This is a genomic window from Streptomyces sp. DG2A-72 (assembly GCF_030499575.1).
In the GTDB taxonomy this organism is placed as follows: domain Bacteria; phylum Actinomycetota; class Actinomycetes; order Streptomycetales; family Streptomycetaceae; genus Streptomyces.
Genome location: NZ_JASTLC010000001.1, coordinates 10,145,497 through 10,201,865 on the forward strand (window position 1 = coordinate 10,145,497; position 56,369 = coordinate 10,201,865).

Genomic DNA, 56,369 nt, shown 5'->3' on the forward strand with positions numbered 1-56,369 from the left:
GCCTGACGGCAGCTGGTTCCCCGAGGTCGTCCGCAGAGCCGCCGTTGAGCCCGTCGGCTCCCCGCCTCGGGTCGGCCGTGCACTCCCATGCCCGGCCGTTCACCCCATGACTGGTACCGACGTCCCGCCTGCCGCCCTGTGCGTGCCGGCCCGGGATGACGGCTCCCGGATTCCCGAGAAGGACAGACACCAGGTGATCACTCATGCCCCGCGTCCATCGCGCGAACAGTCGAGAGACGAGTCGATAACCGCCTGGGCACTCGCCGCCCGCAGCGGCGACCCCGACGCCGTCGAACACTTCGTACGCGCCCTGCACCGAGACGTCCGCCACTACGTGACGTTCCTCGGCGCCGACCCCCAGAGCGCCGACGACCTGACCCAGGACACCTTCCTGCGGGCCCTGGTCAGCTTGCACCGGTTCGAAGGCCGCTCCTCGGCCCGTACCTGGCTGCTCTCCATCGCCCGCCGCGCGGTGATCGACAGCATCCGCTACAGCTCCTCCCGCCCCCGCCTGTCGGACACGGACGACTGGGAGGCGGCCGCCGAACGCACCCAGCCGCGCGGCCTGCCCGGCTTCGACGACGGCATCGCCCTCGCCGAGCTGCTGGACACGCTCCCGGACGACCGCCGCGAGGCGTTCATCCTCACCCAATTGGTGGGACTGCCCTACGCGGAGGCGGCCCAAGTCAGCGACTGCCCCATCGGCACGGTGCGCTCACGCGTCGCCCGCGCCCGCAGCTCGCTGATCGAATGGCTGAACGACGCCGAAAGCCCCCCGCTGGTGGCCGCGGCAGCTGCCTGACCAACCGTAGGTTGCCGCCCCCAGTTCGTACTCCGGGCGGCAGCAGCCCGGTTCCGTCCACCTCACCGCGGACGCACCGGACCTGCACACAGCCCACCAGAAAACAGAGAACAGGAGCACCCACCATGGCTGAGAACACCTACACCGTGACCGACGTCCCGGCAGGTCTGGTGACCGTACGCGGGGAGTCGGTCGCCGACGATGCCATACGGGCAGCCGTGCATCGCCCGACCTTGGTACGCAGTCTGTGCCGTTCCGGCGCCCTCATCGCGGCCGCGTTCGTGGTCGCCGTCGCCACCGCGGGGCCGGCCGCGGCCCATGCGGAGGTCGAGGCGGAGGGCGCCCGGGCCCTCGACCAGAACGTCGGGCTGACCTTTTCTGCGGCCTCGGAGTCGAGCTCCGCCGGCATCACCAAGCTGGAGGTGATCCTGCCCAAGGGCATCACACCCGGCGACATCACCTACAAGGAAGGCCCAGACGGCTGGAAGCTCGCCCCCACAAGCCGGGGCTACACCGTCTCCGGACCGAAGCTCGCCGTGGGGGAGGACGCCGGGTACGTCGTCGACGTGCGGCAGCTGCCCGACGCCAAGTCGCTGGTCTTCAAGACCCTGCAGAGCTACAGCGACGGCCGTGTGGACCGCTGGATCGAACTGGAAGACACCGGCGGGGACGACAACGGTCACGGCCATGGCCATCCCGCGCCCCGCCTGGACCTGAAGCCCGCAGCACCCGGCGCGAAGCTCGTGAGCCCCAGCCCCACGGAGGAGCCCACGACAGCCGCGCCCTCGCCCGACACCTCTTCCGGCGAGCCCACGACCGGGACGTCGACGCCGCCGGCGGAGCCCGCGGCGGACAGCACGGAAGGCAACGACGGCACGCCAGTCGCCGTCCCCCTCGGCATTGGAGCAGCCGTCCTCCTGCTCGGCGGCGGCGCATGGTGGTTCAGGAGCCGTCGTAGCGGGTCTGCTTGAGTTCCTCTGGAAGGGCCTTCTAGTCGTCCGGCCTGCTGGCCGCCGCGCGTCGTCGGCCCGCATTCGTGGGAGCGTCGGCATACGTCGTCGACGAGGCCGACGCCGTCGTCGTCACGGGCGACAACGGGAAGGCGCTCGGGCACGTGGACATTGGCAAACGAGATCGGTGTCGTCATCACAACCCTCCGGGTCACCGCGCCTGTCCTCCTCGCCGACCGCGGCTATCACCCTGTCCGCAGGGCGTGGGCTGTGGTGGACATGCTCGACCGCGATGCTCTGTGGCGTACGTCACTCAGAGCGCCGGGAACTCATCCGTTCCCCCGGCCGACTTCTGGACCGGCTCGGCGTCGGCCTGGCCTGCACCACCCCGCGATCCAGGAGAGCACCCATGTCCGCTGAACCAGTAGTCCCCGCCTGTGGGACCGCTGTGGATGACGGCGGGAGGTCGCGACCGTTGCGTGGACGATTCGCGCTCAGCTGCCTGCGAGTCCGGAGGCTAGCTTGGTGAAAATGGTTGTCGCTAGATTGCTTGTCGGCTCGCCTGCACTTATCGGGCTGCGCACCGACATCCGTACATTCCAGACCGGAGGATCCATGCGCCACCCCGCCCGCCTCGGCGTCGCCCTGGCCCTCGCTTTCTCGGCTGTGGGCTGCGCGGCCTCCGAGGATGATGCGCCCTCAACGGACAAGGCCGGGGCGCAGGCGACGACCGTCACGAGTTGCGGTGAGAAGCTGTCTTTCGCCGATCAGCCCGAGCGGGCCGTCACGCTGGACCAGTCCTCCACCGAGACCCTGCTGGAGCTCGGACTCGCCGACCGGATGGCAGGCACGTCCAACCTGAAGACGAAAGTCGGCCAGGAGTACCAGGACGCTTACACGAAGGTCCCGGTGCTCAGCCCCGAGATCCTCACCGGTGAGCAATTGCGTGCAGCCACTCCGGACCTGGTTGTGTCGTCCTTCACCGACCTGTACTCAAAGGACAGGGTCGGCACGCGCGAGGAGCTGAGCGAGCTCGACCTGCCCTCCTACGTCAGCGCGGTCGACTGCCCGAAGCAGAATGGCCCCGGCAAAACCCCCTTCGACCTCCTCTTCGACGACTACAAGAACCTCGGGAAAGTGTTCGGTGTAGAGGGTCGCGCCACCAAGCTCATCGAGGAGCAGCGGGCCGTGGTCGAGAAGGCGGCCGAGGCCGGCGACGAGGTCAAGGGTGAGCCGACCGTCGTATGGCTGTACTCCGTCTACAACGGACTGCCCTACGTCGCCGGTAAGGGCGGCATGCCCAGCGAGATGAGCAAGCTCGTGGGAGCGAAAAACGCCTTCGACGACGTCGACGAGGACTGGCCCGAGGTCTCCTGGGAGGAGATCGCCGACCGTGACCCAGACTTCATCGTCATCGGTGATCTGCCCGAGCGAGGAGCACCGGGTGACAGTGCCGAGGAGAAGCGCGCGATGATGCGGAAGGACCCGGTGATGTCCAAACTGACGGCGGTCCGGAAGGACCGCGTCATCGAGGTGCCCGGCATCGAGATGGACCCCTCGGTGCGCACCGTGAATACCCTGCGGCTGCTGACGGAGGGCATGAAGGACATTGGGTATGTCCGCTAGTCCGGCAGCCGCTCCGGGCCCGGTGGATCTGCTGCACCCCACGGCCCGCCGGGACGGGCAGGCCGCGCCCGCCCGCACGTCGGCCGCCTCACCGAAGCCCGGCCCCTCCACGCTGTCCCAGGCGACGCTGCTTCTCCTCGGAGTGGCGGCCCTGGTCGCCTCGGTGGCGGTGTCGGTACGGATCGGCACTGCCGACGTCGGTTACGCCGACCTGGCCAGGACGCTGGGCTCCCGTCTGGGCCTGGACGTCGAGCCGCTGCCACGGTTGCTCGACTCGCTCATCTGGGACCTGCGCCTCCCGCGCGTCCTGATGGCGGCGCTGGTCGGCGCCTCGCTCGCGGTGTGCGGCGCAGTGCTGCAGGCCGTGACACGCAACGCGCTGGCCGACCCCTACCTGCTGGGCGTCTCCTCGGGGGCGTCGACCGGCGCCGTGGCGGTGGTCGTTCTCGGCGTCGGCGCAGGCGCGATCGGGGTGACCGGCGGGGCGTTCGTCGGCGCGATGCTCTCCTTCGGTCTGCTGCTGCTCCTGCTGCGGCGCACTGCACTGGACTCGGTACGGATCGTGCTGACGGGGGTGGTCGTGTGGCAGCTGTTCACGGCGCTGACCTCGCTGATCCTCATGGCATCCGGCGACGCCGACGCCACCCGCGCGATCACCCACTGGCTGCTCGGCTCGATGGCCCCGGCCCGCTGGGAATCGGTCGTCGTCTGCGCGGCCGTCACCCTGGCCGGCCTGGTGGTGGTCTGGCTGCACTCCACCGCCCTCGACGGATTCTCCTTCGGCGCCGACACCGCCTCATCGCTGGGCATCGACGTCCGCACGACGCGGAGGGTGCTGCTCGTGGTGACGGCAATCCTGACCTCGGTCGCCGTCGCCACCGTGGGCGCCATCGGATTCGTTGGACTGATCGTGCCGCACGGCGTCCGGTTCCTCGTCGGACCGCTGCACCGGGCGCTGCTCCCCTTCTCCGCACTGGCAGGCGCGATCTTCCTGGTGTGGACCGACGCCCTCGCCCGGATCGCCTTCGCCCCTCAGGAAGTCCCGGTTGGCGTCTTCACCGCCCTGCTCGGCGTGCCCCTGTTCTTGCTCATCCTGCGCAAACGAGGTGAGCTGTGAGGATCACCGTTGAACGACTGACCTGGTCGGTGTCGGACAAGACCATCGTCCATGACGTCAGCCTGGACATCGCCCCGGGCGAGACGGTCGGGCTGATCGGCCCCAACGGCTCCGGCAAGTCCTCACTGCTGCGCTGCCTCGCAGGCTTGCGTTCCCCGGCGTCCGGCACGGTCCGGTACGACGGTGAGCCGATCACGGGCTGGAGCGCCCGACGGATCGCCCAGCATGTCGCCTTCGTCGAGCAGGCCACCGACACCGACAGCGACCTGCGGATCGCCGACGTCGTCGGCCTCGGCCGCACTCCCTTCCGGGACCGATGGCGCGGCCCGGACGACACCGACCGCGCCGTCATCGCGGCCGCGCTCACCCGCGTCGGACTGACCGACCTGTCCGACCGGGCCTGGAAATCGCTCTCCGGCGGCGAGCGGCAACGCGCCCACATCGCCCGCGCCCTGGCCCAGCAGCCCTGGTCCATCCTGCTCGACGAGCCGACCAACCACCTCGACGTGAAGCATCAGTTGGAGCTCATGGAGCTGCTGGCCGGCACAGATCAGACGGTGCTGGTGGCCCTGCACGACCTGTCGCTGGCCGCACGGTACTGCGACCGGCTGCTGCTCATGGACCACGGGCGCCTGGTCGCCGCGGGGCCGCCCAAGGATGTACTGAGCCCGGACCGGCTGGCGGGAGTCTTCGAGGTCAACGCGGAGATCGGCCTCGACAGCATGGGCAACCTCGCGGTCTCCTGCCGCGGTGTCGCGCCGCGAGCCGGCCATGGGCGGGCGGCGGCCGAGCCCGCGTAGCGCACCGGCCCGTCGGCACGCTGACGGTGGGCCCCAAGGCTCAAGAGGAACGCGAAAAATGCGGCCTACGAGACGGCGTGCGCGAGGGGATCGGCTGCGTCGCCCCCGACGGTCGTCCCTGCTGCTGACTGCTCCCGCAGCCTTGCCCGGCCAGCATGCCCGCCGGAGTGACGGCAAGTCTTTCTCGACCAGCAGCCGTTCGGGGGGCTTGCGTGGGCACCAAGCGGTGGGGGCGAGACGCGTGGCGAGGGCATCGGCCTCGAGGCATGCAGTGATTGGGTGTGAGCTCCTCCGCCCGGCCGACGGGGGCGTCCCAATGCAGTGGCTCCGCGCCGGGCCGGCCCGTTAGCGAGCATCGCTGCTGCGCAGAGTGAGAATGCGGACGATGCGGTCGCCGGTGTGCGCTTCGCGGCCGTGCCAGCAGCGGTAGTTGTCCAGGATGAGGATTTCTCCCTGGGCGAGCCGAAAACGCGGAAGGGTTCCTTCCATGTCGCGCACCGTTTCCTGGAAGCGGGCCAGCATGGTCTGAATGTGTTCGGCGTCCGGGTCTCGGTGCAGGGGGGCCGCGCCATCGGTGCGGCGGACGATGCGTCGGCCGGTGCGGGTGTACTCCACATGCCTGCCGACGCGAGGTGTCGCGGGAAGCCCGCGCAGCCCGCCCCAGGCCCCGTAGAGGTCGACGTCGGCTTGGGTGAGGAATTCCCACAGATCCGGGTCCGTGGCCGTGCAGTCGTCCACGAATCGGTACGCGTCGGCCAAGAAGGAGTCCCCGCCTGAACCCGGCGGCTGGACGCACTGAATGAGGACGTAGTCCTCGTCGGGGTCACGTCGCCGGTGCGGGACACCTCCCATGTCGACGACGATGTCGAAGCTGTCGGCGTGCAGGTGGACAGGGTTCCCGTCCTGTGACTGCCGTTGGCGAAGGGGGAACACCTGCCGGAGCCGCTGGCCGAGAACGGCGGCAGCGGCGACGACGGGCGCGTCGGCGGTGGCTTCGAGCCCGGTCAGGACGACGGCACCGTCGTGAGCGAGTTTGCGGCGGGCTTCTTGACCGTGCCCAATGTCGATGCGGGCAGGGACGACACCGAGGGATGGGCGCCGGGACGTGAGCATCGGTCGCGTGTTCCTTTCGCGCGGGGGCGGGGCATGAGTCGGTTGTTGTGCGGTTGGCCGGTGAGCCGAGCGGGCCCATTGCGGTGCCGTTGACGATCACTGCTGCTTCGCAGGCCCCGGTGTTTCGGCCTTGCGGGAGAAGGTGCGGGAACCGGGGGCCAACGCGGCCGCGGCCGGGGCGAGGAAGCAGATCAGTGCGCAGGTGCCGAGGACAGCCTGGGCACCGAAGGTGTCGATCGCCGGGGCGATGAGTGCGAGTCCGATCGGGGCCAGGCCATAGGAGAGCAGGAAGTCGAGGGAGGACACACGGGCCAGCTTGTCCGGCTCGACCTCACGCTGGGTGGCGGTGAACCAGGGCACGTTGAACAGTTCGAGGCCCAGGCCGGCGATGACGTAGGCGGCGACCACCACCGCGGGGTGTACGGGGAGCAGCAGGCTGAGCGGTGCGAAGCCGTAGCAGGCCAGGCTGGCGAGTGCGGTCCAGCCCTGGGCGCGGGGACGCCAGCGGGCGATGATCAGGGCTCCGGCGAGGGCGCCCGCGACGTAACCGGTGGTTGCCGACGCCAGGACCGCCTCGGTGTCGTAGCGGTCCCGGCTGACCAGCGGCAGCACAACGCTGGTCGCGGAATAGCCGGTTGCTATGACCGCGGTCAGCGCGGCAAGGCCGGCTAGGAACCAGGGGTGTCTGCGGGCCTCCCGGACACCCTCGGCGAACTCGGTGATGAACGACGTACGTTCGCGGGCGACAGCAGCGGTAGCGGTGCCTGCCGGAGGGATCAGCGCCGCGGCGAGCCAGAGCAGTCCCGTGCCCAGCAACAGTGCGCCCGCGTCGAGGACGGCCGCGAGCACGGCTATGAGGCCCGGTGCGACCAGGGTGGTGATCCGTACTGCCAGGGTCATCGCCGCGTTGGCCTGCTGCCGCCGCGGTGCGTCGACGACCTCGGCGGCGAGTGCCTGAAACGCCGGCCGGCAGGCGCCCTGCCCGGCTCCGACCACGGTGGCCGCGACGGCCATGAGCACTGCCGACCGCCCGAGTCCTACGGCGATCAGGGGAGTTGCGACTGCGGCGGCCAGGCCGGCCCAGAGGACGACGCTCCTGCGGGAGTAGCGGTCGGCCAGGACTCCACTGATGGGAACCGCAGCGAGAAATCCGCCCGTGCGCGCGGCCAGGACGAGTCCGAGGCCCCCGGGTGTGATCGAGCGGTCGAGCACCGCGAGCCCGAGGACGAACGGCAGTGCCCAGGTTGCCAGTCCCGAGGCGGTGGTGCCCGACCACAGCCGCAGGAAGGCCGCTTCCCGCAGGACGGACCGCCGGCGGCGCGGATCGGTTTCGGACACGGTCGCCTCGGGCGAGCTCGTCACTGGGCGATGCTCCTCTGGCTGTCCCGGGCGAAGCCGCCCTCGGCGCGGACCCGGGATCCTTATTGCGATCAACTTGCAATTACTCAGACACTCTATTGAAAATCGTTGCCAGTGGTCTACCGGAGTCCAACTTCCACCTCAGTCGCTCGCCGGCCCTCAGGACCGTGAAGGCGGCAAGCTGCGGGCAGCAGGGAGCGTGCACGCGGCCGGTAAGCCCATACAGGGCGCTGACTTGATGTTGGGCAACCTGCGGGATCGGACGGAAGTCGGTGCGATCCGGCTCAATCGGCCGCTCGCCGGTAGCCACAGGTGCGGCACAGACCGACAAGATCGAGCGTGTGCTGTACCTCGACGAATCCGTGAGCCTGCTGGACGGTCGCCAGCCAGGTCTCGAACGATTCGGAGGAGATCGGCACGCTGTGGCCGCACTGGCGGCAGAGCAGGTAGTGCTGGTGCTCGGCGGCATCCCGACGCCGGTAGGACCGCTCTCCTCTGTCGTCCCGCACGGCGTCGACCAGATCGAGGCGTTCCAGGGTGGCGAGGGTCCGGTACACGGTGCTCAGGCTGACTCGATTGCCCCGGCCGTGTAGGAACCGGTGAAGCTCCTGGGCGCTGGCAAACACGTCTAATTCTTCGAGCGCCTTGAGCACGGCTTCCCGCTGCCGAGTGATGCGAGGGGGGTTTCCGCCATCAAGGCGGTCAGTGCTTTGCCCCGCATGGAGTTGACGTGACCGGGTGGCGACCTGCTCCTTGAGCATCTTCTCCCCTTCCAGCAGCCGCTACCGGTTTGAATGCCGCGCTGGCGACAGAAGCGCCGCTTCCGGTGCGCTCATGACGGTTCCGGCGATGCGGCGCGGCGGCGATCGCCCGGTGCGACGCTACTAGTTTTCATTTTCATAAGCGCAAGGGTGTCTCATCGGCCCGTGAGGCGGTAGAGGTTGAAGCAGTAGGCGTCGATCTGCCGGCCTGTGCGGCAGCGCTTGGTACGCGAGCGACAGTCGGCGCACAAGCGCGGACGCCTCGCTCGGTGCGGCATGGTGCACCTTCAGCTCGTACATGGTCTCGGCGGCGAGCAGGGTACCGGGGAGGCGCTCAGTGATGAGGTCGGAGGCCGAGCGCACTTCGGGGTAGAGGAGGACGGTCCCGGCGCGGCCAGGACCTCCTGCCTCCACGGTGTTTCGGCGATCGAGGCGGCAGGGGTGTGCCTGTGTTCGGTGTCCGGGAGGTGCCATACCCAGGTGTCGGACAGGGCTGTGCGCAGGTTAGGGCCGAGAAGGCTCAGGGCACCTCGAAGCGGGCAATGCCGTGGTCGATCGCCTCGGCCATCGCGACCCCACGCGGATCGTTGAGCATGCCGCGGTGCTTGTAGCTGCCTGCATGCGACGAAGGCCGTGGTGGCGAGTTCCTGACGACAGTGATGAATTGATTTTCATTTTCATATACGCTTGGCTCCGCTGTCACCCTCGGACAGGAGTTTGCATGGAGCCGTGCGAGCTGGCCGCCGGATTAGCAGACGGGGCCGAGAGCTTCGACCGATTGTTCAGCGCGTTGTGGTCGTCGATTGGTGCCGCGACCGTCAAGGCTGCACGACTGCGCCCCGGTGTGCACGTGTTCGACGCATGCTGCGGCTCGGGGGCGTCCGCGATCCTGGCCGCGGAGGAGATCGGCCCGCACGGCGTGATTGACGCAGTAGACCTCGCGGAGCCCTTGCTTGAGCGTGGCCGGGCCCAGGCCACGGTCCGCGGTCTCGGCAACGTGCGGTTCGTGCACGGCGACGTCCTCGACTGGCCTGCACCGCACGGTGGTTACGACGCCGTGGTGTGTTCGCTCGGGATCTTCTCCTTCCCCGACATGGCGGCAGGAACAGAGCGACTGCTGAGGCTCCTGCGGCCTGGCGGCCGGCTGGCCGCGACCATCTGGGCCCGGGGCGCGCTCGAACCGCTGCCTGAGCTGATCCATCGGGCCGTCCTACCAGAACGGCCGTACCTTGCCGACGCCCCACGGCCGGTCAACCCGCTCGAACCCATCGGCACGCCTGAGTCATTCCGGGACTGGCTCGCTGCCCGCTCGCTGTCATCCGTCGGCGTGCAGTGCCTCCCGCTCGCTCTGCCCGGCGACCCGGACCTGCTGTGGTCTCTGGTGCTCGGCACCGGGTTCAGGGGCCTGCTCGGCGGCTTGCCCGTCGCCGCGGTGGAACGCGTCCGCCGGCGGTTCACGGCGGGCCTGCTCGCCGAGGGCCGGGACGCGATCGACTTCTCCGCGCTCGTAGGCACGGGGACTCTCCGCCGCGTCGCTCTGCCCCGCCGCCCCGGAGGCGCCCGCCCCTTGCTGACCACCGGCGAGCCCATCAGATCGGCACCACAAATCGGTTGACGTCAGGAGATTCATGTCTCGCCGGCTGTTCACCTCGGAGTCCGTGACCGAGGGCCACTCCGACAAGATCGCTGACCAGGTCAGCGACACGATTCTCGACGCGCTGCTCCAGGAGGACCCAAGGTCCCGGGTCGCCGTGGAGACCTTGATCACCACGGGCCTGGTGCACGTGGCCGGCGAGGTGACGACCAAGGCGTATGCGCCGATCGCCACGCTCGTTCGGAACAAGATCCTTGAGATCGGCTACGACTCCTCGACGAAGGGCTTCGATGGCGCCTCCTGTGGGGTGTCGGTGTCCATTGGTGCCCAGTCCGCTGACATCGCGCAGGGTGTTGACACCGCGTACGAGCGTCGGGTCGGCGGTGCCGCCCAGAGTGCGGAGGCTGATGATCTGGACACGCAGGGCGCGGGCGACCAGGGCTTGATGTTCGGCTACGCGTGCGACGAGACGCCCGAGTTGATGCCGCTGCCGATCCACTTGGCGCACCGGCTCTCGCGCCGCCTGTCCGAAGTGCGGAAGAACGGCACCCTCCCCTACCTGCGTCCGGACGGCAAGACCCAGGTCACCATCGAGTACGACGGCGACAAGGCCGTCCGCCTCGACACGGTGGTGGTCTCCTCACAGCACGCGAGCGACATCGACCTGGAGTCCCTGCTTGCCCCCGACATCCGCGAGTTCGTCGTGGAGGCGGAGCTGAAGGCGCTCCTGGACGAGGGCATCAAGCTCGACACCGAGGGCTACCGGCTCCTGGTCAACCCCACCGGCCGGTTCGAGACCGGTGGCCCGATGGGCGACGCGGGCCTGACAGGCCGGAAGATCATCATCGACACCTACGGCGGCATGGCCAGGCACGGCGGTGGCGCCTTCTCCGGCAAGGACCCGTCCAAGGTGGACCGTTCGGCCGCCTACGCAATGCGCTGGGTGGCGAAGAACGTGGTGGCGGCCGGTCTCGCCTCGCGCTGCGAGGTGCAGGTCGCGTACGCGATCGGCAAGGCCGAGCCGGTCGGCCTGTTCGTGGAGACCTTCGGCACGGCCACGGTGGACGCCGAGAAGATCGAGAAGGGTATCAGCGAGGTCTTCGACCTCCGCCCCGCCGCGATCATCCGAGACCTGGACCTGCTGCGCCCGATCTACGCCCAGACCGCGGCATACGGCCACTTCGGCCGTGAGATCCCCGACTTCACCTGGGAGCGCACCGACCGTGTGGACGCGCTGCCGGCGGCCGCAGGCATATGAAGGGGGACAACGAGACGGTGATATCGCCACGCCTGCTCTCGTCGCTCTCGTGGGACGACGGTCGCGTCGTCGCGGTCGATCAGCGGGCATTGCCGCATGAATACCGCCTGCTACGACTCGAGACGGTGGACCAACTGATCGAGGCCATCACGTCACTCGCCATTCGCGGAGCGCCCGCCATCGGTCTGGCCGGTGCCCTGGGGGTGGCGCTCTCCGCCCACCGGCACAGCTCGGACGGCAGGGCCGATGAGGCATCCGTAAAGGCCGATGCCGCGCGGCTGTCCGCCGCCCGGCCCACCGCCGTCAACCTGGCGTGGGCCGTCCGCCGGGCCGTCGCGCGGCTCGCCGACGGGCCCGAGGCCGTCCTCGCCGAAGCCATGGCCATGCTGGAGGAGGACGCCACGGTCAACCGGGTCGCCGTCGTACGGGCCGCCGACCTGGTGGAGTCGCTGGTCCCGGACCGGCCCGTGCGCATCCTCACCCACTGCAACACAGGTCGCCTGGCAACCGCCGCTGTCGGCACCGCACTTGGCGCGATCCTTGAGTTGCGCGAGCGCGGCCGGGTCGCCGAGGTGCTCGTGGACGAGACCCGGCCGCTGCTCCAGGGCGCTCGGCTCACCGCATGGGAGTTGGGTGAGGCACGCGTGCCGTACCGGCTGTGCGTGGATTCCGCCGCTGCCGCTGCCATGGCCCGGGGGATGGTGGACTGCGTGCTGGCGGGGGCCGATCGCATCGCCGCGAACGGGGATGTGGCGAACAAGATCGGCACGTATGGTCTCGCGGTCGCCGCCGCGCGGCACGGCATTCCCTTCGTGATCGTCGCTCCGGAGTCCTCCTGGGACCGCGAGCTGGCCGACGGTTCGGGGATCGTGGTCGAGGAGCGCGACTCGAGCGAAGTGACGGGATTCGCGGGAATTGAGGCCGCCCCCGCTGGTGCCGCCGTGTTCAACCCCGCTTTCGATGTCACCCCGGCCGAGTTGGTCACCGCGATTGTCTCCGAGGACCGGGTGTTCCGGCCCCACGGTTCGCACCGCACGAGTTGTCCGAGCGAGGTGTCGGAATGACTCATACCGCCGTCGACGATGGCGAACGAGTACGCGTCGGAGGTGAACTCGCGGCGGTCTCAAGGGCCCTGTACGAGCGCGGCTGGATGCCGGGCACCGCCGGTAACCTCTCGGTGCGCCTGCCCGGCGGGGCCGCCCTGATCACCGCCAGCGGCCGGGACAAGGGGGACATGACTGCCGAGGACATGGTCGTCGTGCGGGCGGACACGGGAGAGGAGGCGGCCCCGGGGCTGCTGCGGGCGTCGGCCGAGACGACGATCCACTCCGCGATCTACCGGACCACGGACGCGAGTGCGGTCATCCACGTCCACTCCCCATACGCCACGGCCGTCGCGTGCCGCACCGGCCACCGTACGCGCCTGACCTCGCTGCGCATCGAGCGGCTCGAGCTGCTCAAGGGCCTGGGCCTGGCCGACCCGACGCGCACTGAGGTTCCCGTCTTCCCCAACTGGCCCGAGGTTCCGCGGATCGCCGCGGACGTGGCCGACCATCTGGCTGCCACGCCACATGCACCTCCTGCCCTGCTCATCACCGACCACGGCATCACCACATGGGGACGCGACCTCGCCCAGGCCCGCAACCGGCTGGAATGCCTGGAATCGATCTGCCAGCTGCTGCTACTCGCCGGATCCGCGCTACCTGCGGAAGGAAAGGAAGGCTGATCTCATGACGCTGCTTCAGGTCATGCCGGAGGACGACCCCGAGAGCGTGCTGCTGCGCACCCGGGACCACGAGCGCATCGCGGAGGCCCTGCGCGGCTGCTCGGTGGGGTTCGGCCGCTGGCCGCTGCGCGGCACCATCGCACCGGACACCAGCCAGGAGGACGTGCTGTCCCGCTACCGCACCGAAATTGACGAACTGTGCGCGCGGGAAGGGCTGCAACTGGTGGACGTCGCTCAACTCCACCCGGAAGAGAGCCCGGAGTGGGAGGAACGGGCGGCCAAGGCGCGCTCCACCTTCCTCGAAGAGCACCGGCACGCCGAGGATGAGGTGCGCTTCTTCGCCCACGGCACCGGGTGCTTCTACCTTCACCTCGACGGCCGGGTCCACGCGGTGGTGTGCGAGGCGGGCGACCTGCTTTCCGTACCGGCGGGCACCCGCCACTGGTTCGACATGGGTCCGCGCCCGGAGTTCGCCGCGATCCGCTTCTTCGAGAAGGAGGACGGCTGGGTGGGCGACTTCACCGGCGACCCCATCGCCCAGCGCTTTCCCCGACTCGACGCGCTCTTGGCGCCGGAAGCGGCGACGTGATCCTGTCGGCGGTGCGGGCGGTGGTCCTCGACATCGAGGGGACGACCGGCTCCGCCTCCCACGTGCACGACGTGCTCTTCCCATACGCGCGGGAGCGCTTCGCCAGCTGGTTTGCGGCCCACCGGGGCGAGCCTGCGTGGGCAGAGCTGATGGAAGAGCTACGGATCCACACCGGTGATCCCCAACTGGACGAGGGCGGGGCCGTCGAGGCGCTGACGTCCTGGTCCGACCAGGACGTCAAGGCACCCCCGCTGAAGAGGATCCAGGGGCTCATCTGGGCTGAGGGCTACGCCCGCGCCACACTCACCGGCCACGTCTACGACGACGTGCCCGCGGCCCTGGCCCGATGGCGGCAGTCGGGTATCGCTCGTCACATCTACTCCTCGGGGTCGGAGGCGGCTCAGCGCGACTGGTTCGCGCACAGCAACCACGGCGACCTCAGCGTCCTCCTGAACGGCTACTTCGACCTGTCCAGCGCGGGCGGCAAACGGGACCCGGAGTCCTACCGGGCCATCACGCGTGCCATCGGCGTCCCCGCACACGAAACGGTCTTCTTCAGCGACGTCGGAGAGGAACTGGACGCGGCCACCGCCGTGGGGTGGAGGGCTGTGGCCGTACGGCGCCCCGGAGACCCGCGCGGCCCGGAGGTGGCCGGGCACCCGACCGTCCCGGCGCTGGACGACATACGGCTGCACCAACGGACAAGACGGGGAAAGGAAGCACGGGCATGAGCGTCAGCGGCAATACCCCTGTGGCCGAGATCGGCGTGATCGGAGGCAGTGGCTTCTACGAACTGCTGGCCGACGCGGAAGAGGTCCGGATCGGCACGCCGTACGGTCCACCATCCGATGCCCTGATGGTGGGCACGGTCGCGGGACGGCGGGTGGCGTTTTTGCCCCGGCACGGCCGTGGTCACCGCCTCCCGCCACACAAGATCAACTACCGGGCGAACCTCTGGGCGATGCGGTCCGTCGGCGTGCGCCAGATCCTGGCCCCCTGCGCGGTCGGCTCCCTCCGGCGCGAGCTGGGCCCGGGCACCATCGTGGTTCCCGACCAGCTGGTGGACCGGACCAGCGGCCGGATCCAGACCTTCTACGACGAGGGCGCCGTCCACGTCTCGTTCGCCGATCCCTACTGCGAGCACGGCCGCGAGGCGCTCCTCAAAGCAGCCGCCGCAGCCGGGATCGAGGCGGTCGACGGCGGCACGATGGTCGTGGTCGAGGGGCCCCGGTTCTCCACTCGCGCCGAGTCGCGGTGGTTCGCGGCGGCCGGCTGGTCGCTGGTGAACATGACCGGGCACCCCGAGGCGGTCCTGGCTCGTGAACTCGCCCTCGGCTACGCAGCCGTGGCCCTCGTGACCGATCTGGATGCGGGCATCGACGCGGTGGAGAGCGTCTCCCAGGAAGAGGTCTTCAAGGTCTTCGCCGAGAACACCCAGCGCCTGCGCCGCATCGTCCTTGACGCGACCGGAATGCTCCCCGAGAGCGACGACTTCCCGTCCGCCCGCGCACTCGACGGCATGACCTTGCCCTTCGACCTGCCCTGAGCCGGTTCACACCGGAACGGGAAGGGCGGGCTCGGTACAGAGGGTGTTCGGGAAGCTGAGGGTCCGGTAGACCGCGACGTTTCCCGCCAGCTCCGTGCACGCCTGCGCAGCCGCGGTGGCGCGGTGTGTGTACGCGGGGTCCGCGGTGTCCAGCAGCACGCCCAGAGTCGTGCCACTGTGGCCCACCGCGACGCCCAGGCCGCCGACCTCGCGGCAGATGTCGCGCATGGGCTCCAGAGACCGCTTGTACCGGAGCGCCTGGTTCATCAGTGCACTCCGGGTGGCGACCCTGCCCACCTCGGCGAGGTCACGGGAGCGTATGGCGACGGTGAGCCGGTCCAGCAGGCGCGCGTACTGCTGCCGGTCGGCGGCCGTGAACGGCTTGGGGATGCGGTTGAAGTCGACCGTGTCGACGGCTCCGCCCTCGTCGATTCCGATCACGGCCATGGCCGGCAGGGATCCGAGGACCGCGCGCAGGCGCACGGTGCGGTGGTGGAAGGCGACGATGCCCCGGTAGAGCACGCCATCGGTCGGCTCGATCCGCGCCAGCAACCGCTCGATCCGGGAGGCGGGCATCCTGAGGTGCAGAGCCTGCCCCACCGCCCGAGCGGTCGCGACCAGATCGGCCGAGGAACTGGCCAGCCCCTTGCCTTCCGGGATCACGCTGTTGACGGTCAGCAAGCCTCCCGTCGTCTGCTCCGCCTCCTCAACGATCATTCGAGCCAGTCGCAGTGCCTTCTGCTTCTGGGCCGGCCGGACCACCAGATCGGTCGAGCCGGGATCCGGCCGGAAGGTCGCCCTCGTCCATCGGGCGACGGGCAACGTGACCAGGAAGTCCCCGTCCCTCTCGGGAAGTACCCCCTGAAGCAGTTCGCCGAATGTCCCGAAGGCGGTCCCCACTCCCGTTCCGGACGGCCCCTGTCGCAGCGGACGATGTCGCGGTCCGACCTTCTGGGTCAGCTTCACGGAACTCCTCTCATGGCTTCCGGCCCGTCGACTGGACCGCGAATGTGTCGGCAGGGCAGCAGATGAAAGTGACAATCGTTTTTACATAATCTTGGTGCCGTGGGCAAGGGGGTATCCCTGCCGGGTCGCGCGTCGTCTGACAGTTGCCCCTGATGGGGCCAGGAGTGGCGCGATGTTGCCCAAGGGGCGGCTGTAATCGGTCTTGACAATCATTTTCACTAGCTGTGATGCTCTCGGCTTGGGTCCCCCAGTCCACGTCCAGTACGAGGAGCCAGCATGGGTGAGCAGAACCACGGCCGTACCACGACCATTTCGGGCATTCCCATCAGCACGGACCTCTGGGCGCTCCACGAGAGCCTTCCGCACACGCTTCCGGCGGACGAGATCCTCGCCGTGAACAAGCCCAAGCCGGAGCTGCACACGCACCGGATGTACACGTACAACGGCTGGTCGTTCGAGCTGCCGCCCGGTGTCTTCATGCCGGGTGAGACGAGTCGGATGGTCCATGACCGGCTGCTCGACGGCACCATCCCGGTGGCCGGCAGGTCGTACGCGGCGATGGGCGTCGGTCTCGGCGTCGAGGCAGTGGCCGCCGGCATCAGGGAAGCCCGTGAGATCTACGCGATCGACGTTGACCCGGACAGTGTGAAGGCGGTTGCCGATCACTACGCCCGTATCGTCGGTGAGCGTCCGGGCACAGCCTTCCACCCGCTCGTGTCCGACCTGTTCGACGAACTCCCGGATTCCGCCAAGGTCGACGTCATCACCTTCAATCCACCGGCCGTTCGCGAGACGGTCAGCGACGACCCGACCGTGGTGCGGAACGTCTGCGTGGGGAAAGACATCGCGGTGCGGTTCTTCGACCAGATCGTGCAGCGCGATCTGCTCGCGGACGACGGCGAGGTCTACCTGATCGTCTCCAACACCGCGGACATCCGGGACATCATCAAGTACGCCATCGAGTCCGGATTCGCTCCCGAGGTGATCCACCGGCAGACCTGGGATACGGACAACGTGCAGACGTACCTGTTCAGGATGCGCCGGAACATGGCCGCCTGACGTGGGGACGGTAATGCAGGAGCACATAGCGGAAGCGGTCAAGAGGCCCGATCTCATATCCCTGCAGCCGGACTTGGTCTGCCTGCGGTTCGAGACGATGAAGATCTATTCGGCTCTGGGGGCCGTTCGCCACCTCCTGGAGTCCGGTGCCGTCAAACCCGGCGACACCCTCATCGACAGCTCAAGCGGAATCTACGCACAGGCGCTGGCGCTCGCCTGCCACCGCTATGGCATGAAGTGCCACATCGTGGGATCCACCACGGTGGACCGGACCCTTCGCGTGCAACTGGAAATTCTCGGCGTCACCCTGGAGCAGGTTCAGCCCTCGAAGAACCTGCGCCTCGACCAGGAACTGAGAGTCCGCCGAATCGCCGAGATCCTCGAGGCAAACCCGTCGTACCACTGGATGCAGCAATACCACGACAGCATCCACTACTACGGCTACCGCGACGTGGCCGAAGTGATCGACCAAGAGGTGCCTGCCGGACCGCTGGCCCTGGTGGGCGGGGTGGGTTCGGGTGCTTCGACCGGCGCGATCGGCACGTATCTGCGCGAGGCGGGCCGGGAGGTGTCCCTGGTCGGCGTGCAGCCTTTCGGCAGCGTCACCTTCGGCTCCGAGCACGTATCGGACCCGGACATGATCATTGCCGGGATCGGCAGCGCCATTGAATTCAAGAACGTCCGGCACGAGCTGTACGACAGGATTCACTGGGTCAACTTCGACTGCGCGCTCTCGGGCGCAGTCGAACTCCTTCGGGCCAGCGGCATATTCGCCGGCCTGTCGACCGGTGCGGCTTACCTGACCACCCAGTGGGAGCGCCGCAGGGACGACTCCCGCACCTACGTTTTCATCGCCGCCGACACAGGCCACCGCTATGTCGAAAGCGCCTACGCCAGGCACGCGGAAGCCCAGGACATCGACAGCCTCAAGCCGCATGAGATCACCTCTCTCGAAGAGCTGAGACATCCCTGGTCCACGACCTCCTGGCCCGATCTCCGTGCCTCGGGTGACAGCTGGCAGCCTCCGGTAACTCAGCTGCGGCGGTGAGACGTTGGCCGAACTTTCATGACAGCACCGACAACTCCGACGAGAGAACTGGAAATGTCACACCCCAAGCCCCAGACAGTCGCCGAACTGACCGACGCCGTGCTGTCGGGAGCCTACGGCCCCGATCCCAAGGATCTGTCCGTCACCAGTGCGTTCTGGCTTTACCACACCACCCGGCTGGCCGGGAGTCAGGTCACCTACCACAATCACTACCTCGTGCTCCGCGTCGGCCAGTCCTTCGGTGCCTGTTCCTTCGAGGCCGGTGAACTCGCCCCGGACTTCTGCGAGAACGCCTCCGGCTACCCGCTGGACACGCTGTTGCGCAACGAGTCGGACCCGGTCCGTATCGCCGCCCTCGACGCCTACCTCGCCCAGGTGCGGCCGCACCGGGAGGCCGCGGACGCCGAGCCGGTCACGCTGCCCGACGGCACTCCGGAGGTACGTGCACGGGCCCGTGACGCCGCCATCGCCGGGCTTCTCGACATCGAGCCGGGCGCCAAGGTGGCGCTGATCGGAGTGGTGAATCCGCTGGTCGCGGCGATACGCGACCGGGGCGGCGTCTGCCTGCCCTGCGATCTGAACCTGCGCACCACCCAGTGGGGTGAGCAGGTCACCGACGACATGACCGAGGTGCTCAAGGAGGCCGATGCCGTCGTGGCCACCGGCATGACCCTGAGCAACGGCACGTTCGACCTCATCCTCGAGCACTGCCGGGAACAGGGCGTGCCGCTGGTCGTCTACGCGCAGACCGGCAGCGCCGTCGCCCGCGCGTTCCTGCCCGCCGGGGTCACCGCTCTGAACGCTGAGCCCTTCCCCTTCTCGCAGTTCAGCGCCGACCCGACGCTCATGTACCGCTACCGGGCCGACAAGCCGGTGCTCGCGGATGAGGAGGGTGCGTGAGCATCGACGCCAAGGACTCCGCGACGGACCGCGAGAGCGCCGAGGCGGAGGAGCCGCTGCCGAGCGATCTGCGGATGGCCCGTACCCTGTGGCCGGTCCTGCTGGCCTCCGCGGTCGGCCTGCTGCCGTTCACCATCTTCAGCACGTACCTGGTGCCGATCTCCGACGAGGCCGGCAGCAGCGTCGCCGCGATGGGCGGACTGCGTGGACTGGGTGGCCTGGCGGCCCTGTTGGTGGGCACCGCCCTCGCTCCCTTCATCGACCGGGTGCGCAAGGAATGGGCCGCTGCGGGCGGGCTCGCCGCTCTGGGCGTATCGGCGGCGCTGGGCGCGAGCGGCGACTTCATCCTGCTGGCGGTGTTCTGCCTGCTGGTCGGCGCCAGTACGTCCGTACTGAACCCGGCCCTCACCGCGGCGGCCGCTGACCGCTTCGGCACCGGCAAGGCGGCCGGCCGGGCGGCGACCCTGGTCACCGCGACGCAGTCGATGACCGCGATGCTCGCGGCACCGGTCGTGGCCCTGCCCGCCCTGCTCTGGGGCTGGGAGGGAGACCTCGTCGCCGTGACCGCGGCCTCACTCCTGCTCGCCGTGGTGTTCTACGTGCGGGGCAGGAACAAGGCCGCCGAGGACACCGCGAAAGAGGAGCGCCTGAGCTACCTCGCGTCGTTCAAGGCCCTGGGAGCCATGCCCGCAGTGGTGCCCCTGCTCCTCATCTCACTGCTCCGCACCGCGGTGTTCATGGGCTACCTCGCCTACCTGGCGGCCTACTACGACGAGCGCTTCGAACTCGACCCCGCGCTCTTCGCGTTCGTCTGGACCTTGAGCGGCGCGTCATTCTTCGTGAGCAACCTCCTCACGGGGCGGATCACGAACGCCGCCGAGCCCCGGATCAGCACCGAGCGCATGCTGGTCATCGGTCTGGTCGCGGCACTGGCTTCCGTTGTGGGCTTCTACTTCACGCACTGGCTTCCGCTCGCCCTCGTGCTGACGTCGCTGCACGCGGCCAGTCACGCGGTGGTGGCCGCGTGCGCCGTCAGCCTCCTCGTCCGGCGGTGCGGCTCGCTGCGTGGCTCGGCCTTGAGCCTCAACGCCGCGGGGCAGAGCCTCGGAGTGTTCGTGGGTGCGGCCCTGGGAGGCGCCGGCCTCGGTCTGGCCGGCTACCCGGGCGTCGCCATCGTCTTCGGTGCCCTCGTCGTCCTGGCGCTGGGGGCCGCCGTCCTGGTGCATCGCGCGGGCCAGGCGGACGAGGAAGAGACAAGCGGCGCGCCTGCTTCCGCGTAGCCGGCGCAGTACTGGCGTCCGCCCGGGGTGACGGGCGGACGCCACACGCCTGATGAGTACGTTCCGTTCAACCTGGAAGGCCGAGTTCTATGTCACCGCCCGCGACTTCCGCGCCATCGGCGAGCAGCGGCGCCGATACATCAGCCGACGCGGCACCCCTCGAACCCGCAACGGGCGCGAAGGGCCGGCTCGCCTCCCGTAAGGGCCTGGTGCTGGCCTGCGCCGTTCTGCTCGTCGTCCTCCTCGCCTCGGTTGTGGTGGCCATCGGTCTGGGGGCCGCCGTGATCACGCCGGGGGAGACCGCACGGTATTTGTGGGCGGCTGTCAGCGGCGGCCGCATCGCGGCGGACGAGGTGACCACGTACCAGATCATCTGGCAGATCCGTACGCCACGGGTGCTGCTCGCGGCGCTCGTGGGGGCCGGGCTGAGCGCGATCGGCGTGGCCATCCAGGCCATGGTGCGCAACGCGCTCGCCGACCCCTTCGTGCTGGGCGTCTCCTCGGGTGCGTCCGTCGGAGCTGTCGGCGTCACGGTCACCGGGGGACTGGCGGCGCTGGGCATCTACGCGGTGTCGGCCGGTGCCTTCATCGGGGCCCTGATCGCGTCGCTCCTGGTGTACGTCGCCTCCTCCAGCCGGGGCGCGCTCTCCCCGCTGCGTCTCGTCCTGACGGGCGTGGCCATGTCGCTCGGCTTCCAAGCGGTGATGAGCCTGATCATCTACTTCGCGCCGGACAGCGAGGCGACCAGCATGGTCCTGTACTGGACGATGGGCAGCTTCGGCGCCGCGACCTGGGGTGCCCTTCCGGTCGTATCCGTGGTCGTCATTCTCGGCCTGGTGGTGCTGTACCGGTACGGCCGGGCGCTGGACGTCTTGGCGCTCGGAGACGAGACCGCCGCGAGCCTGGGCATCAGCCCCGATCGGCACCGCAAGGCCCTGCTTGTCCTGGCCTCGCTCGTGACGGGGGTGATGGTCGCCGTCAGCGGCGCCATCGCCTTCGTCGGACTGGTCATGCCCCACCTGGTGCGCATGGTCGTCGGCGCCACCCATGCCCGCGTGCTGGCCGTGGCGCCACTGGCCGGAGCGATCTTCATGGTGTGGGTCGACCTGGTGTCCAGGACGCTGGTGGCACCGCGCGAGCTGCCCCTGGGCGTCATCACCGCACTCGTCGGGGTGCCGGTGTTCATCACCTTGATGCGCCGCAAGGGCTACATGTTCGGAGGCCGCTGAGATGGACCTCAGACTTGACGGGCTCTCGGTGGTGACCGACGGCAAGAGCCTGGTGCGTGACCTGTCCCTGGACGTGAAGAGCGGCCAGGTCGTGGGCCTGGTCGGTCCGAACGGCAGCGGCAAGTCCACCGCCCTCAGGTGCGTGTACCGCGCACTGCGCCCCAGCTCCGGCACCGTCTGGGTGGGCGAGGGCGAACTCTCCCGCCTGACGATGCGCCGCTCCGCGCAGGTCATCGCGGCCATGACCCAGGACGGCGCCGTCGACCTCGACTTCACGGTCGAAGAGGTCATCGCACTCGGACGCGCCCCCCACCTTCAGGGCAACCAGGCGCTCAGCCGCCGGGAGTGGGAGCTGTGCGAACGGGCGATGGACCAACTCGACATCCGCCACCTCGCCCGACGCGGAGTCCTGACACTCTCGGGCGGGGAACGCCAGCGTGTCCTGCTGGCCCGGGCACTCGTCCAGGAGCCGAAAATCCTGGTACTCGACGAGCCGACCAACCACCTCGACGTACGCCACCAGGTCGAACTGCTCTCGCTCCTGCGCGGCTCGGGACTCACCGTCCTCGTCGTGCTGCACGACCTCAACCTCGCCGCGGCCGCCTGCGACCGCCTCGGCGTGCTCTGCGAAGGCCGCCTCGTCACCACCGGCACGCCCGAGGACGTACTCACCACGGAACTCGTCGACGAGGTGTTCGGGGTCAAGGCCAGCATCGTGTCCCACCCGCTGACGGGTGACCCGCAGTTGTTGTATTCGCTCACCTCCTCCCTGTGAAAGGCACCACCACGTCATGACCATGACTCGATCTCCCGGCTCGGTGCGGCAGCACACCATCCTCGGCTCCGCGCTCGCGGCTGCGCTGCTGCTCAGCGGCTGCGGCGCCGAGGTGGAATCGGATGCCAAGGCGTCCGAGAAGGTCACCGTCAACAGGTGCGGTGAGCCGGTCGAATACACGATCCCGAAGCGCGCCGTGGCGTACGAAGGCGGAAGCGCCGACAAGCTGTTCAGCCTCGGCCTGGCCGACCATGTGTATGGCTACGTGATGCCCCCGGCGAACCCGTCGGTGGAGGAGTCGCCGTGGGCGAGCGACTACGCCAAGGTGAAGATGCTCAGCGACGATCTCCTCAACAAGGAACTCGTCGTCGAGGCCAAGTCCGATTTCGTCGTGGCCGGTTGGAATTCCGGCTTCAAGGATGAGCGGGGCATCACCCCGGAGATCCTGGACAAGCTTGGGATCCAGAGCTTCATGCACAGCGAGAGCTGCTTCAACTATCCCAAGTACCCGGAGAAGCACACGCCGTTCGAGGCCCTTTACACCGACCTCGATCGACTCGGCAAGATCTTCCAGGTCGAGGACAAGGCGGATGAGGTCGTCGGTGGGCTGAAGAAGCGGGTGGAGGCCGTCAAGGCGAAGGCGCCCAAGGGCGATCCGGTCCCGGTCTTCCTCTACGACTCGGGCACCGACCAGCCCTTCACCGCGGGCAACCAGGTCCCGCCCAACGACATCATCAAAACCGCCGGCGGCAAGAACATCTTCGACGGCCTCGAGGAGCGATGGACCCAGGTGAACTGGGAGGCAATCGCCAAAGCAGAGCCGGAAGTCATCATCATCCTCGACTACGGCGACCTGCCCGCCAAGAAGAAGATCGACTTCCTGAAGAAGTCCCCCACACGAAGGAGTTGCCCGCCGTCAGGAAGAACAACTTCTTCATCCTCAACTACAACGAGGGCATCAGCGGGCCGCGCAACATCGACGGCCTGGAGAAGTTCGCGAAGTACCTACGCGAGCTCCAGAGCTGAACGCGTCGCACCGCGCCAGGGCCGTGTCCGATCCGCACGAGCCTGGCGCTCTGCGCCGCAAATGCTGAGCCTGGACGGCTGCTACGTAGTGGAAAGCGCCGCCTGCAAACCCCGCCTCGCGGCCGCAGCCACCGTCAGTGGCCCGGATTGCCTGCTGGGCGGGCAGCGGAGCAGACGGCTCGACGAGAGTAGCCGATCTCCTGATCATTGGGTGTGGCGGTGGTCCCACAGCAGCAAGGCGACTGATCGTAGGCGAAGTCGGCTGGTCTCCACGCCGTTGCCGCAGGGCAGGTCCTGTGCTCGACCTGGGCCGTCCGGAGCTGGGCATACGGCATGCCACCGAGCGGCAACGGTCGGTGTCTGAGGTGCAGTGGTATTCCGGCTTCGGTGAATCTGCACATCGCATGCGCAACTGCGGCGCAGCACGCGATGGATCTGCACAAGCGCCTGCCGCGTGATGCTCTGTTGGTGCGGAGTGTCCCGTTCGAGGACGTGGTGGCAATACCGGGCGGGGTGCCGGTGTCGCGTGCCATGTGGAGAGGCTGCCCCCAAGCCGTGTGTGTGCCTGCACGGATGCGTCGCCTGTTCGTTCAACTTCCCGGGTGCGTGTGTCGGTTGGTTGGATGCCCGACGCGCTCCGTGCTTTGATCCGTTGCGCTGCGGGGCCTGCACGAAAGTCTCCGGAAACGGGGGCCGCACGCCCCTCCGCGGCAGAGGCCCGCATATCTGTCCCCAGCGGGGCCACCCCCCTTGTGGATCATCCATACGAAGGGAAGTTTCCTCATGAACTCCGCTCCCCAGGTTGAGACCGTTGAGATCTCCGACGTCGAGCTCGACAACGTCTCCGGCGGCCTGAACCCGCACGCTAGCCTCGTCGTCGGCCCCACGGCGGTCAGTGACGCCGATGTCCTGGCCCAGCTCGACGCCGTCAAGAACGAGGTCCTGGGCTCCGCCGGCCAGTACAACCACGTCAGCTTCCACGCCTCCCTCTGATCCACAGCCGTAACTCCCGCCGGTGAGCCCTCTCCAACCTGATGGTGTGGTTGGGCTGTTGGCGGATTCAGGTGTATGAAAAGGCAAAGCTCCTGGCAGTAACGGGTTCTGACCAAGGTCGCCCGTCTCTGCCAGGAGCTTCGCGTGCCTATCGACCCGTGGTCGATCTGTCGAGGCAGCCCGTGGTGCGTGAGGCGTACTCCGCATCGGACTGCACGAGAACGCGACGCGGACGACAGGGGTACCAGCTCAGGTGCCGGTGAGTTCCAGCTGGAGCTGGTCGCTATGGCGGTCGGGATCCTGCCGCTCCTTGTGCTGCTGTTCCACCGCCGCTGGCCGGAGGCCGTCTACGTCGGGATCGGTCTCTGGGCCCTGGGGGCCTCGTACTGGTACCTGTCCATCCCGCGCGCGAGCTTGCTCTGGTGGCCGCTGTGGGCCGGCCTGGAGCCTGCGGCGCGGGTGGGTGAAGGAGGCGTATGTCGGCGCGGTGGCTCCGCTGATGGTGGTGCTCGCGGTGGCGTTCACATCGGGCCATTGGACCGGCTGACCCCCCATCGGGTGGCGGATGGCACATCTGTCTGGTGAACTCACGCACCCATCTGGCTCATTCGTTCGAGTCAAATCCCTCGAACGAGGTGCGAGCAGTCAATTGTCCGATATGTGATCAATAACATCAGGCGAGCCGCGATCGCGGCCGCACTCGTCCTCGCGTCCTTCGCGACACCCACTCCGGCCCAAGCGCAGGATCGTTCCGTCGAGATCTACACGCTTCCGATGGCGACCTCGGTCCGCCTCCTCCCGTCCGCCGCGGAGGTGCGGGACGGCTATCAGCGCACGAGTTTCAAGCACTGGAACGCTGGCCAGAACCCCACCGACGGCTGCAACACCCGAGCGGAGGTGCTGCTCGCCGAGGCGGTCGACCGGCCTCAGATCCTCCCCGGCTGCAAGCTCTCGGGCGGGCGCTGGTGGTCGTACTACGACTCCAAGTGGCTCACCTCGGCGTCCGCCCTGGACGTCGACCACATGGTGCCGCTCGCCGAGGCCTGGGACTCCGGAGCGTCCCAGTGGACCGCCGAGCGGCGTGAGACGTACGCCAACGATCTGGCCGTCCATCCCTCCCTGGTCGCCGTCTCGGCGGCCTCGAACCGCAGCAAGTCCGACCAGGACCCGGCCGAGTGGCTGCCGCCGACCGTCGAGGTCACGTGCCGGTACGCCTCGGAGTGGATCGCGACCAAACTCCGCTGGGGCCTGACCGCCGACGCCGCCGAACTCGAAGCACTCACCCAACTCGCTGAAGCGTGCCCCGGCACGACCGTGACCTACGAACCCGCGCCATAGGGCCGCGGCCCCCGCCCCGTCCTGCCCAGTCAACGTGCAGGGCGGGGCGCGCTGCGTTGACGCGGCGGCGTCACCATCGGTCTGACGGGCACTCCTCCTGGCCAGGGGTTCATTCCGGGTGGGGGCGTGAAGGGGTGCGTCCGGCGGGAATCCGGGCCTCACGCGCCGTTCCATTCCGTCACTAAAAGTAATTGTTTGCTGCTAATTGTTTACGGAACGTGACGTCGAGTGTGTGTCGTCACGTCGACCACTCATGGCCGATGGTGATGGACGCCTTTCGTGTCCAGGCCCGAGAGGTCGTCGAAGCGCTCCTGCCGGAGCCCGAGGCGCTGGACATCGGTGATACCCGGCGTGGTCGGCCCTGCTGGGAGCAGGGCCCCGAAACGGGCAAGTGGGGTCTCCTCGGTTCCGAAGGGAGGGGAGGAGCTGATGCTTTCTTATTCCGTAACTTCGGAGTATCGTATTTCGAATGATGGGTGAGGATCTGGCTCGGCTGGTGGCTGAACTGGCTCAACGCGTCGAGCGGCTGGAGGGGAAGAGACCCGTTCCGGCTGTCGCGGTTGACGATGAGCCACATGTCACCTACTCCGGATCTGGGCCGGGGGACAACGGCACGGTGGCCTGGCAGATCATTCGCGGTTGGCCGGACATTCTCGACGGCACCGGCGAAAGGTCCGCCGCCCTCTTCAGCGCGCTCGCGAGCCCTCTGCGGTTGCGGATCGTCGCTGAGTTGATCGGCGGCGAGGTCGCGACCGCGGAGCTGGCACGCCGGCTCGACCAGCCGTCAACCGGCCAGCTTTTTCATCACCTCAAGGAGCTGCTCGCGGCAGGTGTGATCTACCAGCCGGTGCGGGCCACCTACGCGATCCGCAGCGAGAACGTCGTTCCGTTGCTGGCGATGCTATGTGCCGCCATCGACATCAGAGAGTCCCCACAGGAGGCCCGTCATGACAGCGAACCCCCATGATCTGACGGCGCGGTTACGGTCGTTCCACAAGCAACACGGGCTGCCCGGCATCGCGGCAGCGGTGGTGACCGCGGACAGTGTCCTGATGGCTGCGACCGGAACGCGGGTTCGCGGTGGCAGCGATCCTGTCGGCGAGGCTGACACATGGCATATCGGCTCCTGCGGCAAATCCATGACCGCGGCACTGTGGGCGAGGCTGGTCCAGCGAGGCCAGGCGACATGGGAAGACACCGTTTCCGAACTGTTCTGCGACCTTGACCCGAAGCCGCATCCAGCCTGGCAGACAGTCACCATCACCGACCTGCTCAGCCACTTCGCCGGCCTGGCCGGCAATCTGACTCAGGCCGACTTGAAAGCGGCCTACTCCAAAGAGGAGTCGCCGGCAGATCAGCGCACCGAGGTGGCCGCTCGCGCATTGGCCGCGCCCCCGGTGCGATACGGGAGATTTTTGTACTCCAACCTTGGCTACACCATCGCGGGAGCGGCCATCGAGCGGGTCACGGGGGAGCCATTTGACAGCGCGATGGGCCGCGAGATTCTGCACCCGCTGGGCATGTCCAGTGCCGGGTTCGGGCCGCCGTCCGGTGACCAGCCGTGGGGGCATCGGCCCCGATGGGTGATGCTTGGCCGCGGAGAGGCCATTGCCCCGAACGAGATGAGCCTGCCGCATCCGGCGGACAACCCACCGGTGATGACGCCGGCCGGTCGGCTTCATGTCTCGCTGGCCGACTGGGCCCGATTCGTGCGGCTCTTCCTGACCGACGGGCCCGACTTCCTCACCGCCGAGTCGGTCGGGCTGCTCACCACGTCACCACCCGGCCGGAAGTCGAGCCAGGGGCTGGGCTGGGCAATACCCGCCGGCGGCTCGCCACCGATCGCCCATGCCCAACAGGGGTCGAACATGCGTTGGATAGCCACGGCGTTGGTCCATCGAGACCGTCACCACGCCGTCCTCATCGTGTGCAACGACGGACGCCAACGCCTGCTGCGCGCGTGTGCCAGGCTTGGGCTGGCACTGGTCGCGACCTGACCCCCGGACGCAAGAGATCACTGTTGTCGCGGGGCTTCAGAGTTGAGCGGTGCGGAGGTGCCCACGGGCTCGGCGAGTCGTGACACAGCGAGTGCGTAGTCGCTGGTTCGTAGCGCTGCGGAACCCGAAAGCCGTCAAGCAACTACCGACGACAAACGGTCAAGGAAGTTCTGAGCCGTTACATAGCCAACCTGCGGAGCCCGCGGGGCCTCGAGAGCCTCCGCGCCTTCTGTCTCGAGTCGACCGTGTGGTCGGCCCGCTACGCCCACGGCGGGCTCGGCGCCTTCTTCCGCGACGGCTTCGACTGCCACCTGCTGCTCCAGATCGCCGAGGAACCCGCCGACGCGCTGCCCCAGGGCAGCGGCGACTGCTACTCCCCTATGGCACTTGCGGGCCTTCAAGAACGGTCCCGACCTGCCCAGGTCCGGTCAAACACAGGCGGACTTCGCGGCCGTCAACGTCAACTTCTGGATCTCCCCGACCGAGGCGAACCTCGCCCCCGACAGCGGCGGCCTGGTGAAACCGCACACGCATCCCGGCGATTGAGTCGGCCTCAGCCCCCTGTCGTGCACGTCGATTCGAAACGTGGCACTTTCGGGTATGGCGGTAATCCTCGCCGTCGCGTCAGTTGACAAGGCATTGCGGAACCGGGCCAGCCGGTATCACCCGTATCTGGTCGAGTCTCGATCCGAACGGTGCTCTGGGAGTCATTTGCGTTCGCTGTCCTGGAGAAGTCGAAGAATGATGCTCTGGAGCATAGAGGCGAATTCTCCGCAAGTTGCATGGGCTGTGATAGAGCAGGCGCTTAGAAGGCACGTGCTCTATCCACTGAGCTACGGGGGCTGACCTGCATAAACGCAGCTTCCTTGCGCTGTCCCCCGAGGCCCGGGGGATACATGGGGGAATCGTAGATTCCCGGTGGCCGGGGGACGCGTGCTTTCTCCGGCCGGGCCGTACGTACGATCTCACACTACCTTCACGCCTCCGAAGCCCCTCGCGGAAACAAACCCGTACCTGATCGGCGTTGGTGATCACCGAGCCGAGGAGGGGAAGGTGTCGGGCCTGAAGCTGTTCCACACGACGAATAGCGGCGTGACCGAGGTCCCGCCGCGCCTTGCTGAGGTAGAGGCGGACGTGCAGGACCTCATCGAGGCGCACATGGAGACGATGCTGGGTGTGCGGTTCCTGGCGAGCGAGTACGTCATCGACTGTGTCGATGGCGGGCGGATCGACTCGCTGGGAGTCGACGAGAATTTTGCACCCGTCGTCGTGGAGTACAAGCGCGGTACGGATGCCGGTGTGATCAACCAGGGCCTGTACTACATGGCGTGGCTCATGGCCGATAAGGACGCCTTCCGGAACCTGGTCCGCGACCGATTCGGGGCGTCGGCCGCGTCCCAGATCCTGTGGAGCGCACCCCGGCTGATCTGTGTCGCTGGCGACTTCACCCGCTACGACGCGCACGCCGTGAGTGAGCACCGGCGCTCGATCGACCTGGTCCGCTACCGGTACTTCGGCAACGACCTCATCGGCCTTGAGACCGTGGCTTCCGTCAACGGGCATTCGGCCACGGGCAGGCGGATTCGCCGGCGCGGGGCCGGGGCGAGGTCTGCCTGTGTACAGGGCGGAGCCCTGGCGGAGTTGGCAGAGGCGGTCGACGAGGTCTTGCTCGGCCTTGGGGAGGGGATCACCCGGGTCCAGCGCAAGCAGTACGCGGCCTATCAGCGGCTGCGGAACTTCGCCTGCGTCTGTCCGCCGCAGCAGACCAAGCTCCTCGTCTACCTCAAGGCCGACCCGAAGGCGGTCGACATCGTCCCCGGTCTCACCCGGGACGTGACGGGGCTCGGTCACCACGGCACAGGCGACCTGGAGGTGCAGCTGCGTACGGAGCGGGACCTGGAGCGTGCCCAGGACCTGTTCCGCCTCAGCTACGCCGCGGCGTAGGGATCGCTCGCCGACACGCTGACCCAATCGGAGTGTGGAGCTGTGGGTTGTCGTCGTGATGGTGCCTTTCGACGCGACGAGCAGGGAATGGCGGTGGACCACCAATAGTGCGGAGGATCCCCGGTTTCGCTAACCGGGGATCCTCTGCTATGTATCGCCCTGCCCGTGGTGCGGTTGCGGAATCTCCTGGGCTGATGACGAGACGAGGCGGCGCTCGGTCACCCACGCCTTCCTCAGGTTTCGAATGCACGTGGGCTAATAACGACCCACTGGAACGGCGATCCCGACCGTCTACGGCTCAGGTTTCGAACCCTCCTGAGCTTATGGCGAGGGAAAGTCCTGGAGCCGGCCGACATCCGCATGATCCCGTTTCAAACCCTCTTGGGCTGATGACGACGGTGGTGACCTCCAGCAGGCGGCCGTCGTATTGGTTTCGAACCCTCCTGGGCTAATGACGGCGACCCCGATGATCCCTCAGGGCCGTCCCGTGCGGACGTTTCGAACCCTCCTGGGCTGATAACGACGGGCATAGCGTGGACATCCAGCCGTACACCAGTACGTTTCGAACCCTGCTGGGCTGATGACGACCACGGCGATTCGGTGGGAAGAACTGCCCACCTGGATGTTTCGAACCCTCCTGGGGCTGATGACGACGATGGACGGGCTGAGCGATCACGACATCGTTGTGGTGTTTCGAACCCTCCGGGCTGATGACGACCGCCCGCAGTGACCACCCGGTCACGCGGCTGATGCGATTTCGAACCCTCCGGGGCTGATGACGACCAGGCGGTAATGCGCGGCGATCCGGTCGACGTCATGTTTCGATCCCTCTTGGGCTGATGACGACACGGCGCACCGCCTTCCACCGCCGCCATGTGCTGGCGTTGCGAACCCTCCTGGGCTGATGACGACGGAACTCCTCGGCCTTGAGCCCGGCACCTCCGCCACTTTTCGAACCCTCCTGGGCGACGACTACGGCGTGAGTACCGTCGCATCTGGCTGCGCTGATCAGGTTGCGATCCCTCCTCGCCGATCAAGCCAGCTCTTCCTTCCGGTACGTGGCACCCGGATCTCGTACGGCGGTGAGCCCGTGCTCGCTGCTGTAGGCGCCGTCGATGACGTACACCTTCAACTCCGTGTCGTAGCGCGCTCGGGGAACGGCGCTGGCGGGCAGTGGGATGAGGTAGTCGTCGGCGAGGAGTCGGCCGGCGCGGCCTCGTGCTTGGTCGAGTGCGGCGGCGTAGCTGCTGCGGTCTTCGGTGAGGATGGCTTCGGTGCCGTCGAAGAGTTCATCGAACCGCTCTGCGAGGTCGTCGCGGCTGTCGAAGGGATAGGTGAAGTCCAGGAATGTGGCGGCGAATTGGTCTCGGTGGAAGAGCACGTCCTTTCGCCATGCTGTGCCCCAGTCGGTGGCGTAGATCTGGTTGAGCCATCCGGTGATGTCGTTCTCGTCGACGGGCTGTCCGTCGTGTGCGGTGAGGATGCGCCAGGCCGCCTGGGTGGGGGCCTGCGGGTAAATGCCGTCGGCGAACCATTTGCCCGGTGCATTCTGGCGCGGGGTGTAGCGGGCGGCGTGCACGATGACGTCGGTCGGGGGCCGGGCGGCGATCCGGTTGGCCCGGCCGAATCTCTGGGCCAGGGCTTCGAGGTCGGCGGCGGCGGTGAACAGCACGTCGAAGTCGACGTCCATGGAGACTCCGAGAACCTGCGTGGAGACGACCAGGCCCGGCAGCCGGTCACCCCTCCGGGTGCGGTCGACGCTGTGGCGTTCGGTGATGTGCTGTTCCAGCGGTTGCGGTCGCGGCGCTTGAAACGGGAGTGCAGCATGGCCGCGGCCTCCGGTCCGAACAGCCTGCGTGCGATGGGGCCGAGTTGGTCGTAGAGCTGCTGGGCCTGGCGGATGTTGTTTGCGACGACGAGGACGGATTCACCGTTGTGTAGGCGTTCGGTGATCTCGGCGATCGCGGCCGGGTCGGTGAGGTGGTGGGGGCGGGTGCGGATGCGGTGCCGGGCTGGCTGGTGGCTGTCGGAGTCGTCGGTGCGGGTCACGGTGCCGGCGAGGGTGTCTTCGATGAGCTCGGCGAGGGCGTCGGGCAGGGTGGCGGACAGGACGGCGAAACGTCCGCCGAGCCGTTCCAGCAGGCTCATCATGGCCAGGATGTAGCCGAGCCGTTTGGTGTCGTAGGCGTGCAACTCGTCCATGATGAACACCGAGTTCGCTCCGTCCACGAGCAGGGAGGAGTGGGCCGCTCCGACCAGCGCGGCGCGCAGCAGCTGGTAGGGGTGGTGATCCTGACCGTCTCCTTGAACAGCCGGGTGGCTGCCTGCCGGGCCACTGCTTTGCGCGCGGCGGTCACCCGTTCGGCGTCCCCGTCCTCCGGGCACACCGCGTTGGTCAGGTGGTAGGCGGCTGCTCGCCCGTGTGCCACGCCGACCTGGTCTGCCGAGCCCAGTTCCCGAGTGGTGCGGTCCGCGTTGGCGTTGATCGACGCGAGGTAGGGGAGCGTGTAAAAGACGCGGGCCACGCCCTGTCCCGCGGCGTGCATGGTGGCGGTCTGGCGGCAGGCCCACAGCCAGGCGGCCTCGGTCTTGCCGCTGCCGGTCCTGGACCTGAGCAGCAGGTGGTTTTCGACCGCCGCTGCGCGCCGCTGGTGCGGTCGCAGGCTGTAGCCCTTGGCGGTGATGGCCGCCTCCAGCCGGGCAGCGAAGGCTGGGCCCATGGGCTGGGTGAGGTGCAGCTTTCCGTGGGCGGAGGAGAGGTGGTCGGCCATGGTCACAGCGCCCTGGAGCAGTACCGCTACCAGTCCCTCCCCCGGGTCGGCCCCGTACTCCCAGCGGTCCAGCAGCCTATTCAGCTCTGTGTGGGCCTGGGAGACCCAGTCCGCGCCGGCGGACAGCGGCTTGACCGGTAGTCCCGCTGCGGACGCGGTCTCGTAGAGCCATGCGGCCAACTCGTCCGCAGCGGCCTGGTCGAGGGAAGAAAACCGTGCCCGCCACTCCCCGACCGGCGCTGCCCCGTACAGCGCGGCAAGCGATCTGGGGGAGTTCGTCAACGACCGGTGGTGGGTGGCGACGGCGGCCGCCACCCATGCCCGCAGCTCGTCGTCCGCAACCAGCTCGACGAATCCCAGGGAGAGCACCTCGTGGCGCTCTCCCCATACAGGCCCCCCGGCGAGCATGGCCTGGCAGCCGTCGGGGATCTTCCCCGCATCGTGCAGCAGATCGGCCAGGGCAACCGTGTCCCAGAAGCGAGCTAGAACCCCGGCGACGACTGTGATCTGGCCGGTGCGCTCGGCCACGAGCCGGGCCGCGTCCAGGGCCGCGCTCAGGTGAACCGTCAACGGTTCGGCCGGCCAGTAGCCTCTGGCGCTCTTGGCCAGCACCCGGGACAGCACCGTGGCCCTCTCAAGTCCTCGTGACCCTGGTGGGGTTGATGACTGCATGCGTCTCTATGCCTCTGCGGTCGCGGGGTGGGCGGGTGGAAGCAGGGTGACGGCCTGCCCGGTGGGGGTGCTGTAGCTGTCGGGAACGGTGGCGGTGGTGGTGCCGGTGGCGTCGTAGCGGTAGGTGCCCCACACGGTGCGGGCTCTGTCCATGCGGATCGCCGTGGGTAGACGCAATGCTGTGCCGGCGGTGCCGGGCCGGTCCTCGACCAGGGCACCGCCCTGTTCGCCCGGGTTTCGCGCCAGATCGATGGTGTTGAGGTAGAGACCGACGAGGTCTTGGTTGCGGCCGAGGCGTAGCGGCCAGAGCGGGCGGCGCAGGATGCTGTGCCACCGCTCGGGCTGGTCGGTGATCCAGACCGTCAGGGTGGTGAAGGCCAGGAACTCGCGGTCCTTGGGGTTGGACTTGGTGGGACGGCCTTCGGCGTCGAGGGGGTGGTAGGTCTCCAGGTCGACGCCCTGGCCTCGGGCGTGGAAGGCCATGGCGAACTGGAAGGTCTCGGCGATGTGCTGCCAGCCGCCGGCCGCGGCGGCGAGCATGCCGCCGACCGTGGAGGGCGGCGGGCAGGGCAGACCGACCTGGACCCCGGAGTACAGCGGATTGCGGAAGCTGGCGGCCGGGGCGGTGAACGTGGCCTGAAGTGCCGTGATGGGTCCGGTGGTCATGCTTTGGCGTCCTCGAACCAGGCGTCGTGGGTGCCGTCTTCGATCTCCTGGGCGAGGCCGTTGAGGATGGTGCGCGGGTGGTCGATCACCACGGCGTTCGCGGTGATGAGGTCGGCGAGGTCGGCGAGGTCGCGGCGGGCGCGGTCGCGCTGGTCACCGAGGAATCCGGGCGCCCACCCGATGCGTACCGGGCCGTCGAGCTCGTCACGCCACGCGGCAATCTCCTCGGTGAGGGTGTCGGCGGCGAAGACGGGCTTGCCGTCCTTGTTGGCCAGGACGCGGGTGAAGGGGTTGACGCCGCCCTTCATCGGAGCGAGGAGGATGAGGGCCGGAGTGCGGTCGCCGTAGTGGGCGGCGGGCTTGGCGCCTCCGCGCAGGGCAGCGAGGGTGCGCAGCACGAGCGCGGCGCGGCGGGGCGGCGTTCGGCGATGTCGAGGACGAGTGCCGACACTCCGCGGAACGTGGCCTCGGTGGCGCCCGCCGCTACCGCTTCCTCTGCGGCTTGGGGGAACAGGGCGATGCGGATGCCCTGGCCGTCGGTCTCGAAGGTGCCGACGCGGGGCAGGTCGAGGTTGATGTCGCCGGCGCACACGGCGGTGTAGAACTCGTGCTCGTGGATGACGGGGCTGTCGTCGGCAGCGAATCCGCGCGTCATGGTGCCGAAGTCCGAGGCGGGTCGCTGGGGGGTGACGCTGACGAAGGTGCCGGTGGCAAGCACGGTGTCCCGCTGGCACGAGCTGTCCGATCCCTTGACGGCGACCATGTAGCCGAACAGGTCGTCGTCGGCGAACAGGTCGGGCCGGCCGTTGGTGTACGCCTGCTGCTTTTTGCCCTTGCCCTCGCGGATGACGGGGGAGATGGGCTCGTCGGCGGGGAGGCTGTCGCGCAGCCAGCGGCGCACGGCCTGGGGGGAGATGTAGGGGTAGGTGTCGCGGCCGACCTGCATTTTCTTGACGGTGCCGACGTTGTCCTGGCCGCGTCCGTTGTTGGGGGCGCCGGCCTGGATGTCGAGTGCGAGCTTTCCGGCGAGGTGCGTCACGGGGTGATTCCTTCCTCAAGGGCTTCGGTGTCGGTGGGGTCGATGGCATCGGGGTCGAAGTCCTCGACGATGGTTTTGGCGTCCTTGGGCTGCCAGCCGCGCCTGTGCAGGTCGGCGAGGACGGAGGTCAGCAGGTATTGGCGGAAGAACCAGGCGTTGTTGTCCTGGCTGGGGGAGAACAGCAGCTCGAAGCCGTTCTCGGTGATCAGCGGTGCGTTGTCGTCGGGCCGAGTCAGGACCCATTCGACGGAGTGGCGCTGCAGCCAATTGCGCAGCTCTGTGCCGCGGCCGGCGCGGAACAGGGCGTGGAAGCCAGTGAGTTTGCCCCCGGTGTCGTCGGGCTTGAACAGCGCGGCGACGCTCTGTGCGGTCTGGCGGATTTCGGCGCGATCCTTTTCGTCCATGTGCATCACCTCGTGCAGGTAGGAGCTGATCAGTTCGGCGACGGCCGGGGACTCGGGTACCGGCAGGCCGCAGGTCTGGGTGCGGGCGGTCAGGTAGGCAGCGAGAACGGCGGGGATGCTCTCGGGGCGGTTGAACACCCGCCAGGCGAGGTTCTGTGCGCCGCTGCCTTTGTCGGTGCGGCAGGCACGCAGGAGGCATCGGAATCCGGTGCGCCGGGAGGGCAGACGCGTCGTGGTGCGCAGCCACTCGGCAAGCGGCTGATCCACTGCATGTGCGTCGAACGCCTGGTCCTGGTTGTTGTTCTTGAAGACCAGGAGCTCGACCCCGGCCGTGACCCGGTGCTCGTAGTGGCGTAGCGCCGCCAGCGCGGCGACCTCCGGCTTCGGGGCGGTTGGCTTCTGCCCGGTCGTGAGCAGCAGCTCGTTGCGCCTGACCTGCTGGCGGGTTGTGTGCGCGGTCAGACGCTCGTCCCATGTGTGCAGGGCGGTGAACGAGCCGCCGGTCAGGTGGCATCCGAACGGCAGGGCGTAAAAGGAACACAGGCAGGGCCAGCACAACGCAAGCCCGGCGTGACCGCGCGGAGTCGTGTTGCGGTGAATGATCGCCTCGGCGAGGACGACGTCCTTCTTGCCGTAGAAACCCACCGCCGCCGCGCCGCACAGCACGCATTCTGTCTGCGGCCAGGTCTCCGGTGCGGGGATGGTGCGCCACCGCTGGATGAACTCGCCCAGTGTGGAGCCGTTCTTCGCCTTGAACGTCTCAGTCAGCTCGCTTGCGGGCTTCTTCTTGTAGACCTGCGCCGTGTTGTTGTGGATCGGGCTGTTGGGCCACAGGCTGTACGAGCAGGCGAGGAGGAAGCCGTCTTCAGTATTCTTGTCGCGCGCGTGGGCAGCTGTCACAGCGGCCGCAGTCAGCTTGGCGGTGGCATCGGTGAACCTGGTGCCGACCACCTCGTCCGGATGCCGTACTCCGGCCAATGCAGCCAAGGTGAAAGCCCCGACTCGCTGCAGGGGATGCGGCGAGAACCGTAACGCGCTCTGTTCGGAGGGCAGTTCACTCACGCGACCACCCATCCGAACCCGGCCGCGGTCTGCTGGCCCAGCCCCGCCGACCACAGCGCGGCCAGTGCGGCGGCACCGCCGCTGACCTCGACCTCCACCGGTACACCGGTCCGCTGCCCGGAATGGCCCCGGCCGGTCACCCTGTACGGGCGGCGCGGCCCGATCCACGTGACCGCCTCAAGCCGAATATCCGGCTCATGCCCGAAGGTCTCCGCACGGCGGTTGAGGTTGCGCTCCAGCGCCACCGGGTACCCGGGATCCTCAGGCATCAGCGCACGGACGGGGCGACGACGCGCATCGCGTCGCCCCACAGTTCCCCGCCGGCCACCCCCTTCAGGACGACGACGGTGTCGCTGGCCTGGAAGTGCTGGTGCGTGATGTCCCGGTCGGGAGTGAGCGGGTCGGGCGTCGGCGCGAAGGCCGAAGTGGGCGGGGGCTGGGACATGCGGTTCCTTCCACGCAATCGGTGGCGGGGTGGGAGGAACAATGGTCCGGAGGAACGCCGGTTTGGCTAACCGGCGTTTCCCGGCTATGTTCCCCAGCCGTCAGCGGAACGGGTTCTGCGTACCGCGGTCGTTCTCGCCTGCAGCGTCGAGGAGTTCGAGCAGGTCACTGCCTTCGGCGTCGCGCTGGTCAATCCACCATCCGGCGAGGGTGATGGCGCGGGCCTTCTCCTCCAGCTCCGCCCAGTCCGCCTCGTCCCAGGTCCCTTCCACGACCAGCGCGGTGTGCGCGGCCGTCATCAGCTGGTGGCGGGAGCGCTCGCCCAACTCCAGGGCTTTGGCCGGGCCTTCCCACTGCGGCATGTCGAACTGCTTCGCCCACTCGACGGCAGCCTCCTGCTCAGGGGCGGGCTTGGCCGCGAGCCACTCCACCTTGGACTCGGTGTCGGCGTCGCGCGCCGCCTTCCAGCAGCCGGTGCTTCTCTGCGCTTCACTCGTAGCCGTGTCGGTGAAGGTCGAGCACGGCGTGGCGGGTACGGCGGACGTCATCTTGCTCGTGCTGGTGGACCTAGTACAGGCAGGAACTCGCGGACCGGGTCGAACTGTTCACGGATCAGGAACCAGTCGGCCAAGTGTGCGGCGTAGCGGCGACCACAAAGTCGTGGTCGAGATCGGCATCGAAGCGGAAGTGGTCGGACAGAGACGATTCCTTATCCGCGCGATCAGCGTTGCGCCGCCGCGGCCCGGGGCGTGGGCGGCGGTGCGGGGCGGGTGGTGAGCAGCCGCCGAGCGGGTACGGACAGAGCCGCCCGCCCGGTACGGCGCGGGCTTGACTGGCTTGACTACTCGAACGCTTCGCTGTCGGGGAGCCAGGGCATCGTTCTACGGTCTCCAGCGGGCATTGTCAGTGGCAGGGGTTAGCGTTCTGCAGCATGACCACCGATGCTTCCCCCGCGCTTGACTGGACCATGCTGGGCCAGTCCTTCGCGGACGCCCACGCCGAGCTTGACTCCAGTGACTATCTTCTCCCGACTGAGGCAGAGGCCGAGCAAACAACTCCTGTAAAACCAGCGGTAGTTGATGCTGCCGAACCGGAGGGAACCGACGAGAGACGTGCTCAGTGGCTCCGTACCGTCGAAAACATACGAACCTACTTCGGGCACGAGGCGTCTGACTTTACCCCTTGGCTCGCCCGGCGGCTGGGGATCGTGAAGCGCGCGGCTTGGTTCGAAAACCCACTCACGCTCGTGGGCACAGAGCAGAAGGTTGCCGGCTATCGCATCGACATTCTTGCCAAGACTCAAGTAGGTGATCGCGAACGCTTTGTGGTCATCGAGAACCAGTTGGAACGTACGGACGCGGACCATCTCGGACGCCTGATCACCTGTGCCGCAGAAGTGGAAGCCAGTCACGCTGTATGGATCAGCACGGAATTCAGGGATGACCACCTGAAAGTAATGGAAGCCCTTCAACAACACCACAGAGCCTGCTCATTCATCCCGCTGATAATCAATGGGGCGCTGACAGAGGGTAATCGCGCCGTTTTCGATCTTGTGCCGCCGCCCACATACCCGAGCCCTGAAGATCACCTGCGCGAGAAGCTCCACCTTGCGCTACGTCAAGCGCGCGAGGTTCATCTGACATTGAAGCGCGTTGAGGGCCTGATCTCGGCGAACCCCGAAGCTGACTTCACTCGATATCGTCGTCTGATCACGGAGGCTGGTTTGTGGAGCTACTATGCCGACGATGTGGCTGACTGCCTCTTGGAAACTATTCCCGAGGAGCGTCGCAAGCAGCAGGTGGGCTAGACAGGTTGCCGTATAGGCATTGAGCGTTCTGTGCTGGAGGAGGCTTCTCTTCAGCGGGAGGGATCAGCGGAACGGGTTCTCCGTCCCCGTGTCCGCCTCGGTGGCGGCCTTCAGGAGTTCGAGCAGGTCAGCGCCGTCGGCGTCGCGCTGGTCGATCCACCATCCGGTCCGGGTGATGGCGCGGGCCCTCTCCTCCAGCCCCGCCCAGTCCGCCTCGTCCCGCCACTGCCCGAGGCCGTCAGGTGGACGGTCGGTGCGTAGGCGGGCCTCGGCCGAAAGGATCCGCCCCCTGTCCGAACACTTCCACTTCGCCGTCCACCGAGCACGGCTTCGTCGCGGGTGCAAGAGGACCTCATCGGACCGCTGTGGGACAGCGGAGAGCTCCTGAAGGCTCTGCTTCACGACCACGTCTGCTGGGGTCAGCGGTGCGCTGCGGTAGTCCGGGGCGCGGAGGGCGGCGTCGGGCGGGCGGTGAGCAGGCGCGGGCCCGCAACAGGGCGGCGGTGGAGGCGTACACCACCCACCTCGCCCCGCACGGGTCCCAGCGGGCCTCGGCCACCCGCAGCCGCAGCTGTGCCTCCGGCCAGTCCTGCCAGGTCAGCAGCGTCGTGCCGGAGCGCCGCAGGCGGGCCGCAATGCGACGGCTGGTACGCAGGGCCACCTGCCCCATGGGGCCGAGCAAGACCACCGGCGTCGCCTCGCACACCGTCGCCAACACCTCGGGCCACCGCCGTCCCGGCTCGGGTACAGCTAGCCCGCACGCCAGGTCCAGACCGGCATCCGCCGCCGCGAGCCCGCCGAGCTGGGGCAGACCGACCGCTGCCCAGGCGCCGCCGTCGGTGGCGGCCTCCGCGGCCAACGCGATCAGCAGGGGCAGGTCGCCCCCGGCGCTCACTACCGCGCCGTGGGGCAGCTTCCCGCCTGGGAGCAGGCTGGAGAGCGTGCCCGGACTTGGCTCCGGTCGCCTCCGGAGTCCCTCGCTCACCAGGCGAAACGACGTGCATGAACACATGCTCGATTCCTTGTGCGAGAAATGCAAGCGGGCAAACACCACACCTGTGACTGGTCGCGATAGATGACACCTGGTCGCGACGACCGACACCCGAAGCGCTACCTGGCCCCGCCGCTGGACTCCGGCATCATGACGGCCGCGGCTCCCGTATCGCCCATCCTGGTCGCGCCTGCCGCAATCGCGGAGATCGACCGGGCCGCGGCCTTTCAGGACCGCTGGGGTGGTCTGGCGCTGCCGCCTGCCCCGTTCTACGGGAGCGGTCCGCGCATCCTGGACGCCGACGGTCCCGAGGGCTCGGCCGCTGAGGGCCGGTTGTCAGCGGCGGGAAGCTGCCGGGTGTCCATGGCCTACGGATTCATGATCGGCCCCGACGGCGCATTCGGGATCGATGCCTATCGCCGGACTCCGCTGCATGCCGGCCCAGACGGATGGGTGGAGTCCTTGGCGCCGGCCGCGCATGCCGGTCGCCGGGCCAAGACCGTGACAAAGATCAAAGGGAAGGCGTCGAGCCTTGGGACCTCGTCTTTACGCATCAAGTCCTGGAACCCTGCCATGACCTCGCGAGCTGTTACCTCCAGAGCGGCCGGCTCGGCCTTGAGACGCTCGAGCTGAAACTCGCGATGGTGTGCGCGTCCGCCGTGCTCATCACAAGGAGCGTACGAGGATCGCGTCGGGCCGGGAGGATTCCGGAGCAAACCCGCTCGTGGGCGGGCTCCGTTCGGCAGCCAGGGCCGGCGAACGGAGCCCGGGTCAGTCGCCGATGGTGCAGGCGTGTCCGTTGAGGGCGTATCTCTCAGGGGCCGAGGTGTCGCCCGTGTGGTTGGCCAGGTAGCCGATCTCGACGCTGTCGCCCGGCGCGATCGTCCCGTTGTACGCGGCGTTGGCCGCGGTGACCATGTCGCCGTTCTGGACGAGGTCGGTGTTCCAGTCCGAGATGATCGTCTGGCCCAGGGCGAGGGGGAAGACGAGCTTCCAGCCGGAGACGGGTGTGGTGCCGGTGTTGGTGAGGGTGAGGTTCGCGGTCAGGCCGCCGCCCCAGGCGTACGCGGTCTGGGTGATCCGGCAGGTCGGCGCGACCCTCTCGAACGACACCCGGTGCAGTCCACCGGGCAGGTCGTTGACGACGTAGAGTTCCCCCTGCGGCGTGGCGCCGAACGCCGTGACCTGGGTCGGCGTCCGCCCGATCTCGGCCTGGAGGTAGCCGCCCGCGCCGTCGTCGCGCAGCGCCCAGACGGTGGACGAGCAGTAGTCGGTGGCGATGTACGTGCCCCCGACCAGGTCCGCGAACTGCTTGCCGCGGTACACCTGCCCGCCGATGACCGCGCAGCTGCCGGTGCGCGGTGAGTAGGTGAAGACCGGATCGGTGAGCTCGGCGCCGCCCCCGCACTGGGCCTCGTCGAACACCACCAGCCCTTCGCGGCAGGACCAGCCGAGGTTCGCCCCGGGCTGCTCCGCGGGGCGCAGCCGGTCGATCTCCTCCCACCTGCCCTGACCGACGTCGCCGATCCACAGCGAGCCGTCCGCGGGGTCGAAGGAGAACCGCCAGGGGTTGCGCAGCCCGTAGGTCCAGATCTCCGGGCGGGCTCCCGCGACGCCGGCGAACGGATTGTCCCCGGGCACGCAGTACGCGAGGTCCCCGCAGCTCCGGCTCACGTCGATGCGCAGGATCTTGCCCAGCAGGGTGTCCACCCGCTGCCCGGAGTCGAAGGGGTCTCCGGAACCGCCGCCGTCGCCGATGCTCCAGTACAGGTGGCCGTCGGGGCCGAAGGCGAGCTGGCCGCCGTTGTGGTTGCTGTACGTGGCGTGCTCCTGGGACAGCAGCACCTTAAGGCTCGCGTCGTCGAGGTCGTAGCGGCCCAGGGTCACCGCTCCATCCGGCAGGGCGGTGTACGCCAGATACACCTCCCTGCTGTCCAGGAAGTCGGGCGCCGTCGCGATGCCGAGCAGCCCGCGCTCGTTGCCCGACTCGTCCACTGCGGACGTGATGTCGATGAGCGGGGTCTGCGCGAGGCCGGTGTCCGGGTGGTACACCCGCACGGTGCCGCGCTTCTCGGTGATGAACAGCCGGCCCGAGCCGTCGTCGGGCGCGGTGATGGCGGTGGGGCGCTTCAGGCCGGAGGCGACCTGGGTGGTGTGCGCGGCGATCTCCGGCAGCGGTACGGACGACTCCGCGCCGGCGTCGGCGGGTCTCGGGGGCTCCGGCGGGGAGGCGGAGGCTGCCGGAAGGGTCGACAGGGACAGCAGTGAGGCGATCAGCAGGGGTATTGCCCAGCGTCGTTTCAGCATGTCGGCTCCACGGGCGAGGGAGAGCCGCCCCACGGGCGGGAAGGAGTCGGCTCCACGGTCGAGTGAGTGCGGGCTTCATCCGGCGGGTGCGCGAGCGCACCCGCCGACCGTCGCTGTGGCGCGGCCTCGAGGCGGCGACGTTCGCCGCCTCGAGACCGCGCCTGGTGTCAGGGCCTGTCCGGCGGATCATGCCGCGGTAAGCGACGGCCCCTTGCGGGACCGCACCGGCGGGTACTGCACCCGGTGCTGCGACACGATCCACCGGACAGGCCCAAAGGGGATGGGGATCACGGTCGGGCGTCGGCCTGCCGGCGGCGCCGTCCGCGGTGGAACGCCGCACCCGCGACGCAGGCCACCAGGACCGCGGCTCCCGCCAGCGAGCCGGCCAGCGCGGTGAGCGGCGAGCCGCTCGTTGCCTCGCCGGCGGCGTTCACCGCGTCCACGTCCGGCGCCGCGGCGGCATGCGCCCCGTGCCCGGTGTGAGCCGCCGCTGCCTGGATGCCGGTGGACCCCGCCGCCTTCGCGGCGATCGCGTCGGCCGTCGTCCGGCCACCGCCCAGACCCGTGACCTCGCCCTGACCGCCATCGAAGACGACGTCGGAGCAGGAGAAGAAGTTCTCCTGGCTGTCCGAACGGATCCACTGGACGAAGAGCATGTGCGGACCGGACCGCGCCGGCAGCCGCAGGTCCCAGTAGTAGTGGCCGCCCACGCTACCCGGGCCACTCGTCTGCGGCGGGTCGGTGACGGTCTGCAGATGCGTCAGGTCACCCCATGCCAGGGGAGTGGTGGGCGACCAGCCGTTGTTGGTGATGTACACCTCGAACCTGCCCGGGTGGTGTGCCCAGTTGCTGTAGTTGATCTGGATGCTCGAGCCCGAGGTGAGGTGCGTCGTCGGCCAGTCTGTGCGGGCCGCGTTGTAGGGGGAGAAGTTGTACGGGCTCCTGTCGCCGGCGCTGCAGAGCTTCCCGTCAGGGACGTAGCCCACACTCCTGCCACCGGCGTTGGAGTCCAGCACGGCGAACCAGTTGTACAGCGGCGTGGTGCCGGCCTGCTGGACGGCGGCGCGACAGGCCGGGTTGGAGGGCATCTGGGTCGATTCGTTCTGGAGCAGGTCCAGGTAGCAGAGATACGTGCGCGAGCCGGGCCCCATGGCGACGCCGTGCGCCGCCGCCGGGGACGGCAGCGAGGCCACGGCGAGGGCCAGTAACACGGCTCCCAGCAGGGCGAGTAAGCGGTGGAAGCGGAGCCGCTTCCGGCTCCGGCCGACGTGTCCGATGATCATGTGGGGGATCTCCTCTGCGGTGATGCGGCACGGCGGGCAGCCGACCGGCATCGGCGCGCAGACGTCAGGTCGGCCGAGCGGCGACTCGCCCGCCGAACCGCCCGACTGTAGAAGTGCCGCGCACCCACCAAGGCGCCCGGCCGGTCCGGGACCGGATCGCCGTAAGGCGAATGGGAGCGCTCCCATACCATAGTGGCCAGCGGGACATCCGTGAATGCCCCCGTCGCATCCTCTTCTCCCCTGCCGAAGGCGGCCGGCTCGTACGCTTCCTGTCTCCTGGGAGCGCACAGTACGAGTGGGTCCAGACCAGGGCGAGGAAGCCGCCGTAGACGGCCGAGGCGAGGGTGGCGGGTATGAAGGCCCCGTACACGGTGGCTTGCGGGCCCTTGCCGCTAGCCGTCGACCGCGATCAGGACGAGTACGGCGGTGTAGATCCACACCACGGCGGGAGTCGGTGTCGGGTGCACAGGATCAGCCGCACCACCCCGGCCACCAGCGTGGCGGCGACCACGACGTGCCAGGTCAGCCGACCAACCCGAGCAGGTGCCAACAACGATGACCAAACGGCGCCAACTATCGAGACCAGAGTGGAGCATCGAGCCTGCTCGGCGGACCCCGCTGGTGTCATCTACCTCGACCAGTCACAACACCACTCGCACGAGCCTCGCGACCGACTGCGGTCGACGGCTCCGGTGAAGGGAGTGGCGGTCGTGAACGGCCATGCCGCGTACGCCCGTTCGCCTCGCCCCGTCCGCAGTCGCCCGGCGCATGCCCGCCGGCGGCGGCATCCTGCGGTCTCGCCGAGAGGCAGGCGTGCCGCACGTGCCTCGCTACGCTGCCGCAGTGATCGAGTCCTCCGCGCTGCCCGGTGATCCCACCGAGCTGCACCTACGGATCTCCTTCGATGACGAACTGTGGGGCACCCCGCAGGCCGACACGCTGGAGCGGTGGAACGTCGCCATCCTGCACCGTCGACGTACACATGACGGAGCCCAAGGCCCGGCGGCGGGCAGCGCCTGCGACGCCGCGGACTGTCCGTCGTGCACGACGGAGGATGTCGCCATAGGAGAGATGACCTTCTACCGGGTGCATCTCGACCGCGGCCGGAATGCCTACTGGGCCATGGCAGAGGAATCTGAGGAGCTGTACGAGACCGCCCAGTTCCTCCTCGATGCCGATACGGGCTCGTTCACGAGCGAGGCCAGCGAGCGGCCGGAGTACGTCGGCTCCGCCCTGCTCGTCATGGACCGGGTGACCCTTGAGCCACAGTGGCGCGGTCACGGGCTGGCTCCCGTACTCGCTATTGAGACGATCCACCGGCTCATGGCCGGCTGCCGGGCCATTGCCTGTTCGCCCGGCGTTACCGACCTCAGCAGCAAACCTCTGACGGACAGGTCGGAGTGGGACCGCGTGAACGCCAAGATCACCCACGGGTGGGAGTGCATCGGGTTCTGCCTGTACCGCGACAACGTCTATCTCCTGTCGCCGGCCTCGCAGGACCTGGAGGAGCAGCGCGGCGTACTTCGTGGGCAGCTCGCGGATCTAGGCGCGTCCTGGCGGACCACGATCTCCTGATGGACTCCGCTGTCGACGTACGGACCGTGCACCCGGACAAGGCCCTGCCGCCAATCCGCTGACCGGGCGACACTGCCCCCGTCGCCAGCTCACGGTGGAACACCTTCGACCATGTCCTCGACCTGGTCCCTGCCGGAGCCGATGCTCGCCACCCCCACATCGGACCCCGTGCTCCACCCGGAACACGCGGCCGAACCGAAATGGGACGGCTAGCGGGCGCTGCTGGGACGGTGGCCCGGCGACCGGGTCCTGATCCGTTCCCGCCGAGGCGGGAACCTGACGCCTTTCCCGAGATCGTCGCTGCGGCCTCGCAGTTGCCCGACGACACGGCGCTCGACGGGGAACTGGTGGTGTGGGAGAGCGACCGGCTGTCCTTCGAGCGTCTTCAGCAGCGTGCGCACCGCAGGGCGGCGACCGCTGTCCGTGCGGCCGAGCAGTGGCCGGCCCACTTTGTCGCCTTCGACCTGCTGCGGGCGGGCGCCGACCTGACCGCGCAGCCCTACCAGGCTCGCCGCGCGGCACTGGAACAGCTCTTCGCCGACCACCGCCTAAATGCTCCCTGGACCCTGTGTCCCTCCACCACTGACCCGAAGCAGGCCACCGACTGGCTGGAGTGGTCGACGGTCGCACTGGAGGGGCTCGTCTTCAAGCGCCTGGACCAGCGGTACGTGCCCGCGTTCAGGGCGTGGCGCAAATACCGGTCCCGGCACACGACCGAGGCCGTGATCGGCGCGGTCACCGGTGCCCCGGCCGCTCTCACCACGGCCCTGCTCGGCCGCCTCGACGCCGACGGCCGGCTCCAGTACGCCGGACGCACCACCGTCCTGAACCTGGCCGTCCGCCAAGCCCTGGCCGCCGAACTCCTACAGGGCGGACCCGCGCACCCGTGGACCGGGTGGACCTTCAGCGCGAGCTGGGGGTCGCGGGAGCAGCTCGCCGTACGGCTGGTCGAGCCGGTTGTCGTCGCAGAGGTCGCGGTCGACGTGTCCCTGGACGCGGCTGGCCGCTGGCGCCACCCTGTGCGGCTGGAGCGTGTCAGGAGCGATCTGACTCCCAGTGATGTGCCGCTGTTCGGGCAAGAACTCTGACCTCGGACAGCTCCCTGCCGGACGCTCCCACTCCTCAGCGCGCAACGGGTACGTCCTGCGCGGGCGGGGGGGGGGGGGGGGGACCGTCGTCGGTTGAGGACGGGGATACGGCGCTCTATTGCTGGGTGTCCTGACGTTGGCCGTTCGCCCCCTATTAGGTCTTGCTCCGCGCCCGCCGGCGCCGGCCTGGCGGCCGTCCAGACCGGCGGACGGGGCGACGTCACGCAGGGGCGCCGAGCGGCGGGTGCTCGAGCACGCGGGGCTTGTACTCGACCAGCTGGATGCGGCCGTCGAAGGTGCGGTGCTCGATCATCTCGAGGGCAACGTCCGGATAGCCGTCGTAGATGCGTTCTTCGCCCGTGGCCCCGGTGATCACCGGGAACATCACGACCCGGAAGCGGTCGACGAGTCCGGCTCGTAGCAGGGACCGGCACAGGCTGAGGCTGCCGATTGTGCTGAGGAGCCCCGAGCCGCTCGACTTCATGGCGCGGACCGCCTCGACGGCGTCGTCGCGGACGAGCGTGGAGTTGGCCCACGTCAGTGGCTCCTCGAGTGAGGAGGAGAACACCACCTTGGAGGCTTGCGTGAGCTCGTCGACGGACGCCTCTTCTTCGGGCCTGAACTCGTCTTGGCCCTCCGGGACCTCGCCTGCGGCGAAGCCCGACATCAGGCGGTAGGTGTTCGCTCCCATCAGGTAGGTGGCCTCGGGCTGCTCGCCGAGCCATGCGAGGTACTCCGGGCCCTCGAGGCCCCAGAACCCGGGCCATCCCTGTCCCGATGCGTGGCCATCGAGGGAGGTGATGAAGTCGACGAGAAGCTCCGACATGGCGGTGTCCTTTGCTAGGTGTCATGAGCTTGGACCGGCCGGGAGCCACTAACTCATCGGCCGCGCTGTGGAGTAACGAGAAAACTCATGACGCTGCAGCCGATCAGGTCGGCGGAGCGGCACTGCTTCGGAGGGCCCGGAGGGCCGGTTCAAAGATGGGTTCTGAGGCGGGACACACCCGGTACATTCGGCCGGACACACCAGGAGGAATACAACGGGGGGTTCCATGATTCGGTCGCTCCTACGACGTCGCCGGGCGGCCTCGGGCCTCCCGGTCCCGGACGTGTGCACGCCCGGCCGGCACGCCCTGGCCACCCGGCACCTGCTGTTCTACACCCCGGTGACCCAGCTCGACGCGTTGGCGGCCATCGCCGCGGGCGCGGACCCCGAGGCCCAGCGCTGGCAGGGGAACCAGGCCGGCCAGGTCGTACCGGACGCCGACACCAGACGGGCCCTGCTGCGCCTGGGCCACTCCGGCGCCTCCCTCCGTTGGTTCATCAGGTCCAACCCCGAGCTGGCCGAGCCCTTCGAACCCAGCGCCGAGTTGCCCGAGTTCATGGTCTGTGTACGCCGCGACACCGGGCGCTACGCCGGGTACCTCGAACTCGACCACGACAGGGGTGAGATCGGCGGCATTCTCGCCCCCGACCATCGAGGCCAGGGCCTCGGCGCTGAACTGTTCCTGGCGGGTGCGGAGTTCGCCCATGGCCACGCCGGTCTGCCGACGGTACGGGCGGGCACGGCGACGGCGAACCTTGTGTGCCGCCGCGCCCTGGAACGCGCCGGCTTCGTCCCGGCCCCCGGCCCGGCCCGCCACACCCTGCCGGACGGCCGTGAGCTGGACAGCGTCTGGTACCGGCACGAGGGCGCCGCGTCGGCGTGTGCGATGTGAGGCAGGAGCGGAGGGGCGGAGGGGCGGAGGAGCGAGTCCACCGCCTCGGAACTCCGCCGTGTCCAGCTCGAACCCGAGAGGAGCGGGCAGGGACACGGTCAGCCCGAGCTTGTGCCGGGCACTCTTGGCGTAGGCGTCGTCGTACGCGATTCGGGGAACCTTGTCCGCCTGCGGGGCGTGGGTGCTGGTCCGCGGGGATTCCGGCGCTGCGTTGCCGCCTCGCCAGGGATCCTACCTGCCGTACCGGGCCGGCCGAATGCCCTACGGGTGCCCGGAGTTATCCACAGGCCGTCACACGTTGTGCCGTCTCGTCGTACGGTGCTGCCCCTAGTTGATCACGAGCACGGGGGTGCGCGATGTCGTACAGGGTGGATCTGGTGTTCCGGGTCGACGAGGCGCTTGCCGACCTCCCGGAGGACGGCCGTCAGGAGGTCATGGAGACGATCGCCAAGGTGCTGGTTCGCCGGGACGCCTGGCCGTCGTTCGGCGGCTGGGAAGGGGTGCTCTGGTTCGGGTCTCGGTGCTGGGTGGCGTTCACCGCGTACCCGGATGGGATCGATGTGTACGACGTCGGCGGGGCAGGCTGAGTGAGACCGAGCCGCCTGCCTCATTTGCCCGCGTTCACCGCGCCCACGGCGTAACCACCACCCAGCCCATGGCGGACCTCGGGCTGGCCCGCAACGAGCTGTAACTACTGGTCTGCGGTCGTGCTACTGGAGGGCGGCGACGTCGGAAATCCAAGGCGTACCAGCGGGCCGCGCTGGCAGGATCACCGCATGCTCATCACACCGCGCCCCGGCGCAGACCGGAAGAACATCCGGCAGGCCCTCAGCGGCGTCCACACCACGGCGATGAACCTGCAGCGGCCGTACGGCAGCGCCTTCGAGGGGCTGCTGGCGTACCTGGAGTGGGCCACGGAGTCCGCGCGGATGCTGCGCTCCCAGATCAGCGACCGGGACCTCGACCAGCTCGTGTTCACCGACCGCTACCGGGCGCTGCTGGGCAGCTGCGGCACGCTCGCCGGGACCGCCCAGCAGCGCCTCGTGAACGGCCTGGTCCAACTTGAAGTCGCCGAACGGATCGAGGCGTTCGAGGCGGCCGTGGCCGCGCTGGATACGCAGGTCGGCCGGTGGAGCCAGCGGGAGGTGTTCGTCGTGGCGGACTCCAGCTTCTACATCCAGAACGAGGTGAAACTGGCTGACGTCGACCTGCATGAGGTGCTCGACGTGCCGCGCTGGCTGTTCGTGCGCCTGCTGTTCCCGATCGTGGTGGTCGACGAGCTGGACGACCTCAAGGACGCCAGCAAGCAGCGGGCCCGCTGGCGTGCCGCCCACACGCTCGGTCTCCTCGACGGGGTCCTCAACGGCGACACCCACGGGGTCCTGCATGAGGGGGAGCACACCGTTCAGGACGGCGAGACCCGCGGCAGGGTCAACGTGGAGATTGTCCTCGATCCCCCCGGCCACGTGCGTTTGGACCGCCCGGATGTCGAGATCATCGACCGGACGGTGGCCATCCAGGGCCTGGCCGGCCGCGACGTTCGGTTGCTGACGTGCGATACGAGTCAGCACACCCGGGGCCGGGCCGCCGGGCTGCAGGTGACCAAGGTGGCGACGAAGGACCCCGGGGACGAGCCGGACTGGTCGGCGGCCCCGGACAGGTCTGGTACTGGTGTGCGCGCGCAGCGGCGCGCCCGGCAGGCCGAAGCCGAGGCTCCGACGGCCAGTTGAGAATCGAGCACCACGGCAGTAACACTGCGCTACACACCACCTGGTGGTAGTTGCACGAGAACAAGGCCGAGACGGCGGAACCGGCGTCTCACTCGACTTTGTCTCGCCGCAAGTCAGGATGTCGTCCGGCGGCAAGATCGAATGAGACGGGACAGCCGGCCCTGCCTCGTTTGGACCCGGGACAAGGCTTCGCGGGCCGAGGCTACTGAACTTGATTGGGTGATGTCGGGGCTGTTCGCCTGACTGTGACCGGTCCGATCCGGTAGCCCTGGGCTGGTGAGATACGCGCAAGGCGGCGGGTTGACCGACGCTGGAAGGGCCGCACGGGAGCGTGTCCGGCTTCAGGCCGTGGAACGCTTCGAGCGCGGGGAGAAGAACAGGGACATCGCTGACGTGCTCCGGGTGACGGAGCGGTCCGTGGAGCGGTGGCGTCGCCAGTGGCGTGAGCGGGGCGAGGCGAGGCCGGTGTCCTGTCGAAGGGATCGCCGGGGCGGCCGAGGCTCGGTGAGGGGCAGATCGCCAGGCTGGAACGGGAGTTGGAGCGTGGCCCGCTGGCCCATGGCTGGGTGGACCAGCGGTGGACACTGGCGCGGATCAGGACGCTGATCGGCCGGTTGTTCCGCGTGAGGTACACGGTGGAGGGCACCTGGCGGCTGCTGAAGCGGCACGGCTGGTCCTGGCAGCAGCCGGCCCGGCGGGCGATCGAGCGGGACGACGAGGCGGTCGAGGTCTGGAAGAAGGAGACGTGGCCGCGGGTAAGAGGGCCGCGGCGGCGTTGGACGGCTGGATCGTCTTCGAGGATGAGGCTGGGCAGTCGATGACGCCGCCGCGCGCACGAAGCTGGGGACGCAGGGGTTCTACGCCGGTGGTCCGGGTTCGCGGCCGGGGCTCGGGCCGGGTGTCGATGGCGGGGCTGACGTGCTACAAGCCGGGCGAGCGGTCCCGGATGTTCTACTCGGTCCGCGAGTACCGGGGCCGTAAGGGTGAGCCGAAGGGCATCGGTTGGCGGGACCTGCGCGACCTGCTGGTCAGGGCACACAACCAGCTCGGCGGCCCGATCGTGCTGGTCTGGGACAACCTGCGGATGCACCTGGTCGAACCGCTTCGTGAGTTCATCGCCGCCCACGACGACTGGCTCACGGTCTTCCAGCTGCCCAACTACGCACCCGACCTGAACCCGCAGGAGGGAATCTGGTCACTGGTCAAGCGCGACGTCGGCAACCTCGCCGCAGCCGACCTCAGCCAGATCACCCGCACCATCAAGTGCAGGCTCAAGCAGATCCAGTACCGCCCGAACTTGGTCGACGGCTGCCTGGCGGGCACCGGGCTGGTCATGGACGGCTGGCATCCGACGTCACCCAATCGAGCTCAACAGCAACCCCCCGGCCGCCGGACCGCCATGCACCCCTCTTGCCCGCAACTCCTCCGCGACCGACAGTGGAATGGGGGTGACTGTTCATGAACTGGTTCAACCGGCTGTTGGTCGGCGACGACTTCGCGGATTCGCGCCTGGGGGTCGACAGCCTCGATCGCTACCTCGCTGACGTCCCCGACCTGACCGCGTTGGGCCTGGGACCAATCACCGACGACCGCTGCGCGGTATTCCCATACGAATGGCGCGACCTGCGGTTCGGCTTTGGATTCACGTTCCGGGTGTACGCAACCCCGGATCTGCCGGAGCACTCCCCTCCATACGGTCCATACGGTGTGGGGCGCGTCTACCGGATGCTGTGCACCCCCGACACGCAGCGCCGCTGGACCGACGCGGCGCTCGCCTACGCCGACGAGATCAGCGAGGCGTCCAAGGAGTTCTATGCGGCGGCCGGGCCCGTCCCGTACGTCGAACCCTGGTCCCTCCTCCGCTTCCTGCGCACCGGGCACGGCCGTCCGGCTCCACCTGCTGAGCCGCGCTGGACCGTGCCCCGCATGAAGTACCCCGACTACCGGCGACTCGAATCCCGTTACGAAGACCGGGTCTCAGCGGCGGAGAAGGCGTACGCGCCTGTCCGGACCGAGATCGAGAACCTGGTCGAGGAGGCCGAGCAAGCCGCATGGGAACGCGCCCGCGCCGACGAGCAGCGGAGAATGGACGCGTTCGCCGCCGAGGCCGTGTGGCTGTTCGTCATGAAAGGCACGCCGGAGTCCCGAACATGTCTCGTCTTTCGTCACGACGTCCCTCCTCGGATGCCGGTCACCGACCCCGAACGCCGGGTCACCCCGATGCGCCCCAGCGAACTCGATGTCGCGCTACGCCAGATCCTGACCCGGGAGAAGGCAAGAGTGGCCTGGGACCCCAACGCCGAGGACCACGTCAGGAACACCATGTACCTGACCATCGCGGCGCACTGGGGCACACTGTTCCCGGACTCACCCGTTTTCCCGAAGCCACCCGTTGTCCCGAAGCCACCCACCGCCCGAGGTCCGGGGCACGGACCCCGCTACTCCGCCACCTCCCACCACTCCAGCTACGGCATCGACGCCATCGGGGGAATCTTCTGACCAGCACACGAGCGGATCCGCCGCGCGTCGATCTCGCAGCCGTGCCGAACCCACCACGTCCGCGACGGACGATAAAATGAGCTTGTTCTTTATCTACCAGGATCTGCCAGGTCGGCCGATGGCCTTGAGGGTCTCGGGGCGTTTGACGGTCTTGCCGACGTCGTAGCGGGGCGCGGGATGGCGGTTCTTGGTCCCGGGCGGTCATCCGGGACCAGCGCCGCGAGGTTGGGGAACACGGGCCGGACAGAGCAGGTGGGCTCGGATGTTCCTGAACCCTCGGCGGACCCGGGCCGGGGTGAGGCGTTCGGGCTTGGCCGGCTTCTCCCAGGGCCGACGGAGGTCGGCGGCCAGCGGCCGGGCGAGGCGGAGCTGGGTGTGGGCGACGACCACGAGCCAAGTCCACCGGTCCGCGGCCTCGGGAGTACGGACCTTCGGGGTGGTCCAGCCGAGAATCTGCTTTCCGAACCTGAAGGTGTGCTCAAGATCGAATCTCCTGAGGAACACCTACCACCACAGATCCACGTCTGCCGGGGCGGCTCCGGTCTTGGAGGACCACAGCCAAACCGGCGGTGCTTCCCGTTCCTTGGAGAGGTGCTCAACCTTCAACCGGACCAAGGTGCCCTCGACGACGGGGAGTTCACCGTCGTGCTCCAGCCAGGCCGAGCGGTGGGTCAACCTCGGGTGGACCCGGTCCCACGCTTGGGCTTCGGCCTTGCCGTAGTTGGCGGTGTCGGTGACGGTGGTGATCGCCGCCTCGGGCCAGGTCTCGGGTCTGGCAAAGGCAAAGCGGAACTCCTTGCCGTGCTTCGGCGGTCGCCCACCCTGGGGATAGGCCAGGGCGTACTCCTTGAGCGAGGGCTTCGGCAGCCGCATCACCCGGTCACTGCGGATCCGCCCGACCAAGTCGACAGGAAGATCCCGCAGGACCCAGGCCAGGCGGGTGACGTCGTAACCCGCGTCCATGACGATCGTGATGTCCGGGTCGCCGGGCGCCCACTGGCCAGCTGAGATGAGCCGCTCGGCCACTGCGCGGAGTTGGGTGGCGGTGACGGCGGTCGCATCGTCTTCGGGACCGAGCCGGACCACGTCCAGGATCGACGTCCACGAGGTGGCTCCCGGTTCGAGGACGGCGACGAAGGAATACGGCCAACCCGGGATGAACTGGGAGGCGGACTTCGCTCGGCCGTAGACGTGGCAGAACAGCCGGTCCGCCGAGCACGGCGCGTCCGAGCGCAGCCACGGCGACACGTCGACCGCCAGCACCAGGCGCCCGCCCTCGAACCGGGGCAACGACAGCCCAGCGAGCAAGGTCCGCAGCCTCTCGACGTCGATCCGGCCCCGGTTGAGAGCTCCGTACAACGCGCCGTGCCCACGCCGGTGCTAGGGCACCATCGTCAGGTCCACCGGCGAGGTGACCGGCCCGTCGACGCACAACAGCGCGTCGACCACTTCGAACATTTCGTCACGCCGGGCGGTCAGACACCCGTAGAACTCAGCGCGGAAGCGTGACGCTTCCGCGAACGCTTCCCGCCGGACATCCGGGCACACCACACTCATGACAACAGCCTTCGACTGGTTCTCCTCGTGACGGAGCACAGGATCAGACGAAGGCCGCCCTCATGTCCGGCGAATGCCCAGGTGAGTGACCTCGTTCGGGACACCGTTCGAGGCCAGAAGAAGAACAACAAGTCAGCGGCACCGGAAGGTGTGGACCAGCCACCTCGCCACGCCGTCTGTGTCCGTTGTAGTCAGGTTCCGAGGCGTATAAAGCCGACCCGTCGCAAGAAGATCGTAAGGGTGCTCCACGCCGTCTTTCTGAAAATAACTATTGGCGCAGTACCCCTCACCGATGAAGTAACCCTCGGCTTGGGCCCACCCAAGATGCCTGTCCGTTCGCCTGTTTACAGGCAGGATCGCGTCGTAGACGGGGCCACCATCACTCGTTTCGTATACCACGCCGATGCCGACTTCGCTGGCATACGAGTTGTGGATGTAGCTCCAGGGCGGTGGGGCAGCGGATGCGGGAGTGGCGGTGAAGGGGAGCGCGGCGATTACCGCCAAGGCAAGCGCCGTCAGAATTCTCAGAGGCCTCATCGTGTCCTTCCTGGGGCGAGACAGGGGAGCTGTCGGCTGCGTCAGCTGGCACCGGTGCTGTCAGGGCGACAGCACACAGACTGGCGGCTGCTGGTCCGGTGACGAAAGATGATCCCAGTTTCATCGTCGCTACCTTCGGGTCGCCTCGCGTATCGATGGCCCCTTGCGTGGTGCGTCGCCCGTGGTGGCGTGCTCCGGGGGCCGCAGAGGATCTTTCCCCCTCTCACTCCTCACCTGGAGTGCTGATGCGGGTTGTCGCAGACGTACGGATCGGTTGGCCGCGCGCAGGAACGGTCTTGGCGTACCAGACGCGAGCGCTCGACAGCCGGCACGGCGAGAACAGCCAGGGGCAGGATCGGGAGTCGCATGCCTTCCCCCGTGGTGGCGGGCTTCGGATGGTCGAAACCCTTCGGTGTTCATTCGTGGTTGCTCTGGGCATTGACCGTAGGCGCGATCCCGGACTTCGTGGCACCACTACGTGCATTGTGGCTCCCCAGTTCGTGCACAAAGCGGCAGTAGAGTGTTCGTGCGAGCGGGGGCAGTTGGGGGTGCGTCGGCATGACGGACAGCAAGGGTTTCCGATTACGTGGAACGGAGCCGTTCGAGGCAGCGGTCTCGTCCTTGTTCGGTTCGCTGCGAGTGACGGATCCTGGCCCTCCGGGGTTCCAGGCCGTGGTCGACCACGTAGCCATTGGGGCACTGATGGTGACCCGCATCCAAGCCGCTGCCGCGACGGTGACACGGGACACCCGTTGCATCACCTCCACCGACGTGGAATGGATGCACCTCACGCTGCATCGCTGCGGCCAGGTCGCGGTGACCCAGGACGATCGGACCACCGCGCTGAAACCGGGTGTGCTGTTCGCCTGTGACAACACCCGGCCCTACCGGATCATCGGTGCCGAGGCCAGCGAGATGACCGTGCTCTGTGTTCCCCGTGCGAGTCTGGGCAAGCAGGCGGACTGCATGAGCCGGCGTACGGCACTCCCCATACCCACGCAGGACGGTATCGGCAGGCTTCTCGGCTGCGCACTGTCCGGGATGGAGAAGGACCTCCCCCGTCAAGGCGTAGCACGCACCTATCTGGCCGACGCGCTCACCACGCTCGTGCTCGCTGCCTTCGTCGACACCACTCCCGAGCAGGCCTCCGTCGCCAGCGATCTTGTCGATCGGATCCGCGTCTACGTGCTGGCCCATCTTGGCGACCCTCTGCTCAGTGCGGAACGAATCGCGCGTCGGCACCACATCTCGGTCCGCCACCTGCATGCACTGTTCAAAGGATACGACCTGACCTTCGCCGCCTGGGTCCGGCATGAACGCCTGCTACGGATCCGCCGTGACCTGCTTGACCCCGCCTGCGCAGACCGCTCCACGGCCGCGATCGCGGCACGGTGGGGAGTGCTCGACACCAAACATCTCGGCAGGGCATTGAAACGGGAGTTCGGCGAAACCGTCAGCGACCTACGCAGTGGCCAACAGGACGGCCATCGGTAGATCGTCAAATCCGCTTGCAGAGATCAAGTCCGTCTGCGGTGGTCACCGAGTCGATCAACCTCTGACCTTGTTCGTTTCGGTAGGGCATCGAACGATTTCCCGAACGTGCCCGCTCGTACGAGGGTTCCGGGGACGCGAGATCCTGCGTTCCGGCCAAAGAGGCACCTGACCAGCACGAAGGCCGCCCCCTACATCCGGCGTACCCCCAGGTGAGCGACCCAGTTCGAGGCAGGAAGATAAAGAACAAGATAAGAGGGTGTTTCTGATCCCTTGATCACTCGTTGGGCAGTTCGCGGATGCTCGCAGTGACGGCGTGGGGCCTGTGTGGCCGTGCTGCGCTTGACTTGCTCCAGCCGGAGCAGAGAGCCCGGTTCCGTCAACCGACCTGTTTCGGTCGGAAGATGCCTCCGCAGCTTTGGTGCCTGGCTGGCCGGCGGCCCTGCCCGGTGACCTTGTCTACGCACACATGGCACATCCAGGAATTGCAGCGATCACACCGCCGCGCGTAGAGCAGGGCGCTGACATCGGCCATCGGCCCAGCCAGATCCTCCCGGGTCAGACCGAGGTTCGCGGCGATGTCCCACAAGCCCCGCTCACCCATCGGGTCGGGACGCAAGTCCTCAGGATCGATGTATCGTCGGCAACTCACACATCTCGGATGGGGTTCAATGCGGTGGGACTTCTTCATTCTCACCTTGCCCGACGAAATTCCTCGTGGGGCGAGCTTCGGCTGCGGTTCTCGCTGCTCTGTGGCCGTCGAGTCAACCCTGGGGTTCCTCCGCTTGTACCTGGGCCTGGGCGCTCCGCCGCGCCCCGACGCTTGCTTCGGGGCTGGCTCAGGTTCGGGCTCCACTTCCGTCTTCGGTTCGGGTTCCGATCCCTCCTCGGAAGCTGCTATCTCCCGCGATTCGCCGGATAGTTGACTCTTC

The 56,369-nt window shown here is 68.3% G+C and carries 56 protein-coding genes and 3 pseudogenes (1 of these 59 running past the window's edge); 38 read left to right on the top strand and 21 right to left on the bottom strand.

Going from position 1 to position 56,369, the window contains the following annotated elements; translation table 11 throughout:
- From QQY66_RS48115 to QQY66_RS48140, 6 genes are all read left to right on the top strand, one after another.
- Positions 1 to 6, top strand: partial view of a hypothetical protein gene (locus QQY66_RS48115; RefSeq protein WP_301986905.1) — the end only. It extends 732 nt beyond the left edge of the window; only the last 6 of its 738 coding nucleotides appear in the window; its start codon lies beyond the left edge, outside the window; it ends in the stop codon at positions 4 to 6.
- Positions 7 to 106: 100 nt separating this feature from the next.
- Entirely contained in the window at positions 107 to 802 is a 696-nt protein-coding gene (locus tag QQY66_RS48120) for a sigma-70 family RNA polymerase sigma factor (protein WP_301986906.1), read from the top strand.
- 218 nt (positions 803 to 1,020) lie between these two features.
- A complete protein-coding gene (locus tag QQY66_RS48125) occupies positions 1,021 to 1,773 on the top strand; it encodes a DUF1775 domain-containing protein (protein WP_301987746.1) in 753 nt (250 codons plus the stop codon).
- A gap of 594 nt (positions 1,774 to 2,367) precedes the next feature.
- Complete coding sequence (locus QQY66_RS48130) at positions 2,368 to 3,378, top strand: ABC transporter substrate-binding protein (protein WP_301986908.1); 1,011 nt, start codon at positions 2,368 to 2,370, stop codon at positions 3,376 to 3,378.
- A complete protein-coding gene (locus QQY66_RS48135; RefSeq protein WP_301986909.1) occupies positions 3,368 to 4,495 on the top strand; it encodes an iron ABC transporter permease in 1,128 nt (375 codons plus the stop codon). Before QQY66_RS48130 ends, QQY66_RS48135 begins: the two co-directional genes overlap by 11 nt.
- Positions 4,492 to 5,295 (top strand): ABC transporter ATP-binding protein, encoded by an 804-nt coding sequence (locus tag QQY66_RS48140; protein ID WP_301986911.1) that lies wholly within the window; start codon positions 4,492 to 4,494, stop codon positions 5,293 to 5,295. The genes QQY66_RS48135 and QQY66_RS48140 overlap by 4 nt, the downstream gene beginning before the upstream one ends.
- 345 nt (positions 5,296 to 5,640) lie before the next feature.
- On the opposite strand, the gene QQY66_RS48145 is transcribed toward QQY66_RS48140, so the two are convergent.
- The 4 genes from QQY66_RS48145 to QQY66_RS48160 all read right to left on the bottom strand — a co-directional run bounded on the left by QQY66_RS48145 (position 5,641) and on the right by QQY66_RS48160 (position 9,231).
- The gene (locus tag QQY66_RS48145; RefSeq protein ID WP_301986914.1) at positions 5,641 to 6,408 is read right to left on the bottom strand and encodes a TauD/TfdA family dioxygenase; all 768 of its coding nucleotides are present in this window, start codon (positions 6,406 to 6,408) and stop codon (positions 5,641 to 5,643) included.
- Between the two features lie 96 nt (positions 6,409 to 6,504).
- Positions 6,505 to 7,770, bottom strand: a complete 1,266-nt coding sequence (locus tag QQY66_RS48150; RefSeq protein ID WP_301986916.1) for an MFS transporter — start codon at positions 7,768 to 7,770, stop codon at positions 6,505 to 6,507.
- A gap of 281 nt (positions 7,771 to 8,051) precedes the next feature.
- Positions 8,052 to 8,528, bottom strand: a complete 477-nt coding sequence (locus QQY66_RS48155; RefSeq protein ID WP_301986918.1) for a Fur family transcriptional regulator — start codon at positions 8,526 to 8,528, stop codon at positions 8,052 to 8,054.
- A gap of 520 nt (positions 8,529 to 9,048) precedes the next feature.
- Positions 9,049 to 9,231 (bottom strand): hypothetical protein, encoded by a 183-nt coding sequence (locus QQY66_RS48160; RefSeq protein WP_301986919.1) that lies wholly within the window; start codon positions 9,229 to 9,231, stop codon positions 9,049 to 9,051.
- Between the two features lie 18 nt (positions 9,232 to 9,249).
- Here QQY66_RS48160 and QQY66_RS48165 point away from each other — a divergent pair, with 18 nt between their 5' ends.
- Genes QQY66_RS48165 through QQY66_RS48195 form a run of 7 tightly spaced genes read left to right on the top strand, consistent with a single transcriptional unit; the run spans position 9,250 to position 15,241 of the window.
- On the top strand, positions 9,250 to 10,143 hold the full coding sequence (locus QQY66_RS48165; protein ID WP_301986920.1) for a class I SAM-dependent methyltransferase: 894 nt from the start codon (positions 9,250 to 9,252) through the stop codon (positions 10,141 to 10,143).
- Positions 10,144 to 10,156: 13 nt separating this feature from the next.
- Positions 10,157 to 11,380 (top strand): methionine adenosyltransferase, encoded by a 1,224-nt coding sequence (gene metK / locus QQY66_RS48170; protein WP_301986922.1) that lies wholly within the window; start codon positions 10,157 to 10,159, stop codon positions 11,378 to 11,380.
- Between the two features lie 17 nt (positions 11,381 to 11,397).
- Positions 11,398 to 12,444 carry an S-methyl-5-thioribose-1-phosphate isomerase gene (gene mtnA / locus QQY66_RS48175; RefSeq protein WP_301986923.1) on the top strand — a complete coding sequence of 349 codons (1,047 nt, stop codon included), beginning with the start codon at positions 11,398 to 11,400 and terminating at the stop codon, positions 12,442 to 12,444.
- Complete coding sequence (gene mtnB / locus QQY66_RS48180; protein WP_301986924.1) at positions 12,441 to 13,106, top strand: methylthioribulose 1-phosphate dehydratase; 666 nt, start codon at positions 12,441 to 12,443, stop codon at positions 13,104 to 13,106. Before mtnA ends, mtnB begins: the two co-directional genes overlap by 4 nt.
- 4 nt (positions 13,107 to 13,110) lie before the next feature.
- On the top strand, positions 13,111 to 13,695 hold the full coding sequence (locus QQY66_RS48185; protein WP_301986926.1) for an acireductone dioxygenase: 585 nt from the start codon (positions 13,111 to 13,113) through the stop codon (positions 13,693 to 13,695).
- The gene (mtnC, locus tag QQY66_RS48190) at positions 13,692 to 14,426 is read left to right on the top strand and encodes an acireductone synthase (RefSeq protein ID WP_301986928.1); all 735 of its coding nucleotides are present in this window, start codon (positions 13,692 to 13,694) and stop codon (positions 14,424 to 14,426) included. The genes QQY66_RS48185 and mtnC overlap by 4 nt, the downstream gene beginning before the upstream one ends.
- Positions 14,423 to 15,241, top strand: coding sequence for an S-methyl-5'-thioadenosine phosphorylase (locus QQY66_RS48195; RefSeq protein WP_301986930.1), 819 nt, complete (start codon positions 14,423 to 14,425; stop codon positions 15,239 to 15,241). The genes mtnC and QQY66_RS48195 overlap by 4 nt, the downstream gene beginning before the upstream one ends.
- A gap of 6 nt (positions 15,242 to 15,247) precedes the next feature.
- Here QQY66_RS48195 and QQY66_RS48200 read toward each other — a convergent pair whose 3' ends face one another.
- Positions 15,248 to 16,207 (bottom strand): kinase, encoded by a 960-nt coding sequence (locus tag QQY66_RS48200; RefSeq protein ID WP_367667058.1) that lies wholly within the window; start codon positions 16,205 to 16,207, stop codon positions 15,248 to 15,250.
- A gap of 276 nt (positions 16,208 to 16,483) precedes the next feature.
- Here QQY66_RS48200 and QQY66_RS48205 point away from each other — a divergent pair, with 276 nt between their 5' ends.
- The 14 genes and pseudogenes from QQY66_RS48205 to QQY66_RS48270 all read left to right on the top strand — a co-directional run bounded on the left by QQY66_RS48205 (position 16,484) and on the right by QQY66_RS48270 (position 30,526).
- Positions 16,484 to 17,266, top strand: coding sequence for a methyltransferase (locus tag QQY66_RS48205; RefSeq protein WP_301986932.1), 783 nt, complete (start codon positions 16,484 to 16,486; stop codon positions 17,264 to 17,266).
- A 13-nt stretch (positions 17,267 to 17,279) separates the two neighbouring features.
- Entirely contained in the window at positions 17,280 to 18,314 is a 1,035-nt protein-coding gene (locus QQY66_RS48210; RefSeq protein ID WP_301986934.1) for a pyridoxal-phosphate dependent enzyme, read from the top strand.
- 54 nt (positions 18,315 to 18,368) lie between these two features.
- A complete protein-coding gene (locus QQY66_RS48215) occupies positions 18,369 to 19,214 on the top strand; it encodes a DUF364 domain-containing protein (protein ID WP_301986936.1) in 846 nt (281 codons plus the stop codon).
- Positions 19,211 to 20,494 (top strand): MFS transporter, encoded by a 1,284-nt coding sequence (locus tag QQY66_RS48220; RefSeq protein ID WP_301986938.1) that lies wholly within the window; start codon positions 19,211 to 19,213, stop codon positions 20,492 to 20,494. The genes QQY66_RS48215 and QQY66_RS48220 overlap by 4 nt, the downstream gene beginning before the upstream one ends.
- A 209-nt stretch (positions 20,495 to 20,703) precedes the next feature.
- Complete coding sequence (locus QQY66_RS48225) at positions 20,704 to 21,723, top strand: iron ABC transporter permease (RefSeq protein WP_301987748.1); 1,020 nt, start codon at positions 20,704 to 20,706, stop codon at positions 21,721 to 21,723.
- A gap of 1 nt (position 21,724) precedes the next feature.
- Positions 21,725 to 22,498: an ABC transporter ATP-binding protein gene (locus tag QQY66_RS48230; RefSeq protein WP_301986940.1), complete on the top strand. Its 774-nt coding sequence runs from the start codon at positions 21,725 to 21,727 to the stop codon at positions 22,496 to 22,498.
- Between the two features lie 16 nt (positions 22,499 to 22,514).
- Positions 22,515 to 23,524 (top strand): annotated as a pseudogene (locus QQY66_RS48235) (ABC transporter substrate-binding protein).
- A 783-nt stretch (positions 23,525 to 24,307) separates the two neighbouring features.
- The gene (locus QQY66_RS48240; RefSeq protein WP_301986942.1) at positions 24,308 to 24,517 is read left to right on the top strand and encodes a hypothetical protein; all 210 of its coding nucleotides are present in this window, start codon (positions 24,308 to 24,310) and stop codon (positions 24,515 to 24,517) included.
- A 660-nt stretch (positions 24,518 to 25,177) separates the two neighbouring features.
- Complete coding sequence (locus tag QQY66_RS48245) at positions 25,178 to 25,855, top strand: HNH endonuclease family protein (protein ID WP_301986944.1); 678 nt, start codon at positions 25,178 to 25,180, stop codon at positions 25,853 to 25,855.
- Positions 25,856 to 26,324: 469 nt separating this feature from the next.
- A complete protein-coding gene (locus QQY66_RS48250; RefSeq protein WP_301986946.1) occupies positions 26,325 to 26,822 on the top strand; it encodes a helix-turn-helix transcriptional regulator in 498 nt (165 codons plus the stop codon).
- Positions 26,803 to 27,852 (top strand): serine hydrolase, encoded by a 1,050-nt coding sequence (locus tag QQY66_RS48255; protein WP_301986947.1) that lies wholly within the window; start codon positions 26,803 to 26,805, stop codon positions 27,850 to 27,852. The genes QQY66_RS48250 and QQY66_RS48255 overlap by 20 nt, the downstream gene beginning before the upstream one ends.
- 387 nt (positions 27,853 to 28,239) lie before the next feature.
- Positions 28,240 to 28,398: a hypothetical protein gene (locus tag QQY66_RS48260; protein ID WP_301986949.1), complete on the top strand. Its 159-nt coding sequence runs from the start codon at positions 28,240 to 28,242 to the stop codon at positions 28,396 to 28,398.
- Between the two features lie 507 nt (positions 28,399 to 28,905).
- Complete coding sequence (locus tag QQY66_RS48265) at positions 28,906 to 29,796, top strand: DUF5655 domain-containing protein (protein WP_301986950.1); 891 nt, start codon at positions 28,906 to 28,908, stop codon at positions 29,794 to 29,796.
- Positions 29,797 to 30,376: 580 nt separating this feature from the next.
- On the top strand, positions 30,377 to 30,526 hold the full coding sequence (locus tag QQY66_RS48270) for a hypothetical protein (RefSeq protein WP_301986951.1): 150 nt from the start codon (positions 30,377 to 30,379) through the stop codon (positions 30,524 to 30,526).
- A gap of 303 nt (positions 30,527 to 30,829) precedes the next feature.
- Here the strand turns inward: QQY66_RS48270 and QQY66_RS48275 are convergent, their stop codons facing one another.
- From QQY66_RS48275 to QQY66_RS48315, 9 genes are all read right to left on the bottom strand, one after another.
- Positions 30,830 to 31,486: a hypothetical protein gene (locus QQY66_RS48275; RefSeq protein ID WP_301986952.1), complete on the bottom strand. Its 657-nt coding sequence runs from the start codon at positions 31,484 to 31,486 to the stop codon at positions 30,830 to 30,832.
- Positions 31,487 to 31,943: 457 nt separating this feature from the next.
- Positions 31,944 to 33,179: a CRISPR-associated endonuclease Cas3'' gene (locus QQY66_RS48280; protein ID WP_301986954.1), complete on the bottom strand. Its 1,236-nt coding sequence runs from the start codon at positions 33,177 to 33,179 to the stop codon at positions 31,944 to 31,946.
- Between the two features lie 66 nt (positions 33,180 to 33,245).
- Complete coding sequence (gene cas5 / locus QQY66_RS48285; protein ID WP_301986956.1) at positions 33,246 to 33,905, bottom strand: CRISPR-associated protein Cas5; 660 nt, start codon at positions 33,903 to 33,905, stop codon at positions 33,246 to 33,248.
- On the bottom strand, positions 33,902 to 34,213 hold the full coding sequence (locus QQY66_RS48290) for a hypothetical protein (protein WP_301986957.1): 312 nt from the start codon (positions 34,211 to 34,213) through the stop codon (positions 33,902 to 33,904). Before QQY66_RS48290 ends, cas5 begins: the two co-directional genes overlap by 4 nt.
- Positions 34,210 to 34,944, bottom strand: coding sequence for a type I-B CRISPR-associated protein Cas7/Cst2/DevR (cas7i, locus tag QQY66_RS48295; protein ID WP_301986958.1), 735 nt, complete (start codon positions 34,942 to 34,944; stop codon positions 34,210 to 34,212). Before cas7i ends, QQY66_RS48290 begins: the two co-directional genes overlap by 4 nt.
- Positions 34,941 to 36,326: a hypothetical protein gene (locus QQY66_RS48300; RefSeq protein ID WP_301986960.1), complete on the bottom strand. Its 1,386-nt coding sequence runs from the start codon at positions 36,324 to 36,326 to the stop codon at positions 34,941 to 34,943. Before QQY66_RS48300 ends, cas7i begins: the two co-directional genes overlap by 4 nt.
- A gap of 80 nt (positions 36,327 to 36,406) precedes the next feature.
- A complete protein-coding gene (locus QQY66_RS48305) occupies positions 36,407 to 36,679 on the bottom strand; it encodes a CRISPR-associated endoribonuclease Cas6 (RefSeq protein ID WP_301986962.1) in 273 nt (90 codons plus the stop codon).
- Positions 36,679 to 36,855, bottom strand: coding sequence for a hypothetical protein (locus QQY66_RS48310; RefSeq protein WP_301987795.1), 177 nt, complete (start codon positions 36,853 to 36,855; stop codon positions 36,679 to 36,681). Before QQY66_RS48310 ends, QQY66_RS48305 begins: the two co-directional genes overlap by 1 nt.
- Positions 36,856 to 36,955: 100 nt before the next feature.
- On the bottom strand, positions 36,956 to 37,402 hold the full coding sequence (locus QQY66_RS48315; RefSeq protein ID WP_301986963.1) for a hypothetical protein: 447 nt from the start codon (positions 37,400 to 37,402) through the stop codon (positions 36,956 to 36,958).
- A gap of 383 nt (positions 37,403 to 37,785) precedes the next feature.
- On the opposite strand from QQY66_RS48315, the gene QQY66_RS48320 reads away from it, so the two are divergent.
- A complete protein-coding gene (locus QQY66_RS48320; protein ID WP_301986964.1) occupies positions 37,786 to 38,661 on the top strand; it encodes a hypothetical protein in 876 nt (291 codons plus the stop codon).
- A gap of 63 nt (positions 38,662 to 38,724) precedes the next feature.
- Here the strand turns inward: QQY66_RS48320 and QQY66_RS48325 are convergent, their stop codons facing one another.
- Positions 38,725 to 39,006 carry a hypothetical protein gene (locus QQY66_RS48325; protein WP_301987796.1) on the bottom strand — a complete coding sequence of 94 codons (282 nt, stop codon included), beginning with the start codon at positions 39,004 to 39,006 and terminating at the stop codon, positions 38,725 to 38,727.
- 7 nt (positions 39,007 to 39,013) lie between these two features.
- A complete protein-coding gene (locus QQY66_RS48330; protein WP_301986965.1) occupies positions 39,014 to 39,556 on the bottom strand; it encodes a hypothetical protein in 543 nt (180 codons plus the stop codon).
- Positions 39,557 to 39,802: 246 nt separating this feature from the next.
- Between QQY66_RS48330 and QQY66_RS48335 the strand changes: the two genes are divergently transcribed.
- On the top strand, positions 39,803 to 40,285 hold the full coding sequence (locus tag QQY66_RS48335; protein ID WP_301987749.1) for a hypothetical protein: 483 nt from the start codon (positions 39,803 to 39,805) through the stop codon (positions 40,283 to 40,285).
- 138 nt (positions 40,286 to 40,423) lie between these two features.
- Here QQY66_RS48335 and QQY66_RS48340 read toward each other — a convergent pair whose 3' ends face one another.
- Positions 40,424 to 41,959, bottom strand: a complete 1,536-nt coding sequence (locus tag QQY66_RS48340; RefSeq protein WP_301986966.1) for a PQQ-dependent sugar dehydrogenase — start codon at positions 41,957 to 41,959, stop codon at positions 40,424 to 40,426.
- Between the two features lie 287 nt (positions 41,960 to 42,246).
- On the bottom strand, positions 42,247 to 43,242 hold the full coding sequence (locus QQY66_RS48345) for a lytic polysaccharide monooxygenase (protein WP_301986967.1): 996 nt from the start codon (positions 43,240 to 43,242) through the stop codon (positions 42,247 to 42,249).
- Between the two features lie 843 nt (positions 43,243 to 44,085).
- Here QQY66_RS48345 and QQY66_RS48350 point away from each other — a divergent pair.
- Positions 44,086 to 44,817, top strand: a complete 732-nt coding sequence (locus tag QQY66_RS48350; RefSeq protein ID WP_301986969.1) for a hypothetical protein — start codon at positions 44,086 to 44,088, stop codon at positions 44,815 to 44,817.
- A 314-nt stretch (positions 44,818 to 45,131) separates the two neighbouring features.
- On the top strand, positions 45,132 to 45,905 hold the full coding sequence (locus QQY66_RS48355) for an ATP-dependent DNA ligase (RefSeq protein WP_367667059.1): 774 nt from the start codon (positions 45,132 to 45,134) through the stop codon (positions 45,903 to 45,905).
- Between the two features lie 220 nt (positions 45,906 to 46,125).
- Here the strand turns inward: QQY66_RS48355 and QQY66_RS48360 are convergent, their stop codons facing one another.
- Positions 46,126 to 46,731, bottom strand: a complete 606-nt coding sequence (locus QQY66_RS48360) for a dihydrofolate reductase family protein (protein ID WP_301986971.1) — start codon at positions 46,729 to 46,731, stop codon at positions 46,126 to 46,128.
- Between the two features lie 226 nt (positions 46,732 to 46,957).
- On the opposite strand from QQY66_RS48360, the gene QQY66_RS48365 reads away from it, so the two are divergent.
- The 6 genes and pseudogenes from QQY66_RS48365 (at position 46,958) to QQY66_RS48390 (ending at position 51,852) form a co-directional block, all read left to right on the top strand.
- Entirely contained in the window at positions 46,958 to 47,623 is a 666-nt protein-coding gene (locus QQY66_RS48365; RefSeq protein WP_301986973.1) for a GNAT family N-acetyltransferase, read from the top strand.
- Positions 47,624 to 47,979: 356 nt separating this feature from the next.
- Entirely contained in the window at positions 47,980 to 48,210 is a 231-nt protein-coding gene (locus QQY66_RS48370) for a hypothetical protein (protein ID WP_301986975.1), read from the top strand.
- A gap of 189 nt (positions 48,211 to 48,399) precedes the next feature.
- Entirely contained in the window at positions 48,400 to 49,353 is a 954-nt protein-coding gene (locus QQY66_RS48375) for a PIN domain-containing protein (protein ID WP_301986977.1), read from the top strand.
- A 276-nt stretch (positions 49,354 to 49,629) separates the two neighbouring features.
- A pseudogene (locus QQY66_RS48380) lies at positions 49,630 to 50,174 on the top strand (winged helix-turn-helix domain-containing protein).
- Entirely contained in the window at positions 50,171 to 50,815 is a 645-nt protein-coding gene (locus tag QQY66_RS48385; protein WP_367667103.1) for a transposase, read from the top strand. The pseudogene QQY66_RS48380 and the gene QQY66_RS48385 overlap by 4 nt, the downstream one beginning before the upstream one ends.
- Entirely contained in the window at positions 50,812 to 51,852 is a 1,041-nt protein-coding gene (locus QQY66_RS48390) for a hypothetical protein (RefSeq protein ID WP_301986978.1), read from the top strand. The genes QQY66_RS48385 and QQY66_RS48390 overlap by 4 nt, the downstream gene beginning before the upstream one ends.
- A 93-nt stretch (positions 51,853 to 51,945) precedes the next feature.
- Here the strand turns inward: QQY66_RS48390 and QQY66_RS48395 are convergent.
- Positions 51,946 to 53,409 (bottom strand): annotated as a pseudogene (locus tag QQY66_RS48395) (NF041680 family putative transposase).
- A gap of 132 nt (positions 53,410 to 53,541) precedes the next feature.
- Positions 53,542 to 53,946 (bottom strand): hypothetical protein, encoded by a 405-nt coding sequence (locus QQY66_RS48400; RefSeq protein WP_301986979.1) that lies wholly within the window; start codon positions 53,944 to 53,946, stop codon positions 53,542 to 53,544.
- A 558-nt stretch (positions 53,947 to 54,504) separates the two neighbouring features.
- Here QQY66_RS48400 and QQY66_RS48405 point away from each other — a divergent pair.
- Positions 54,505 to 55,440 carry a helix-turn-helix domain-containing protein gene (locus QQY66_RS48405; protein WP_301986981.1) on the top strand — a complete coding sequence of 312 codons (936 nt, stop codon included), beginning with the start codon at positions 54,505 to 54,507 and terminating at the stop codon, positions 55,438 to 55,440.
- Positions 55,441 to 56,369: the final 929 nt, after the last annotated feature.

Coding starts and splice junctions, on each gene's coding strand:
- QQY66_RS48305 (WP_301986962.1), bottom strand. CDS start 36,679: ATGCCTGAGGATCCCGGGTACCCGGTGGCGCTGGAGCGCAACCTCAAC.
- QQY66_RS48130 (WP_301986908.1), top strand. CDS start 2,368: ATGCGCCACCCCGCCCGCCTCGGCGTCGCCCTGGCCCTCGCTTTCTCG.
- QQY66_RS48120 (WP_301986906.1), top strand. CDS start 107: ATGACTGGTACCGACGTCCCGCCTGCCGCCCTGTGCGTGCCGGCCCGG.
- QQY66_RS48205 (WP_301986932.1), top strand. CDS start 16,484: ATGGGTGAGCAGAACCACGGCCGTACCACGACCATTTCGGGCATTCCC.
- QQY66_RS48275 (WP_301986952.1), bottom strand. CDS start 31,486: ATGGACGTCGACTTCGACGTGCTGTTCACCGCCGCCGCCGACCTCGAA.
- QQY66_RS48210 (WP_301986934.1), top strand. CDS start 17,280: ATGCAGGAGCACATAGCGGAAGCGGTCAAGAGGCCCGATCTCATATCC.
- QQY66_RS48250 (WP_301986946.1), top strand. CDS start 26,325: ATGATGGGTGAGGATCTGGCTCGGCTGGTGGCTGAACTGGCTCAACGC.
- QQY66_RS48215 (WP_301986936.1), top strand. CDS start 18,369: ATGTCACACCCCAAGCCCCAGACAGTCGCCGAACTGACCGACGCCGTG.
- QQY66_RS48185 (WP_301986926.1), top strand. CDS start 13,111: ATGACGCTGCTTCAGGTCATGCCGGAGGACGACCCCGAGAGCGTGCTG.
- QQY66_RS48290 (WP_301986957.1), bottom strand. CDS start 34,213: ATGAAGGGCGGCGTCAACCCCTTCACCCGCGTCCTGGCCAACAAGGAC.
- QQY66_RS48195 (WP_301986930.1), top strand. CDS start 14,423: ATGAGCGTCAGCGGCAATACCCCTGTGGCCGAGATCGGCGTGATCGGA.
- QQY66_RS48400 (WP_301986979.1), bottom strand. CDS start 53,946: ATGAGGCCTCTGAGAATTCTGACGGCGCTTGCCTTGGCGGTAATCGCC.
- QQY66_RS48390 (WP_301986978.1), top strand. CDS start 50,812: ATGAACTGGTTCAACCGGCTGTTGGTCGGCGACGACTTCGCGGATTCG.
- QQY66_RS48270 (WP_301986951.1), top strand. CDS start 30,377: ATGACGACCACGGCGATTCGGTGGGAAGAACTGCCCACCTGGATGTTT.
- QQY66_RS48135 (WP_301986909.1), top strand. CDS start 3,368: ATGTCCGCTAGTCCGGCAGCCGCTCCGGGCCCGGTGGATCTGCTGCAC.
- QQY66_RS48315 (WP_301986963.1), bottom strand. CDS start 37,402: ATGACGTCCGCCGTACCCGCCACGCCGTGCTCGACCTTCACCGACACG.
- QQY66_RS48335 (WP_301987749.1), top strand. CDS start 39,803: ATGACGGCCGCGGCTCCCGTATCGCCCATCCTGGTCGCGCCTGCCGCA.
- QQY66_RS48310 (WP_301987795.1), bottom strand. CDS start 36,855: ATGTCCCAGCCCCCGCCCACTTCGGCCTTCGCGCCGACGCCCGACCCG.
- QQY66_RS48240 (WP_301986942.1), top strand. CDS start 24,308: ATGAACTCCGCTCCCCAGGTTGAGACCGTTGAGATCTCCGACGTCGAG.
- QQY66_RS48230 (WP_301986940.1), top strand. CDS start 21,725: ATGGACCTCAGACTTGACGGGCTCTCGGTGGTGACCGACGGCAAGAGC.
- QQY66_RS48320 (WP_301986964.1), top strand. CDS start 37,786: ATGACCACCGATGCTTCCCCCGCGCTTGACTGGACCATGCTGGGCCAG.
- cas5 (WP_301986956.1), bottom strand. CDS start 33,905: ATGACCACCGGACCCATCACGGCACTTCAGGCCACGTTCACCGCCCCG.
- metK (WP_301986922.1), top strand. CDS start 10,157: ATGTCTCGCCGGCTGTTCACCTCGGAGTCCGTGACCGAGGGCCACTCC.
- QQY66_RS48375 (WP_301986977.1), top strand. CDS start 48,400: ATGCTCATCACACCGCGCCCCGGCGCAGACCGGAAGAACATCCGGCAG.
- QQY66_RS48155 (WP_301986918.1), bottom strand. CDS start 8,528: ATGCTCAAGGAGCAGGTCGCCACCCGGTCACGTCAACTCCATGCGGGG.
- QQY66_RS48360 (WP_301986971.1), bottom strand. CDS start 46,731: ATGTCGGAGCTTCTCGTCGACTTCATCACCTCCCTCGATGGCCACGCA.
- QQY66_RS48145 (WP_301986914.1), bottom strand. CDS start 6,408: ATGCTCACGTCCCGGCGCCCATCCCTCGGTGTCGTCCCTGCCCGCATC.
- QQY66_RS48255 (WP_301986947.1), top strand. CDS start 26,803: ATGACAGCGAACCCCCATGATCTGACGGCGCGGTTACGGTCGTTCCAC.
- QQY66_RS48385 (WP_367667103.1), top strand. CDS start 50,171: ATGACGCCGCCGCGCGCACGAAGCTGGGGACGCAGGGGTTCTACGCCG.
- QQY66_RS48345 (WP_301986967.1), bottom strand. CDS start 43,242: ATGATCATCGGACACGTCGGCCGGAGCCGGAAGCGGCTCCGCTTCCAC.
- QQY66_RS48405 (WP_301986981.1), top strand. CDS start 54,505: ATGACGGACAGCAAGGGTTTCCGATTACGTGGAACGGAGCCGTTCGAG.
- mtnB (WP_301986924.1), top strand. CDS start 12,441: ATGACTCATACCGCCGTCGACGATGGCGAACGAGTACGCGTCGGAGGT.
- QQY66_RS48365 (WP_301986973.1), top strand. CDS start 46,958: ATGATTCGGTCGCTCCTACGACGTCGCCGGGCGGCCTCGGGCCTCCCG.
- QQY66_RS48340 (WP_301986966.1), bottom strand. CDS start 41,959: ATGCTGAAACGACGCTGGGCAATACCCCTGCTGATCGCCTCACTGCTG.
- QQY66_RS48165 (WP_301986920.1), top strand. CDS start 9,250: ATGGAGCCGTGCGAGCTGGCCGCCGGATTAGCAGACGGGGCCGAGAGC.
- QQY66_RS48370 (WP_301986975.1), top strand. CDS start 47,980: ATGTCGTACAGGGTGGATCTGGTGTTCCGGGTCGACGAGGCGCTTGCC.